Source organism: Enterococcus raffinosus, assembly GCF_001886185.1.
Classification (GTDB): Bacteria; Bacillota; Bacilli; order Lactobacillales; family Enterococcaceae; genus Enterococcus_A; species Enterococcus_A raffinosus.
Map to the genome: position 1 here is coordinate 1 of NZ_JXLA01000026.1, position 57671 is coordinate 57671.

The following is a 57671-nucleotide window of genomic DNA, read 5'->3' on the forward strand; positions in this document are numbered from 1 at the left end:
TTTACTTGACTCTATATAGTTAGTCTCTCTAGTGAGATAGTTCATTAACACCATCATACAGGGAAAAAAGGATCACGACCATAACGAATAATAAAGAGAACCCACAAAATATTTTCGTGGGTTAGTTCTTGTATTCTGTTAAATGTTCTTGAAACCAACGCAAATTAACTTTATAGTGAGGCCTAGAGTTTTCCGTCATCTTATAAAAATTTTCCCGTAAAGGATCAGACGATGATTAAAAACGAAAGCATTGTTCCATACTCCTTAACTATTTGGCAGTTTCAAGATTGATAGATTTGAATTTAGTTATATAAGAGCCGAAATCAGCTTTTCCAAAAATGTTGGTAATTCATTCCTGATAATCGGTAAATTTAGCTTTGCGACACCTTGTCATAAAGATTGATAAAGTTTCTTAGTTAAAACGCTTAAACTTTAGACATAATTACTTTAGTTTCGCTGCTACTTCACCAACCTCTTTCTCACCAACAATCACCATTACTTCTTTATCTGTTATTTCGGGAAAAACCACAATCACACTAGCATCTTTATTATTTTCCGCTAAAAAAGCAAGGTCAACTTGAATTAATGGTTCTCCTACTTTGACCTGTTGTCCTTTCTGAATCATTGAGCTAAAGCCGTCGCCGTTTAATTCTACAGTGTCCAGTCCAATATGGATTAAAACATCCAAGCCATCTTCAGCCTCTAAGGTAAGTGCATGCAATGTTGGAAAGACAGATTTGATCGTTCCTTTAACAGGTGCGCAGATCTTTCCATTTTTAGGTTCAACTGCAAAACCATCGCCCATCATTTTTTCACTAAAAACGGGATCACTAACTTCTTTCAAATTAAAGACTCTTCCGTCAACAGGGGTATCTATTTTCATCCCTTTACTTTTAAATAAATTAAACATCTATCGTTCTCCTTTCTATCTCATCTGTTTACTAAAAGCGATAGTGTATAATACAAATAATCAGTACATTTAGGAGGGCAAATATGGACCTAGAATTGGTAACCAAAGGCAAGCAATTGTCTGAAAATGACCAAGCAATCTTAACTTACTTAGCTACACATATAAATGAGTTAGAAGGGGTATCATTAAGAAAGATCGCAACAACGCTTTACACATCACCCGCAACGATTGTTCGTTTAGCACAAAAATTAGATTTCTCTGGTTATTTAGAGCTGTTTTATTTTTTGAAAAATCAATACCAGCCACAAAATCAACTTGTTGAAGCGACAGTCGATATTTCTATTCCCACTGAAAAAATTGCTCCCTCGATCCAAAATATGAAACAAATTTATCAAGAGAATCAAGACAAATTCATCACGATTTATGCGACGGGCTTTTCGAGTATTATCGCTGAGTACCTTTACAAGAAATTATTGGTCAATGGGATTAAGACACTCTTCGTCAATGCAGCTGATTCATCTGGAATTATCAATAACAATGCCGGAAATATCAGTATGCTGATTGTCATTTCAAAATCAGGCGAGACTCAAAAAGTCATTGAAAAAATGCAGTTTTCGCAAGAACGCAGCATTCCAACGATTCTCTTTACAGGAAACAGTCAGTCTCGTGCTACAAAGGCAGCAACCATTATTTTTGAGGTTGCTGATGAACGACCATTGGATAGTCAAAACATTAAGTATAATGGCTTCTTCGGTAAATTATTGTTATTGATGGAGTACATTGTCCAAGAATTTACGCGCGAATAATTACTCGAAATAGTTTTTCGCGATTTTCTCATAAGCGGTACTGTTACCTAGGTTAGGTAGAAAAATTTGTTGACTTTCTTCAATCATCCGTGTTGGCTGTTCCAAGAGATAATACAACCCAAAAATGGGTTCATTTTCCTGTGTGTAGTAGCATTTTGTAGCAAAGATATCCGCCGCCAATTGTCCCAACGCAGTCGTCTGAAAGAAACCACCGCTAATAGAGAGCTCTTCATTTTCTGCTACGAGTTTTACTAGCTGGCGGATGTTTAAAAGAATTCCCTCTAAGACACTCCTCAGCATATCGTTTCTGGTATGCTGCAGGGTAAGGTCTCGAAACCCGCCTTTGATCTTATTGTTCCAATAGGGCGCGCGTTCTCCGTTCAAATAAGGCCAGAAACGCAGACCATTAGCTCCTAATGCTGTTTGAGCTAGCAAATTGGGCAGTCTTTCATAAAAAGTCGCTGGATTCTCCGCCAGTTGTTCTGCCGCCCAGGCCAAAACCACTCCGCCATTGTTTGACGGTGCACCGCACACAAGCAGTTCCTTTTTTAAGTAGTAGCAGAAATTTTGCTTTTTCTGATCCAAATAAATATTTTTACTTATTTGACGAACTGCGGCACTTGTTCCAATTGTTAAACTAGCTGTTCTTCCGGTAGAGTAGTAGCTGGCGTAAGCTGCCAGCGTCCCATCGCTGGCCCCTACAACGACTTGAGTAGTGTCGGGAAAACCAAAGAAACGCCTCTTTTCTGGCAACATTTCAAAAACCTGATCAGTATCTGCTAATGGTGCCAGCTGTTCTTCCTTAATCCTTAAATAATCAAGAATTTCACTACTCCATTGTTTTTTTCGCAAATCAAACAAACCTGTTGCAGATGCCGTTGCATAATCAACAACTGCCTCTCCGGTAAAATAGTCCATAACCAATTCCTTAATGCCGTACCATCGAGTATCTGTCGGATATTTTTCTGATGTTTGAAAATACAGCAGCTTTGCAAATGGAGACATCGCATGGATAGGCGTCCCTGAAATCAGATAAAAGTGTTCGGCTAAATCAGACTGCTTAAATGTATCAATGAGACTAGCCGCCTGAAGATCTGACCATAGAAAAATTTGCTTTTTGCCATCATCCGGCATCAAGCTGTGCATCGCCGTACTGAAACTAATCCTGGTAATTTCGTTACGCAGCCACGCAGGAATGGCTAAAATACCTAATTTTAAACTTGCTAATAGTTCTGTCCCATTTTGATATTTGATGCGGTCATCTCCATAGGTTTGAAGTGGCAGCTCACTGGAATAAAGCAACTCGTTTTCCTGGATGATTCCCAATTTGATTGCTGTTGTTCCGATATCTATTCCTAAAAATACTGACAAAATCATTCATCCTTTACAAAGGCGTGTCCGCCAAACTGATTGCGCAATAATGCGACAAGCTTCTCGCTTATTTTATCATAATCCTCTGATGCAAAGCGCGTCATAAGTGATTGCGTAATCACAGGAAGGTTTACTTTTAAACGTAAGGCTTCCTCTACAGTCCATTTCCCTTCACCTGAAGAAGGAATGACTCCTGCGATCTCAGTCAGATCAAGCTGGTCTTGATAAACCTTTTCAGTTAACTCCATCAGCCATGAGCGGATTACCGATCCATGATTAAAGACTTGGGCAACCTCAGCCATCGAATAATCGTAAGGACTGTGATGTAATAAATTGAACCCTTCTCCAATTGCCTGCATCATACCATATTCAATCCCGTTATGGACCATTTTAAGGTAATGACCACTCCCAGCCGGTCCACTATAAATACATCCTTTTTTCACACATAGTTTTTGAAACAATGGTGCTAACTCATTATAAATGAATCGTTCACCCCCGACCATCATACAAGCTCCATTTCTAGCGCCAAAAACTCCACCAGACGTCCCAACATCCATAAAATGAATACCTTTAGTTTGACAATAGGCAGCGTTCGTCAAGCTATCCTGATAATGAGAGTTTCCAGCATCAATTATAATATCATCTTTACCCATACGATCAGCCGCTGCTGTCAACGTGTCATTTGTTAAAGCACCTGCCGGCAGCATCAGCCAAACAATTTGACGTTTTGATCGATCTGACAACAGACTCTCGATATCTGAATAAAATGTTCCGCCCAGTTCAATCAAGTGTTTCCCGCTATCAAGATTGATATCATACCCTTTTACTTGGTAGTGATGGGTCAATAAATTCTCGGCAATCCCCATTCCCATTTTCCCTAAACCGATCATTGTGATCTCCATTATTGCTCCTCCTGAAATTTTTTAAAAAAGGGATCATAACGACAGCGAACTCATTGGCTCGCTGCTGTTACATCCCCTTAAAAATTAATGTAATTCTGGCCAAGTATCGCCATTTTCGACAATTAAATCGTCTAATAGTTCTTTGGCAACCTGTGCACTTGGAACCGTTTTAGACAAGGTCAAGGCCTGCCACATTTTTTGATAGCTGTTTTCCAAATAGGCTTCGACTACTAATTTTTCAACAGTGACCTGCTGGAACATCAACGCTTGCTGGAATGCCGGGATTTGACCTTGAGCTAAGGCTTCTGGTCCATCAGTACCGACAATACAAGGAACTTCCACCATCGCATCATCAGGGAAATTGGCGATGGCGCCATTATTTTCAACAATCATTACCATACGCTCGTGAGTATTAAAAGCAATCGCACGTGCTAAATCAACGATAAATGTCGCATGCGCATCAATATCAAAAGCAATGCCCTCGGCTGATCCATTCGCGATGATTTGACGGGCATGATCAAAAACATTTTTCTCTCGCCCCTGCATGACTTCATTGGCACGCGTAAATTCGGGATGATCCTTCATATGTTCAAAAACGTAATCGGGATACAAGTAATATTTCAAGTAAGTATTCGGCAAATAATCAGGCGTTACCGCTAAAATATCCTTCGCCTTTTTATGGGTCTCCTGCCAACTTGGGTCTGTGTGCTGGGTATCTACTTCGATCTGCGTCAAGTAGCCATGTTCGGAAACGTAATTACGAATTTGATCAATGTATTCATGACCTTCTTTGTCTTTGACACTAGTCCACCAGCCAAAATGATTCAAGCCAAAGTAACGGACTTCTAATTCTTCAGGCTTCTTACCAACAATTTGAGACATCCGACGTAAGGTTCCAACAGGCATGTCACAAATGTTTAACACCTTTGAATCTGGTCGTAATACTCGACAAGCTTCTGCTACAATCGCTGCCGGATTAGAATAATTCAGCATCCAGCAATCTGGTGAATACTTTTCCATATAATCGATGATTTCTAGCATGCCTGTGATACTGCGCATCCCATAAGCAATTCCCCCAGGTCCACAGGTCTCCTGTCCAAAAACTCCATGACGCAACGGAACTTTTTCATCTTTTTCCCGCATCGCATATTTCCCCACGCGGATATGGGCCATACAAAAATCAACATCTGTAAAAGCTGTTTCTGGATCTGTTGTATAGATAAATTCAATTTCTGGTGCCTGTTCTCTCAATAATATCTCTAAGGCTTCTCCAAGTATTCCCTGGCGGTCACCATCGTTATCGTATAGTTTCAATGTTCGCAATGGAAACCGCTCCAAATTGTCTAACATCATCATGACGATTCCCGGAGTAAACGTACTCCCGCCGCCGGCAATTACTACTGAAAATTTCTTCATAACTATTCGTCTCCTCCACTATCTCTACCTAAATATTTTTCAAGTTTTTCCCGAACTTTCGGGACAGTCAATCCATAGACCACATGGACATTTTCTCCGTTACTGATGACACCCTTTGCTTGAGTCTCATTTTTCAATAATCCTTCATCAACCAAAGCTGGATTTGCCAACTTCAACCGTAACCGTGTATAACAATTGTCGATCGTTTTGATATTCTCCGCACCACCTAAGCCTTCCACGATTATTCCAGATACTTCGTCATCAGAGGTTGGCGCAGCTAATACACCATTATCTGGTACAGACCCCTTCTTATCGTTATACTCCTTTTTCGAGTAAAGCTTCGTCTCTTGATCATTATCTTCTCGTCCGACCGTTTTGAAATTGAACTTGACGATTAAGAAGCGGAAGATAAAGTAATAAATAAAGAAGAAGGCCACACCGACTAGAAGATAAATCGGCCAACGGGTCTTTTCTGTCCCCAATGGTATGTTATAGAGTAGAAAATCGATAAAACCATTCGGACCGATCGCCCGTGAACCAAAGATATTCAAAGCAACCATGCTTAACCCGCTTAGCGCAGAATGAATAACAAACAATGCTGGCGCTACAAACATAAAGGAAAATTCAATCGGTTCCGTTACCCCAGCCACAAAGGATGTCACAACTGCTGGAATCAAAATAGCTTTTACTTTAAATTTATTTTCTGGTTTAGCCGTTTGATACATCGCTAGACAAGCGCCGATCAAGCCAAACATTTTTGAAATTCCCCGGGCATCCCAAATCACACTTTGTGATAGAACTCTAACCGCAGGATCTGCGATTTCAGCAAAGTAAATATTTCGCGCCCCTTCAAATACTTGCCCACCAACTTCCGCCACGCCGCCAAGTGACGTGTATAGAAACGGTGTATAGATCAAATGGTGCAAACCAGTTGGGATCAATAGCCGTTCCAACGACCCATAGAGAAAAATCCCAAAATTCCCTGTCTTCTGAATGACACCGCCCAATCCGTCAATTCCTTGCTGAATAACCGGCCAGATAAATGAAAGTGCAATCGCTGCTAATACTAATACTGGAATCAAAACGATAAAGACAAATCGTGCTCCGCCATAAACCTGAAAAGCGTTATTAAATGTCGTATCGATGAAGCGATTATGAATTAATGCCACCACAATTCCAAGAATAATCCCTAAGAAAACTCCCATGTCCAATACTTGAACACCTAAGACTAATGCTTGTCCCGATCCCTGAAGCTGATCTGGTGCTACCAGCATGTCTCTAAGTTCCATAAACTTGTTCATCGCATATAAGAAGACTAAGTATCCCAGTAAAGCAGTAAATGCTGCTTCAGCTTTCTTTTTGTTTGCCAATCCTAAAGCGATGCCGACACAGAAAATTACTCCTAGATTTGTTAAAACTGGCAAAAGTGCAGCTGATAAAATACTCCCGAATCCCATTGTGATAGGATTATCTAAAAATCCAAACATCTCAATTAACCTTGGATTCGTAAAAACGTTTCCAATCGCGATCAAAATACCAGCAATTGGTAAGATCAGCACTGGAACAAACATTGCTTTCGAAAATTTTTGCATGCTATCCATGATTTTCGCTTTCATCATTTTATCTCCTTCTTTTTATGATGTGTTCAGTATACGGGGCAGCAGTACAAAAAGGAACGGATACCGCTTACAACTCAATGTGTTTCACGATATGAAATACGTTTCATCATGAGAAGCACAAAAAAGAACCCCTATGAAGGAGCTCTCGATAAACATAAATAAGACAATCAAAAAAGATTACTCATGATCCTTTTTCGTAAGTAACTCTTCAATGTTCAATTGAATGACATGATCCACCAATACGGGGTTTCTTGTGCGATACGGCCATGCGCCACCTTCGAAAACAGCAAAAAGCTGATCACCGTCCACGGATACCTGTTCAATATATGGCGGTGTGTCAATCTCAAAGGCCGCGTCTTTTACTGAGAAAAAGTTATTGACTTTATCAAGATCAAAAAAATAGAGTTTGCCAGAGCGCTCCGGTCCCCACGACTGAGACATAATCAAGTAATCTTTATAAAAAGCAATGCCTTGAATCATATCCAGTGTTTTCCATGAACCAAGAGAACGAGCAAATTGAGAGGATGGAACGGAAGTTAATCCTGCTTTTTTCTGCTCCCCTTGGTCAAAATTAGAGATTTTTTCCTGAGAACTGATTCTTAGTTCTCCTTGATCATTCAAACGATAAGTCGCCATACGCCCATACTCATTCAGTGTAAAATAACCAACGACCAGCACACCAGATGTGTAGGTTAGCGCCGAAGCATGAGAAACTTCTTTTAAAGAAATCTGCTGATGATAAGAAACGACCCGATCCGCTTTTAGCTGATAATCCTCGAGCTCTTTCAAATCAATCGACGACAAACCAGCGAAAAGTCCGCCCGTCGTGATCCAAACACGCTGGTGCTTCGGATCATAGGCGATACCGCCGAGATGCGGACGACCAGGCAACACAACAGTTTTTATAAAACGATGTGTCTCACGATCCAGCATGTAGATGACCGAATGATTTTCATGATCATGACTATAGGCCGAAATCAAAAGATACTTCTCCGTCAGCGTGATTCCCTGTGGCGTCATCGTAGAACTGTCAACAATCGCGTTCGTTTCCAGGCTGAGGGTCTTCGCTCTATAGAGTCCCGGAATTTTGTACATTCCGAAATATTTGTTCTCATCCTGATTCGAAAAAGCTGCTTGATAAAAATGTCTATAGGGCTTCAATGCCTCCTGTTGCTGTTTAACAGTTAGCCCATAGTGGGATGCTTCTGCAGTGGATGGAAAAAGGAAAAATAGAAGAAAAAAGAAAAGACTCCCATACCATTTCTTATACATAGTAAAGACTCCTAATTTTAGTTTAAAATCATTTTTTACTATCAAAACCATAGCAGATAGTTTCAGAAACAACAATCAAAGCGCTTCTTTGTAAACAGCAAAAAACGAACTCCGCTAAAATAGGAAGTTCGTTGCTAATTATTTGCCCAATCCTGGTTAGACAGAAGTTCTCCAATCCTCTATCTGATCGAAACGAAATAAGTCAGCAGAATTGCACCAATCAAAACCGGTTCTTAATACCAACTATCACTCATCATCAGCGTCATCTTTCCGGTCTCTACTCCCAGTTCAATCTGGTCTCGTATTTCTGGTATAGCCGATTCCTTCACTTCACCTGCCGCAATCAAAAACTGATAGAATTTTTTCATCGCTGTACCAGCCTTTTTGACTGCACTTTCACTGATCCAAACATTTTTGCTTGCTCCCCAACCAAAAAAGTCGCAAATGACATCGAAGGTCGTTACCGCTGAGTCAAAACCATAAAAAATCAAATAATTGCTTAGATACTCTTCAACATTGGCTAAGTGATGATTCACGGTTTTCTTTGTCAGCTTTTCAGACTTTTCAAGGTACTCTTTAAACGCATTTAAGATTAAGCGATTGTTAGCCAACGCTTTTTCGACCTCTTTTCCAGAAAATCTATCAACTTTATAATCGGTTAGACTTTCCCAGTCTTTCTTCACCACATAACTTTCCTCTGCTACTTCTTGTGAAAGTTCATGAATTAACAAAGGCTCCTTAAACACTTCACGCAACTTATCAATGGGATATTGCTCTTTGAAAATGTCCCCTGCCAAATCAAGACTATTTTCAACATCCACGAGCGTATTAAAATCATACCGCCCATGATACTCCAATGAAAAAATCATGTTCTTCATAATGCCAGTAACAACACGATTATAGCCCCCATTCACCTCCACTTCACCAGCTAGATCAAGATATTTTTCAATCTGCTTTTTTGGGATTCCTGCCGCTTGGAACACTTCCATTATAGCTTGTTGGAAAGTCTCGCTTAACTGCCCCTTGTTCTTAGCATCGATTCCTACGAAAATAAGCGGGAAGTAGGTCAAGTCATTGACCACCAATAAAATCTTCTTTCTATTTACATTAAAATAATTCGCATGCCAAGAAAACAGCGGATTAAACTCAGAGAATCTTCGCGCCAATTGCTTGTCAGCAACGCTTGGTATTTTGTTAAAAAGTGGTAATGCTTTTTTTGTTGGATTAATAATCATTTGAATCCCTCATTTATCAATATTCCTTACAGTCGTTTCCTACGTCATTTCGTGTATAATTCAATTCTACAGTTAGTATATCAAAATTGGTACAACCTTTTTTAATTTTGAAATAAAAAAAGACCACATCCGAAAATGTAGTCTGTAAAACGTTGATAACTCAATGTTTTTATTTTTCCTCTGCGTTGGCGTCTTTGAGACCGTATTTTTTGTTGAAACGATCGACACGTCCATCTGCTTGAGTGAATTTTTGACGTCCAGTGTAGAATGGATGAGAATCTGAAGTAACTTCGACACGGATTACTGGGTAAGTATTTCCGTCTTCCCATTCAACTGTTTCTTGTGAAGTTTTAGTAGAACCTGACAAGAATTTGAAACCTGTTGTTGAGTCCATGAACACAACTGGATGATATTCTGGATGAATTCCTTGTTTCATAGTTTTTTCGCTCCTTTGCCCTGAATCATTTGCTGGTTCAGAGTTATTTTTGCAATTTGCAACATGAATATACTATCATGAATGAATCGACAATGCAATTATCTTTTTTGATTTCTACGGGTTGTTTTACCACCGAATGAAACGTCCTTGAAAGCTTTGAAAACATCATCGTTATTCTTCGTCTTTTTCAGGAAGTTCACGAATTGCGAAGTATATTCCAATGAATCTCCCGTCATGTTATTGCGAAGCTTGAAGATTTCTTCTAGACGTGAAGGAGCCATCAGCAATTCTTCTTTACGTGTACCAGATTTTTTAATGTCGATTGCTGGGAAGATCCGACGCTCAGACAATTCACGGGACAATTGTAATTCTAAGTTTCCTGTTCCTTTAAACTCTTCATAAATTACATCATCCATTCGACTACCAGTATCAACTAGTGCCGTCGCCAAAATAGTTAAGCTGCCACCTTCTTCAATGTTTCGAGCTGCACCAAAGAATTTCTTTGGTTTGTATAGCGCTGCAGGATCGATCCCGCCACTCAATGTCCGTCCGCTTGGCGGAACCACTAAATTGTATGCACGTGCAAGACGAGTGATGCTATCCATCAAAATCACCACGTCTCGTTTGTCTTCCACTAAACGCATTGCGCGTTCCAAGACCAGTTCAGATACACGGGTGTGGTTCTGTGGTTGCTGATCAAATGTCGAATAAACCACATCACCTTTAACACTGCGTTCTAAATCAGTCACTTCTTCTGGACGTTCATCAATGAGTAAGACAATCAGTTCGACATCGGGATAATTATCAGTAATACCATTAGCAATCTCTTTAAGAATGGTTGTCTTCCCTGCTTTTGGAGGAGCAACGATCAATCCACGCTGACCGAAACCTACTGGGGAGAAGATGTCGATCATTCGCGTAGACAAACGACCAGGTGTTGTTTCTAAAACGAGTTGCTTATCGGGATACAGAGCAGTTAATGCAGGAAAATGTGGGCGTTCTTTCGCATCTTCTGGATCTTTACCATTGACACTTTCTACATGCATCAGCCCATAATAACGTTCAGATTCTTTGGGTGGACGAGCTTTGCCGGCCACCTTATCGCCATTTCTTAAACCAAAACGACGAATCTGTGAAGAGGAAATATAAATATCCTCCGCACTCGATCCATAGTTAATTGGACGTAAAAAGCCGTAGCCATCCTGTCCAATAATATCTAAGACTCCTTCCATATAAAAGAAGCCTTGTTTTTCTGCCTGTGCACGAATTACAGCCAGAGACAATTCCTTTTTATTCATTTGACTATAATAAGGAATTTTAAAATCTTTTGCATAAGCATAAATTTCTTTTAGCGTCTTGTTCTCAAGCTCCGCCATTGTTAAATAATCGCTCATTATTCCGCCTCTTCCTCGTCGATCATTTCGATAGTAGCACCAAGAGCCGTCAGTTTCTCAATAATATGATCATATCCTCGTAAAATATATTCCACGTTAAAAATCGTTGTTTTCCCTTCAGCCATTAATCCAGCAATAACTAAACAAGCACCCGCCCGCAAATCAGAAGCGACTACCTCGGCTCCGTGCAATTTGCTTGGACCGTTTAATACAATTAAGTTGCCTTCAACACGAGCATCTGCCCCCATGCGGACTAACTCAGGGATGTGATTTACTCGTTTTGAGTAAATCGTGTCAATAATTTCGGCCGTTCCCTGCGATTTAAGTAATAGCGGTGTTAACGGTTGTTGTAGATCTGTCGCAAAACCTGGGTAAGGCGATGTTGTAACATCTACAGTCTTCAGATTTCTTGATGGCAATACTTCGATGCTGTCTTCTGAAATATTCATTTCTACACCGATTTCTTCTAATTTCGCAATAAAGCTTTCAATGTGTTCATAGATGACATTATGCACGGTTACACCTTCGCCCATAGCTGCAGCTAAAGCCAAATAAGTCCCCGCTTCAATGCGATCAGGAATAATTGAGTGGACACAGCCGTGTAATTCCTCTACACCTTCAATCCGAATTTCATCCGTACCTGCACCACGAATTTTCGCACCCATATTATTTAATAGCGTTGCAACATCGATAATTTCTGGTTCCTTTGCAGCATTCTCAATGATTGTTTTTCCTTTAGCTTTTACTGCTGCCAACATCACGTTAATCGTCGCGCCAATAGAAACCACATCCATAAAGATACGATCTCCCGTTAAGCTTTCTTCTTCTGTCCGCAAATAAATCACACCGTGTTCATTAGAAACATCGGCACCTAAACTTTCAAAGCCTTTAATGTGCAAGTCAATTGGACGAGGGCCTAAGAAACAGCCGCCAGGTAAACCAACCACCGCTTCACCAAATTTTCCTAACAAAGCTCCCATAAAATAGTAGGAAGCGCGTAACGAATTGATTTTTCCGCTTGGCATCGGGATCGATACAACATTACTTGGATCAATGACCATCCGATTATCTTCAAAGGAAACTTTCGCTCCCATGATTTCTAAAATTTCGATTAATGAATGCACATCTTGAATATCCGGCACTCCTTCTAATGTCACTGGCGAATCCGCCATGATTGCTGCTGGGATCAATGCAACGGCACTATTTTTTGCGCCGCTGATTGTAATATTACCTGATAATGGCTTTCCGCCATGGATTTCGATTTTTCTCATTTATTTTCACCTAATTAATTATTTTGAAGTTTATAGACCATTATCCATTCTAGCATATTATTGCTTGTATAAAAAGGAAGCATTCTCAAATCACGTGAGAAAATAAGCAAGTTCTTTTCACTCAAGGATGTTTTTGATTAGTAGAGGACTATTTTTCATCTTCATCCCAAATGCTTGGGATAATTTATTAGATTTATTCAAATATTTTATTGAGAAATACCGTTTTCAAGTTTAATTGAAGATTTTTTTTAATTAGGAACAGCAATAGTATCGGAAGTTTAATCGAACGATTAAAAACCTGCAGATGGTTCTTTTTTTGCGGAAACAATGCTAACTTCAATCAGTGAATTCAAAGAATAACCTTCATAAATTCAGCCGAAAATCCACCTACCTTCACAGAAGGAAGGCCTATTTCCTCTTCTTTCTCTTTCTATTCTTTTTTCCATTTATAGTATTCATCAGACTTTTCTTGTTTTCCTCTTCAAGATACTTTTTATTTTTCGTTTTGCGGCCTTGGGACTTCTTTGGAAATAGGGAACGGAAGGTTTTCTTCTCTTTTGTCTCAGTTGGTTCTTTTGTAGGGGCTGGTATTGATACTGCTTGATTCAGAGACTGATTGACAGAATCCAAAAGAGCTTCTTGTTCGGAGTCCTCCTCTTGAAGCAGCCGCAGGTTCGTCAATGTCGCTCCTTCTGGTAATTGCTCTTCGACAATCCTTCGCAGCTCCTCTGGGCTCAAATTCTTCAAGTCAACATCTGGCGGCAGAGAAATCCCTATTTCCTGTTCATTTTCATTTTGTTCAAGCTGCACAGCATCCGTCCATTGATGATCAGTACTATTTTCTTTTGATGATGCCTTTTTTGTTGCACTCTTTTTCTCCCATAGTGAGCGGCGAGTACAATTCATTAGATCAGAGTTTACTAGTTCGACAAAAAGACGAGTACCATCCTTTTCAAAAACTGTCAAAGTAGTCAGAAGCTCCAAGATAGCCTGCCACTTCTTATCAGATATTTTTGGATCAGCATCGCGTAAGCTCCAAGTATGGGATTTCCCATCTCCTTTTAAGAAAATGGATATAAATTTATATTGCTTATTTTCTAGCTCATCGATTGGTGTGGTCTTTTCCAATAAAAACTTTTTATACTGATGGAGAGCCTCATCAACGGAAAGATAATCCTTCTTACGCTTGTACACTCGTTCGATTACTCTCTCCCAATCACTGCTTTTGAAATAATTCTTAAAAAAGGGAGCAAGCCTTCGAATAGTATCATTCGGGTTAGATCGTAGCAGAATCTCATGAATAACAGCTTCCAGCATTCCCGAAAAATCATTTACAGATAATGCGTTACGCAACAAAAGTGCAAACGCGTATTGTATTACCACTGTTGCATCTTTAGTCTCATCATAGTATTTTTCAATTCTAGCTTCCACTGTTGCTCTCTTCATTCCAAATATTTGGCGACTTGTTAATTTTACCATTGACATGCTGCATGCTCCTCACTATTCACAAATTATTTAACCGCTTTCAAAAAGCTTTCCTAAAACTAATATACACTAAAAGTAACTGAAATTTAGTGGCGCTTCGCAAAATAATAACTCATTCTTTTTACTATTAATTTTAGAAAAGAGTTTGAAACTCATACCTTTTTTCTTCTTTGTTCGTTGTTTGTTTCTACCTGTCATAAAGATTGTAAAGTCTTCATTTACAGCAAAAAGCCATCTTCCCATGCAGCTTTGATGGTAAGTTCGCCAATCCACACAGCTGAACAAACAATCGAGTTTAGACTTTTCGGCTTTTTTGTAATCCTTTTTAAGGCAATGAGACTAAACAAAAGTGTTCAAAGATTGTTTTTATCAGGTTTCATAAGCCACTATCTTCTTTCCTTTTAAGGTAAAAAAAAGACTGCCACAATTGACAGTCTTCAATCAAAATGTATGAATCAAATTAAGCTTTGTTTGCTGAACCGAACCAGTCAATGTGTTCTTCAGCATCTTTAACGATTGCAGCAACACCTGGTGCCAACAATTTACGAGGGTCAAAGCCTTTTCCTTCTTTATCTTTGCCAGCTTCGATATATTCACGAGTAGCTTTAGCAAATGATAATTGGAATTCAGTGTTAACGTTAACTTTAGAAACACCCATTGAGATTGCTTTTTGGATTTGTTCTTGAGGAATACCTGATCCACCGTGTAATACTAAAGGCACATCATTACCTACAGCATCAGCAATCGCTTGTAAGTGGTCAAATGCTAAACCTTTCCAGTTTTCAGGGTATACACCATGAATGTTACCGATACCGCATGCTAAGTAGTCAATACCTGTAGCAACCATTTGTACACATTCGTCGATGTCAGCTAATTCACCAGCACCGATGATTCCGTCTTCTTCACCACCGATTGAACCAACTTCACACTCTACAGAGATACCTTTAGCGTGAGCTTTTTCAACAACGTCTTTAGCCAATTTCAAGTTTTCTTCAAATGGAAGATGAGAACCATCAAACATGATTGAAGTGTAGCCAACTTCGATACATTCTAAAGCAGCTTCGTAGTCACCATGGTCTAAATGGATTGCAACTGGTACAGTGATACCCATTGAGTCTACTAAATCAGTGATGATATCTTTAGCAACTTTGTATCCGCCCATGTATTTCGCTGCACCCATTGAAGTTTGGATAAGAACTGGTGCTTTTTTAGCTTCTGCAGCTTTTAGAATAGCTTGAGTCCATTCTAAGTTGTTTGTGTTGAATCCACCTACTGCATATCCGCCTTTACGTGCAGCTTTTAAGAATTCTGCTCCTGATACTACTGGCATAAAAAATTCCTCCTAAGGTTTTTTACTATTTGGTTAAGCCATGCTTAACTAACGTGTTAATTCTATCAAAGTTTTAGCATCTTTGCTACTCCAAACCTTCCGATAAAACCTTTACATTTCAACTTTTTTGCTTTTCTTGTAAAAAAACTGAAAGGCGACTAGGCCTTTCAGTCAAATTTACTATTTTGCTTCTTTACTTTCTAATGATGCACCTACGAAAGCTTTGATCAATGGTTGAGGACGGTTTGGACGAGAAATTAATTCTGGATGGAATTGACAGCCCACAAAGAATTTATTTTCAGGGATCTCAACGATCTCAACTAAGCGATTATCTGGAGATACACCTGAGAAAACCAAGCCTTTGTCTTCAAATAATTGACGGTATTGATTGTTGAATTCATAGCGATGACGATGACGTTCTTGGATGACGTCTTCGTTTCCATAGGCTGCAGCCGTTTTGCTGCCTTTTTTCAGCTTACATGGATACAATCCAAGACGTAATGTTCCACCCAAGTTCTCAACATTTTCTTGATCTGCCATTAAATCAATGATGTTGTTTGCAGTGTCCGGTACTGTTTCAGCTGAATTAGCATCTTCTAGCCCAGCAACATTACGAGCAAATTCTACACAGGCCATTTGCATTCCTAAACAAATACCTAAGAACGGTACATCGTTCTCACGTGCATAACGAATCGCCTCGATCTTCCCCTCAATTCCACGATCTCCAAAACCACCAGGAACTAAAATACCATCTGCATCTCCCAGCATTTCTTCCACATTCTCACGTGTAACTTCTTGAGATTGAATCCACTCGATTTCAATATCAGAATCGTAAGCAAAACCAGAATGTTTCAATGCTTCCACTACAGAAATATAGGCATCTGGCAATTCTACATATTTTCCTACCAATGCAATTTTTACTTTCTTTTTAAGATTCAAGACTTTTTCTTCAAGCGCTCGCCACTCTGTCATATCCGCAACAGGTACGTCAAGTTTCAAATGCTCACAAACAATTTGATCCATTCCTTGTGCTTGTAATGCCAATGGAATCGAATAAAGTGTTTCAACATCACGAGACTCGATAACTGCTTCTGGCGCAACATCACAAAATTGTGCAAGCTTGTTTTTAGTACTTTGTGAAATAGGTTGTTCTGTACGAACCACTAAAATATTTGGCTGAATCCCTAGACCACGTAATTCTTTTACGCTGTGCTGTGTTGGCTTTGTTTTCATTTCTCCAGCAGCTTTTAAGAAAGGAATCAATGTTGTATGGATGTACATAACATTATCCGCACCCACTTCAGCCTTCATTTGACGTAATGCTTCTAAAAATGGCAATGATTCAATATCACCAACAGTTCCGCCAACCTCTGTAATAATGACATCAGAATCTGTCATTTTTGCAGCACGCATGATTTTTGATTTGATTTCATTCGTGATATGAGGGATAACTTGGACTGTTGCCCCTAAGTATTCGCCTTTACGTTCTTTACGAATAACTTCTGAATAGATTTTTCCTGTCGTTACGTTGGAGTATTGATTCAAGTTAATGTCGATAAAACGTTCATAGTGACCCAAGTCCAAATCCGTTTCAGCACCATCATCTGTTACAAAAACTTCTCCGTGTTGGTAAGGACTCATCGTACCTGGATCGACATTAATATATGGATCGAATTTTTGGATGGTAACTTTCAATCCCCGATTTTTAAGCAAACGACCCAATGATGCTGCCACGATCCCTTTGCCAATTGATGAAACTACGCCGCCAGTTACAAAAATATACTTTGTCATAAATGAAAAAACTCCTTCATACTAATTTGCAGGAAACGTCTAGAAAAAACAAAGAAAGCTCCCTATCCAATTTGAATAGGGAGCTGTGATTTCACTAAACACTTGACCCTTACTAAAAGGGTGCCCAAGCAGTATAATACCGACACTTTGGAAAAATGTCAACCGTAATTATTCGTTGCTTAATTTTCTTTAATCAAATAAACGACCAAAAAAGCTTTTCTTTTTCTCCGAAGGCTCTTTGCTATCTGAATTAGTTGAAGGATATTTTTCTTCAATGTCAATAATCTCTTCATTGACAGCATGGTCTATAACCAATAATAACCCGATACTATCTTCTGATTCAACTGTCGCATCATTTACGATCGTAAAATCGACTGAATTTTTAGACGCTAGTGCGATGAAATCCGCTTGTACTTTTTCATCTACAGCGCCATTGATCAATAATTTACCTTCTGGGTATTTTTTTATCTCTGTAATTAGATTTTTTTGGTCTTGCTGATTTTTCATCTCTCGTACCGTCATACTTGCAAAACAACGCTCACGAAAGGTTCCCAAATATTTTCGCTGTTCATCTGGATTGATTCGCGCTGCCCCAAAACGACCTTTATCTAGATGTTGCTGCAATTCATCTTTTGCCATCTCTCTCACTTCCCTATAATAAAATTTCCTTTGGCTCCAGTATATCAAAATCGTCAATAAAATGCTGAATCTCAGCCAAAAGTAAGCAAAAAACAAAAGTTGGCTTGAAAACATAAGAAAACCATTGTACTTTTATTCTTACTCTTTTATAGTTAAAGATGGTTTTAAAAAATTTTGTTAAAAGCCCGTTCACTTACGGTCTTTTGTGGTATTTTCAAAAAAAGGAGTGTTTTGTGATCAAGCGTTATACGAATTTGTTACAACAGGAGTTTCGCCATTACTCTAAGAGAAAACTTCAAAAGGATTTATTATCAGGTCTGACTGTTGCTGCTGTGGCATTACCCTTAGCTTTGGCTTTTGGTGTTTCCAGTGGAGCCGATGCCGCAGCTGGAATGATTACGGCTATTATTGCAGGCCTCGTTATCGGCACTCTTTCAGGCGGATTTTATCAGATTTCTGGTCCAACTGGGGCAATGGCCGCCATCTTAACTGGGATTATCGCCTCGCACGGGCTAGCGGGTGTCTTAGTCGCCACCTTCATCGCCGGCATCCTATTACTGATAGCTGGATTGTTTAAGCTTGGAAGTCTCACTTCCTTCATTCCATCACCTGTAATTACAGGGTTTACTTCCGGGATCGCCATCATCATTGCTTTAGGACAGATTGATAACTTCTTCGGCACAACATCTAGCGGCGAGAGTGCTCTATCAAAACTGATCAGCTACCGATCCGGTTTTTTCCCAGATTTTCCTACACTGATTTTAGGTATAATCGTTTTATTATTGTTAATCTTTTATCCCAAAAAATGGAATCAGGTCTTACCAGCTTCACTGGTCGCAATTATTCTAGCAACTTTTGCTTCTATTATTTTTAATCTGCCAGTCGCAAAAGTTGGCAAAATTCCCACGTCACTACTTACTAGCGAACGTCTTCATCTAGCAACCCTTAATCTCTCATTAGTAAAGCAATTATTTTTACCTGCGATTAGCATTGCAATGCTGGGTATGATAGAAAGCTTACTCTGCGGAGCCTCTGCCGGACGCATGACCGGAAAAGATCTCGACAGCAATCAAGAATTGATCGCTCAAGGAATCGGAAATATGCTTCTGCCTTTCTTTGGAGGGATCCCGGCAACCGCTGCGATCGCAAGAACCAGTGTGGCAATAAAATCGGGTGCGCAGACACGGTTAGCCGGAATTTTTCATGCACTCTTCCTATTTTTGTCGATGATTATTTTTGCACCGATCATGTCGCAAATCCCAATGGCTGCTCTTGCCAGTGTTCTACTTATTACAAGCTGGCGGATGCACGAATGGACGACCATTAGAACAATGTTCAAGCAGAAAAATCGGGCAGCGATCCTTCTATTCATAGTAACTATGCTAAGCACGATCATTTTCGATTTGAGTATCGCAATCGTCATTGGTGTCATCTGCGGCTGTATTTTCTTTATCGTCAAAAGTTCGCGTATTTCTATTATCTCCGAAGAAATTGATTGGACAAGAATGGATCTGCCACATTCTGAGGTTGGCTCTAATTGGGCAGTCATCTACATCACCGGTCCATTGTTCTTTATGTCAGCAAATCAGCTGAAAAGAGAACTGGATCAAGCCGTCGGCAAGGAAGGGATCATCTTTTCACTTCGCGGTGTTCCAAGTATCGATTTGACTGCACAAGACACCTTTGCCGATTATTTCTCAGTTGCTGCATTAAACAATCAAAAATTGATTTTTACTTCGATGCAGCCTGAGGTGGAAAAACAGTTCCAGCAATTATGGGATAAACAAGTCCATCGTCCCATCCAGCATCCTACCGTTGCACATGCACTTCATGCACTGCATCAAGCATACTAAAACAGTCAAAAGAGCTGTGAGAAAGTTTCTCGCAGCTCTTTATTTCTGACTAATTTGATCCGTCACTATTCCATTTCTTCTAGTTGTTTGCGTCTTATTTCTTCTGTTTGCCTATTTAAATCATTCTCAGCCTGAGACAACTCTTCAAACGTCAAGATTCCATCGTTATTCAGATCTGCTTGAGAAGTTTCTTCGCTAATCACTCGTTCACCGTTTGGCAAGACGCGAAGAACCGTGACAGCTGCTCCGCTAGGGCTTACCAACACCTTACCAACCTGATCATCCTTTTGAGGCTGTTCAGCTGACGCCTCCGGAGTTGCCGGTGCTGCCGACTGATTCGTTTCACTAGACGGTTGTGGTACCGCCACTTCACTGGAAGTCGAGGATTCTTCAAAGCGCAAATAACTCTTAGACGGCTCTATCTTAATCTTCTTTTCCGCCTCTACTCCGTTTACTTTCGAAGTCAACGTCAGTTCTTTCGTTTTTGGTTCGGTCAATTGGTACTCGATACGAAACAGACCATGTTCATCCGCAATTTCCTTTTGATCATCCACAGAAACTGTCGCATTTGGATCAGTCGTACCAGTGATAATTGCTTTACCTAGTTCATCGGTTTCGAATGTTTTGAAACTAATAATTTCAAGTTTCTTTTTTTCTTCAGAAGAGGACTCTGAAATACTAGACACTCTCTTTTGCTCTTTATCTGCATTACACCCCGCCAACAAAAAAATACTCACAGTAACAACCGCTAGTCCAACAATCTTTTTCATGAATCCCTCCAAAGCTTAGTGTAGAATAACTCCCTTATCTCTTTTGCATCATTAAATTGATTATTTCTATTATCCTTAGTAATTCAATTATAACAAAAGAAAACTTGCTAAGAAATATATTCTTGGTTTTGTTACTCAGTAATAAAAATCTCATATAAAGAATAACGCAAAGGAGTCTGTCTCACTATTTTTAGAAATCTCTTCGTAAAAAAAGGCCATGGTACAAAAGCACCACAGCCTTAATTCTTTATTCGTTTGTTCAACGCTAATTATTTACCGATGAATGGATTGTTTTTTAAGTTGTAGAAAGATTTGATTCCTTTGTATTCTGCAACATCACCCAATTGGTCTTCGATACGTAATAATTGATTGTATTTAGCAATACGGTCAGTACGTGAAAGAGAACCAGTTTTGATTTGACCAGCGTTTGTTGCAACAGCGATATCAGAGATTGTTGAATCTTCTGTTTCACCAGAACGGTGAGATACAACTGCAGTGTAGCCAGCTTCTTTGGCCATTTCAATAGCATTGAAAGTTTCTGTTAAAGTACCGATTTGGTTAACTTTGATAAGGATTGAGTTAGCAACACCTAAATCAATTGCTTTAGCTAATTTTTCAGTGTTTGTAACGAACAAGTCATCACCAACTAATTGAACTTTATCACCTAAAGCTTCAGTTAATTTCTTAGTACCTTCCCAGTCGTTTTCGTCTAAGCCGTCTTCGATTGAGATGATTGGGTATTTCGCAACTAATTCTTCGTAGAATGCGATCATTTCTTCAGTTGTTTTTTCGCCTTCGCCTGAATCAGCTAAAACGTAAACACCTTTTTCTTTATCGTAGAATTCTGAAGAAGCAGCGTCCATAGCAAGAACGATATCTTTACCAGGTACATAGCCAGCTTTTTCAATAGCTTCGATAATTACTTCAAAACCTTCTTCATTAGAACCAAGGTTAGGAGCGAATCCACCTTCGTCACCAACTGAAGTAGCAAGGCCTTTAGCTTTTAAGATTGAAGCTAAAGCGTGGAATACTTCTGCACCATAACGTAAAGCTTCTTTGAATGTAGGAGCGCCAACAGGCATGATCATAAATTCTTGGAAGTCGATAGAGTTATCAGCATGTGATCCACCATTGATGATATTCATCATAGGAGTAGGCAAAACTTTTGTATTGAATCCGCCAAGGTAGTTGTACAATGGGATTTCTAAGAAGTCAGCAGCTGCACGAGCAACAGCGATAGAAACACCAAGAATAGCATTTGCACCTAGTTTACCTTTGTTAGGAGTGCCATCTAGTTCGATCATAGCAGCATCGATTGCAGCTTGGTCGCGTACGTCGTAGCCAATGATTGCTTCAGCAATAATGTTGTTTACATTATCAACTGCTTTAGTAACACCTTTACCGCCGTAACGAGCTTTGTCGCCATCACGTAATTCAACGGCTTCGTATTCACCTGTTGAAGCACCTGAAGGAACCATACCGCGGCCGAATGCGCCGTCTTCTGTATAAACTTCTACTTCGATTGTTGGGTTACCACGTGAGTCTAGGACTTCGCGTGCGTAAACGTCTGAGATAATTGACATGTTTTGTCTCTCCTTTAAAATTTGTTTTTGTAAATAGGGGTTATAAAACCCTTATAACCAATATTAGTGAAAATCGCGGGCAGTTGCAAACAAAAGCTGCAATTTTCGTTAAAAAATTATTTTGCGCCTTCAAGTAAAGCTAAGAATGAGTCAGCTTTCAAGCTCGCTCCGCCAACTAAAGCACCATCGACGTTTTCTTTTGCCATATATTCAGCAATGTTTTCTGGTTTTACAGAACCGCCGTATTGGATACGAACAGCTTCAGAAACTTCTTTGCCATAAATACCTTCAACTGTTGAACGAACAACGCCGCAGATTTCGTCAGCGATTTGTGCATCAGCAGATTTACCAGTACCAATAGCCCAAATTGGTTCATAAGCAATAACCATGCTTGAAACTTGTTCAGCAGAAAGATCTGCTAGTCCAGCTTTGATTTGTCCTTCGATCCATTCAGCTGTTTTACCAGCTTCATATGTTTCTAAAGACTCTCCACAGCAAAGAATTGGCAACATACCATTAGCAAAGATTGCTTTGGCTTTTTTGTTGATTTCTTCGTCTGTTTCGTGGAAATATTCACGGCGTTCTGAATGGCCGATGATTACATAGTCCACACCAAGATCCGCTAAAGCTGCAGGTGAAGTTTCACCAGTGAATGCTCCAGCATTTTCCCAGTAGCAGTTTTGAGCAGAGATTTTTAAATCAGTGCCTTTTGCTGCTTCAACTAATTCTTGTAAAAACAAAGCAGGTGATCCAATCACTGAATCTACTTTATCATTTGCAGGAATGTTGTTTTTTACTGCTTCTGCAAAATCTTTTGCTTCTGAGGCAGTTAAATTCATTTTCCAGTTACCAGCAATAATTGGTTTACGCATTTAGAATAGCTCCTTTTTTCTTTTTGTCTAGCTTTATGAGCTAGCTCTTCTCAGTAATAAGTAAAAATTTTAAGAAACTTGAAAAGCAGTTTATCAAAATTTTAGCCTTATTGATCGAGAGCTGAACGAGCTCGTACCGCTTTTCTGACTATTTATCGTTGATTGCTGCAAGACCAGGTAATTCTTTACCCTCTAATAATTCTAGACTTGCGCCGCCACCAGTTGAAATGTGAGTGAATTTGTCAGCAAAGCCAAGTTGTTCAGCTGCAGCTGCAGAATCTCCACCACCGATAATTGTAGTAGCATCTGTTAAGTTAGCGATTGCTTCGCAAACACCGATTGTTCCGCGAGCAAAGTTGCTCATTTCAAACACACCCATAGGTCCGTTCCAAACAACTGTTTTTGCACCTTCTAAAGTTTGTGCAAATAAAGCAATTGATTCAGGCCCAATGTCAAGTCCCATTTGTCCTTCAGGAACATCACCCGTATGTTCTTCTGTAGGAACGTCGTTTGAAAATTCAGCTGCTGTGATTGAGTCAACTGGTAAAACTAATTTGTCGCCAGCTGCTTCGATCAATTCCTTAGCCAAGTCTACTTTATCAGCTTCTACTAATGAGTTACCGATTTCCATCCCTTTAGCTTTATAAAATGTATACGTCATTCCTCCGCCGATCAAAATTTTGTCTGCTTTAGGAATCAAGTTTTTAATTACGCCAATTTTATCAGAAACTTTCGCTCCACCTAAAATAGCGATCATAGGACGTTTAGGTTCTTCAACCGCTTCGCCGATGAATTTGATTTCTTTTTCCATTAAGAATCCAGCAACAGTTGGAATTCCAGTAGATGCAATACCTACGTTAGAAGCATGAGCACGGTGAGCAGTACCGAATGCATCATTTACAAAAACATCGCCTAATGAAGCCCAGTATTTACCAAGTTCAGCGTCATTTCCGCTTTCTTTTTTACCGTCAATATCTTCGAAACGAGTGTTTTCAAAGACAACTACGTCGCCGTCTTTCATGTCTGCAATTGCCGCTTCCAATTCAGAACCACGAGTTTCAGGTACAAATGTTACATTTTTACCTAATAATTCGCTTAAACGTTCAGCTACAGGTTTTAATGATTTGCCTGCTTTATCTTCTTCTGTTTTCACACGACCTAGGTGAGAGAACAAAATTGCTTTACCGCCTTGTTCTAAAATGTAATTGATTGTTGGCAACGCCGCTTTAATACGAGTGTCATCCGTAATCACGCCATCTTTAACAGGAACGTTGAAGTCCACACGAACTAAAACTTTCTTGTCTTTCAAGTCAAGATCTTTAACTGTCATTTTTGCCATGAAAGAAAACCTCCAAATAGTTTTTTTAAATCTTTTCTATTATACAACTCTTTTCGAGAAAAGAGCCAATGATAAACTTACGAAAAAAACGGAGAAGCGCGTTGCTTCCCCGCCTTTTTTCAGACAATGTTGTTGTTTAAAATAATTCTTATAGTTTAGCGAAATATTCTAAAGTACGAACCAATTGAGCAGTGTATGACATTTCATTGTCATACCAAGCAACAGTTTTAACTAATTGTTGGTCGCCAACTGTCATAACTTTAGTTTGAGTTTCGTCAAATAATGATCCGTAAGTCATACCTACGATATCTGAAGAAACGATTTCGTCAGTGTTGTAACCGAATGATTCGTTAGATGCTGCTTTCATCGCTGCATTTACTTCATCAACAGTCACTTTTTTGTTAAGAACAGTCACTAATTCAGTTAATGAACCAGTTGCAACAGGAACACGTTGAGCAGCTCCGTCTAATTTACCGTTCAAGTCAGGAATAACTAAACCGATCGCTTTAGCAGCACCAGTTGAGTTAGGCACGATGTTTGCTGCAGCAGCACGTGCACGACGGAAGTCACCTTTAGGATGAGGTCCATCAAGAGTCATTTGGTCCCCTGTGTAAGCATGGATAGTTGTCATTAATCCTTCAACAACACCAAATTCGTCATTTAAAGTTTTAGCCATAGGAGCTAAACAGTTAGTAGTACATGAAGCACCAGAGATAACTGTTTCGTCACCAGTTAAAGTTTCGTGGTTAGTGTTGTAAACAATTGTTGGAACATCGTTACCACCAGGAGCTGAGATAACAACGCGTTTAGCACCAGCTGTTAAATGTTTTTCAGCAGCAGATTTTGAAGTGAAGAATCCAGTACATTCTAATACGATATCTACTCCTAGTTCTCCCCAAGGTAATTCTTCTGGGTTGCGGTTAGCAAGAACTTTAACTTCTTTTCCGTTCACGTTGAATGAACCTTCGTGAACTTCAACAGTTCCGTTAAAGCGACCTTGAGTTGTATCATATTTTAACAAGTGAGCCAACATTTTAGCGTCTGTTAAATCGTTGATAGCTACAACTTCCAATCCTTCTACATCTTGGATACGGCGGAATGCTAAGCGTCCGATACGTCCAAATCCGTTAATTCCAACTTTTACTGTCATTTAAGATTTCCTCCTTATGGAATCAAAAAATATATTTATTTTAAAGGGGGGATCCCTTTTAAAATCTCGTTTGCAGCAGCTTCATCAGTGATGAGCCACGTTTGTTTTGGAGCATTTTTCATATATGCTGTAATGGCTTTTACTTTGCTTTTTCCACCAGCAACTGCGAGAATCGTCGGCATCTTTTGAATATCTTCTAAAGATAAGCCAATGCGCGGTACTTTATGGACGATTTCTCCATTTTCGTCAAAAAAGTATCCAAAAGATTCTGCAACAGCATTTTTTTGTTTTAGACGAACGATCTCCTCTTCTGACATTTTTCGTCTAGCCGCCATATGAACAGCTCGACCAATACTGTGTACAACACAATTGGCCTCCTTAATCATCGCCAGGACACTTCTGATAGAGGGTTCTTTCAGCAATGTGTGGTAGGCTTCCTCACTTAATTGTTCCGGTACATATAGCGCGCGATGCTCCCCATGAGCATTCGCTGCCATTAATGCGCTGACTGAGTTAGCTTGGATTGACACTGCCTCCCCAATACCTCCTCGAGCAGGAACAAAAAGATTATGGCGCTTTGTTGTTTCTAATGGACTGACGTGTCTGGCTACTTCTGCCATCGTCGTTCCGCCCATCACTGCAATAATATTTCGGCCGTCTGGTAATTGACGCTGCAATGCCTCATCTACCAACTCGCCAAATTCACCGATTACTTTTTCTTGTTCATCACTGTTTCCAGAAACAATCAGACAACGTTCGATCTTGAATAGTGTAGCAAGTTGCTTTTCTAACTGATCCATGCCGGTAAACTGTTCCATCAATAGTTCCAGATGTTGTAGTAAGCCTTCGCCTTTTTCAGTTAGCAACATACCACTCTTTGTTGCATCAATCAAACGCTGATCTCTAAGATAATCTGTCTCACTTCGCAATACCCGTTCAGTAAGTCCTAATGAATCAGCTAAGTTTCTTCGACCGATTGGTTGCATCCAAAAAATATTCTGCATAATACGATATCTTTTTTTTACAACCTCTAGCACATCAGGGGCGATTGCTTCAAGCACTCTTAATTCACTTAACAAAGGAATTCCTCCGTTGGACTTAAGTAGTCCCTCATAGACTTTTAGCGACCCATGAATGATAAAAAAAATGAAAGAAAGTCAAATTATTCATTTGAAATTGTTGATTTCTTACATGACAAAGTGTAACAGTTTTGAGGCGTCTACGCAAGGAAAAAGCCAAGTTTTTTTACTTGGCTTAATCAAAACGTTTTCTTTTAGATGAGCTTGGGATATTCAAAGCATCTCGATATTTGGCAACCGTACGCCGAGAGATTTTCTGGTCCTTTTCAGCAAGCAATTCTACAATTTTTTGGTCAGATAATGGTTTGCGTTTATCTTCTTGTTCAACAAATGAAGCAATCAACTGTTTGACTTCATCTGCAGAAGTATCTTCATCATTTACTTTATTGACAAAAAAGCTTCGCAGTTCAAATACACCGAAATCTGTTTCGATATATTTCCCGTTCACTGTGCGGCTAATCGTTGATTCGTGAACATCTAATTCTTTCGCAACATCTTTCAGCATTAATGGTTTTAATGCTCCTTGTTTATCTTCAAAAAAATGTGCTTGATGCTGAACGATGATTTTACCGACTTCCAGAATGGTATCTTTCCGTTGCCCAAGTGTCTTATTTAACCATTCAAACTGTTGTAGCTTTTCTTTTAAATAAGCTTTTGTTTCATCATCCGCTTGTTCTTTCAAACGATTAAAATAATTTTCTTGAAAGTTCAAACGTAGTTGGCCACGCTTATTCGATAAAACAACTAGCTGATTCTCTCTTCTCACCAATGTCAAATCTGGAATAATGAAGTTTGAATCCTGTCCACCGAAACTTGCGCCTGGAAATGGATTTAACGTTCGAATATAATCAAGAATTTTCTGTACCTGCGCTAAACTAATCTGATAAGACTTAGCAATTTGTTCAAACTTTCTTTTAGCAATTGCATCAAACGATTCCTCTAAGAGAAGATATGCTAAATCTGGTGCGTAGTCATCCTGCTCTGTCTGAAGCATCAGGCATTCTTGCAAGTTCCTAGCACCTACTCCTGGCGGATCTAGCTGCTGCAACAGTGTCAATGCATCAAGGTATTGAAGATCGGTCGCTTTTAATTCTTCTTTCACTCGCTCCTCGTCAACTTTCAAATAGCCATTTACGTCAATGAACTCGACTAGAACTAACATAATTTCACGAATAAAGGTATCTCGATAATTTAGATGGATTTGGTTGATCAAATGTTCAAACAGAGAAACAGGATGATCGGCAATTTGTATGAACGATTCTTCCTTAACTGCTCCTCCATGCATCTGCATCAAGTCACTTTGAATTTTTGGTGCGACCACGTCAAATAGCGGATTCTCCAAAGAGACCGTTTCAACATAGTCTTGCAACTCCTCAGTGTTAAATTGTAAAATTTGAATCGCTTGCTGCAATTCTTGCGTCATCGCCAATTTTTGAGTTTGTTGTTGCTTTTGAGAATAACCTTGTTGAAACTTCATAGACTTTCCCCTTGTTTTTTTAAAATTATATGCTAAACTAATATTCGTGCTTGCGCCCTTAGTGTAGTGGATATCACGTAAGATTCCGGTTCTTGAGACGGGGGTTCGATTCCCTCAGGGCGCGTACATTACGACACTTCTCTTTTTGAGACGTGTCGTTTCTTTTTTTCGAATGCATTAGTATATCTCCGTAAAGACCATTATACTTTTTTAACGGATACTTATCAATTTTGATTCTATTAATGCCTTAAACTAACGAAATAATTAAAATGAACCGCTCAAATAAGAATTCTATTTGAGCGGTTTTATTGATCAGTTCTTGATTAGTACGGCCTTGCTTTTTGGAAAAGTTGGAAATTGATTCATTGGAATTTCCCAATCCTGTTCTGGTACAGAAAATTGATACTTATTCACTAATTGATCAGAAAAGACCCGCAGTGTATGCAGTGTTATCCATTCTCCTGCGCAGCGATGCATGGCTTCAAATTTCCCTCCACCTTGGGCAATCATCTCATATTCTTCATCATAGGAAATATGTTTTTCCTTACCAAGATAACGAGAGATACGAAATACTTCAGGTGTTTCAATCGCTCGTTTATCATGGTTTGTTCCATAAAGATCCAAAACTACCCAGCTTCCTGTAGGAATCAAATAACCGTCAATTTCAACATCCTGTTTAGCAAAGGCAGGTAGCATTGGAAAGAAAGGATAATAACGACGCATCTCTTGAATAAATGAATCTTGCAATTTATTAAACTCTGCATGAAGCCTTTGGTAAATATCTGGTCTGCTAAATAAGGCATGACCCATTAATGCTACCCATACGGTCAAAGCCACAGTCGGACGAATCACGTTTAATAGTTCAACGGCAGCTACACCAATAGGTAATAGGTTGCCATTATCATCCTTTGCATTCGCAAAGGCATAAAGTGCTACATCCTCTTTTCCGGCAACTGGCGTTGTCCTTGCTTGTTCAATCAGTGACTGTGCCCATTTCTCTGATTTTTTGCGATTTTCTATTCCCTTAATATGCGTTGCAGGATTAGTTACAGCAGAACTAATCATTGAAATTTGATATTCAGCGAGTTGATCGATTTCTTCTTTGCTCATTTTGGATAAATCAATGCCTGCCCATTCACAGATTGATCGGAATAATACATCCTTAGATAAGTCGAACAATTCAAATTCACCTTGCTGGTGATCTAATTTTTCAGATAAATTCTTATCTAAAATCCGATGGTACTCTTCCATTCTTTTTGGCGTCATTAAATCCATAAAGACAGTTTTTCTATTTTTGTGTGTCTCACCATCTAAGGTTTGAACCCCATCTTCTCCAAATAATGTTTTCAAAACAACCTTTGGCATTGCACCTTCACGCTTAAAATTGCTTGGATCATAAAATTTTCGAGCAGCTTCATTTCCATATACGGCAATGACTTCTTTGTTCAATAATTTTGCTTTGACAACTGGCGCACCAGCTTCTTTCCGCAATTCTGATAATAATAGATAGCCTTCATCCAATCGTTCTGTGACATCCGTTAATTTGATTTTAATTTCAGGTACTTTTTCCATGACGATCACCTTCCAATTTTCTTTCTAGTTTTATACTATCGTTTTTCTTAAGAAAGAACCAAAGGAAGCGCTTGTGAAAAATGAATTGAAAAAATACAAAAAAAGAATAGATCAAAATGATCTATTCTTCGTCTTCCTCGTCATCATCAAATTCATCGTCGTCATCGTCGATCACGCTTAAATCATCTTCGATACCGCCTGGAACAACTTCTTCATCATCTTCGCTTGCATCAGCCCCAATTTCTTGTAAATCAGAGTTGTATGCTGCGATTTCGTCATCGTCATCATCATCGTCATCGTCGATTTCATCATCGTCGTCATCAACCAATAGATCCGTGTCTTCAGGATCATCATCGTTGTAGTCAATTGCATCTTCATCATCATTAATGAACGCATTAACCTTCTTACGTTTTTTGCGACGTGGTTTATCTTCTTCTTCATCTTCTAAACCATGGTTCACTTCTTCATCGATTGAATCGATTGCATACCATGAGCGTAATCCCCAGCGGTTATCCCCTAGAGAAATAAAACTTCCATCAATATTCAAATCGGTATAAAATTGGGCTAATGCATCACGAATTTCACTGTCTGATTTGCCAAGATAGTTTTGGATTTGATTCACTAAATCCGAAAAATCCATTACATCGGCGCGTTCTTCCAGAATTGCGTGTGCCACTTCAATCATTGATAATTCATCTTTGTTCAAACCATCAAAAATACTAAGTTCCAAGTATGACACGTCCTTTCAAAGTCTACTCCTTATCATACAAAATCGACAGCTAAAAAGCAAACCTTTCTTACGCTCAAGTAGTAAATTCTAGTACTAAGTGATAGTCCCCAACTTTTTCTTCTTTCATATACAATGCATAATCAATTGTAATAATTCCTGAGAACGGTCGATCCTTTAAACTTACATGTAAATTTTTTGCATAAGTCGAAATCATAAAGATTCCAAAGGGCGTTTTATACGTTGTATCCATTTTCTCACGATAAGCAAAACGCATCCGCATCCTTGCCTCGCCAGAGCGAATCAATTGTACTTGCGAATCGGGGGTAACTTTTACCGTAACGGGAATTTCTTGTCCATCCGGTTGAATTTCCTTATAACGAATGTACAAGGTATCCCCCATTTTAACCACTTGACCAGGGAGGTCGAATACGAAATCTTCCGTCTCATTATTTTGAGTGACTTTCGTTTGAACGTTTATTTTTGCGGGAATGCCTTCATTAATTTTCACAGAGCTTCCACTCCTTCCACTATTTATTTTTGTCGGTTTTACTTTTTTTGTCAACTACTTCTGTTTTTTGAGTGGCTAAATTACTTGTTTTCACTTTTTTGTTTATAATAGAGAAGAAAAGATAGAACGAGAGGAAGATTCGATGAAAAAAGCATTGCTATTTGATCAAGGGATGCTTTCAAAAGATAGTTTATTTACCCCCTTTGCCCTAACAGACGTGTTTACTGAATTCAGCGGCGAGCAAGATCAGCCAATCATCCATTTTTGGCAGTTGCCTCAGACGTTAATCTTAGGGATGAAAGATAGTCGCGTGACTCATTTTAACGAAGCGTTAAAAACGGTTCATAAAAAAAAATATCATCTACTGTTGCGCAATGCAGGAGGATTAGGTGTAGTCAGTGATTCTGGAATTTTGAATGTTTCATTCATTTTGCCAAAAGATACGGTTACCACTTTATCAATCGATGATGGCTACGAAGCAATGGTAGACTGGCTGAGACAGACCCGTTTTGGAAGCTTAGGGATAGAAGTTGGCGAAGTTACAGATTCATATTGTCCAGGAAAATATGATCTCTCAATTAATGGAAAAAAAATTGCGGGCATTGCCCAAAGGCGTGTAAAAGATGGCGTGGCAATAATGATGTATCTTAGTGTAGATGGCGACCAAAACATCAGAGGCGAGCTGGTGCGCGATTATTATAGAAGTGGATTACAGGAGCAGTTTGGCGCTCTCGGCTATCCACCTGTTAGGCCTGAAAGCATGACAACATTAAATGACTCAGCAGCATTTGATGTATCGATCGATCTAGTAAAGAAAGAATTATTACAAGCAATGCCTTATAGTGACCAAACAAGTTCCCTATCAGAATTTTACCAATTAGAAGAATATCAACGTCGTATTGAAAATATGCGGCAACGCAACATGATTATTCAGGAGGTACTCAATGACTTATAAATATCAAATGCTCCCATTGGAAAAAGTATTTCGTGATCCGGTGCATAATTATATTCATGTACAGCATCAAGTAATACTAGACTTGATCAATTCAAAAGAGGTACAAAGATTACGACGTATTAAGCAGTTAGGAACAACGTCCTACACTTTTCATGGTGCAGAGCACAGCCGCTTTTCTCATTCACTAGGAGTCTACGATATCACGCGCAGAATCTGTGATATTTTCCAGCGAAACTACTCTAAAGAAAAATATGGTAAAGATGGATGGGACGATTCCCATCGGTTAGTCGCACTATGTGCTGCATTGCTGCATGATGTTGGTCATGGCCCTTATTCTCATACATTTGAGCATATTTTTCACACCGATCACGAAGCATTAACCGTCGCCATCATTACTTCACCTGAAACAGAAGTATTTCAAATTTTAAATAATGTTGAAGAAGGTTTCCCAGAAAAAGTTGCAAGTGTGATCACTAAAACTTACGAGAATCCTCAAGTTGTTCAAATGATCTCTAGTCAAATTGACGCCGACCGAATGGACTATTTATTAAGAGACGCCTATTATACAGGAACTGAATATGGAACATTTGATTTAACTCGAATTTTGCGTGTCATTCGTCCTTATGAAGGTGGTATTGCTTTTTCCATGAATGGGATGCATGCTGTTGAGGACTATATCGTCAGCCGCTATCAAATGTATGTCCAAGTATATTTTCACTCAGTCTCACGCGCGATGGAGGTGCTATTAGAGCATCTACTTGACCGCGCACACGAATTGTATCAAGAAGATGCGGAGATTTTTTCCTTCCATTCGCAATTTCTGATTCCTTTTTTAAGGCAAGATTTTTCTTTAGAGGACTATTTAAAATTGGATGATGGTGTCTTGAACACCTACTTTGCTCAATGGATGGAGGAACAAGACTTAATTTTAAGTGACCTAGCTTACCGTTTTTTAAATCGTAAACCTTTAAAATCGATTACCGTTGATTCTAGTGCTAATCCCTTACTGACTGAAATGAAAGGATTAGTTGAAAAAGCTGGCTTTAACCCTCGTTATTATACAGCGATCAATTCAAGCTATGACCTGCCTTATGATCTTTACCACCCAGAAAAGGGCAGTCATCGAACACAGATTGAATTGATGCAAAAAGATGGATCATTAATCGAATTATCAAAGGCAAGTCAATTAGTCTCAGCGTTAACTGGTCAAGGACAGGGCGACGTTCGTTTCTATTATCCAAAAGAAATGACACAACAAGATAGTAAAAATTCTGATTTATTCGATGATTACTATCAAGCATTTGCTAACCACATTTGGAATGGCGCGTTAATAGAATAAATAGAAAAAACTTTCTGATCACTCAGAAAGTTTTTTTCTTCAACCATTCTTTCACGGCCCATTTGTGACTTCCGCGTTTTAGTAGTTCAATGGCTGTTTGCGGAGACTCCCAACTACTGTTATTTCCTTCTTCTAAAGGTGCAGAAACTTGCTTCCAGTTTTTTGCAGCATAGAAATAACCTGGATTATAAAAAAAGGTTCCACGATGGCGAGAATAAAAGTATTCATCTGCCTGTCCTAGATAATCTGACAGATCCACTTCAAAACCTAGTTCCTCCATCATTTCACGCTCGATAGCTTCTTCTTTTGTTTCGTTTCCTTCGATTTCTCCTCCAGGTAAAAAGTAAGCACCATTAGGAGCTTGTATAAGTGCGATTTTTTCATCCTCATTCATTAAAATCGCATAAGCTGCATAACGAGCTTGGTAGTCCTTTTCGGCTTCTTTTACGCCAAACACTGGGATCATTAGTGTCCTCCTGCAAAATGTATTTACTTGTTAGTTTACATTAAAAAAAACTCATAAACAACCACTGAGCATAATTACTGGCAAATTGATTTTTTATGTTATCATAAACTTACTAATTAATAGGAGGATACTTATCTATGAAAATGGCACATACTTGTGTTCGAGTAAAAGACTTAGACGCATCAGTAAAATTCTATCAAGAAGCATTCGGTTTTGAAGAATCCCGCCGTCGTGATTTTCCAGATTCAAAATTTACTTTGGTTTATCTAACGTTACCAGGGGATGACTACGAGTTGGAGCTTACCTATAATTATGATCATGCCGCTTATGATTTAGGTGATGGCTATGGACATATCGCAATTCGCTCAGAAGATATTGAAAAACTTCATCAAGAACAAAAAGCGAAAGGCTTCAATGTAACTGACATGAAAGGCTTACCTGGAACCGATCCTTCTTATTACTTCATTACAGATCCAGATGGCTATAAAATCGAAGTTATTCGTTAACACAACAAGAGAGTCCACTGTTAAAAGTGTGGACTCTTTTGATTTTCTTTAATATGAAAAAAAGTTCATTGGAAAATTCCAATGAACTTTTTTTAGCCAATTATGACACTCTCTTCTGGAAGTTTATAATGTCCACCATTCGCTTTCTTCATTAAACGCATAGTCAGTGAGAAGCCCACTGTTAAAATACCGACTCTACCAATATACATTAAGGCAATAATTAAAAGTTTTCCCATTAAACTTAAACTCGGGGTCAAGCCCATTGTAAGACCAACTGTGCCAAAAGCGGAGAAAGTCTCAAATAGTAAATACTCAATCCCCCGAAAACGTGGAAGTACTTCTGTAACCGACATGACCATTGTTACCGCAATACATAAGGTTAATGTAATGAAAAAAAGTGTAAGTGCTCGTGAAACAACTGACGGTCTAATCGTGCGATGAAACGCTTCTGCGTGTACCCGTCCCTTCAACATAGAAATTGTTTGAATGAGCAATACACCAAATGTTGTTGTTTTTAGCCCTCCTGCTGTTGATCCAGAAGTTCCGCCAATGAACATCAAAACGATTGTAAATAAAATACCCGCTTGACTGACATTCCCATAATCAACAGAAAAATATCCCGCAGTCCGGGCCGTTACTGACATGAAAAGCATATTTGCAAAACGATTGATTGGCGATGTATCATTAACAATAAAACGGCCCCCTGATTCAGAAACGTAAAAGACAATGGTTCCGAAAACTAACAAACTAATTGACACCGTTAAAGCCAACTTACTATGAAGACTTAATTTCTTAGTTTTACGAAAGGCCATCAAATCCTGCCAAACAATAAACCCTAGTCCACCAGCAATGATTAATCCCGAAATTACTAATAACACGTACGCATTTCCTTGAAAACCAACTAGGCTATCACCAAATAAATCAAATCCAGCATTACAAAATGCCGAGATAGAGTGAAAAATAGCGTACCAAATGCCTTTTCCAATCCCATAAGTAGGAATAAAATCAACTGCCAATAAGATTGCTCCTAGCAGTTGAAAACCAATTGCAAAACGTAAAATATAGTACATCAGCTTAATCACGCCAGAAAGACCATCTAGGTTCAAGGACTCACTAATAATAATCCGTGTCACCAAGCCAACTTTTCTTTTCATGACTGCAAAGAAAATAAAAGGCATCATCATAAATCCTAAACCACCTACTTCAATCAGACCTAAAATGATTAGTTGCCCACCCATATTCCAATGTTCACTGGTTGTCAACGTCGTTAGTCCAGTAACACAAGTTGCCGAAGTTGCTGTAAATAAGGCATCTATAAACGGAGTACCTTCTCCTGAGTTTGTGAACATAGGCAAGGTTAACAATACACTCCCAAATAAAATGATTCCTCCGAAACCCAAAGCAATAAATTGAATAGGGTAGATTTTAAACGGCCAACGTTTTTCTTTATTCATAGATTCCTACCTTCAAAAAAAGGCACTACTTTCTCAAGTAGTACCCATATTTTTAACTTTAATCATTCGAGTCACTTCAGCACGTTCATTTTCTTCCAGCTTCATTTGGATAAAGTAGATGGTTTCTTCTAACTGTGGAATCGTCATATATTCCAGTGCATTCACACGACGACGCGTCTTCTCAATTTCTTTTGCCATTAATTGACACGTTTTTTCAATTTCAGTTAACTCTAATAACTTTGGTAAAACTTCGGTGAATTTTTGTATACTCTGATCGAGGTCATCATTGGAATTCAAGAAACCATATTCCAATGGTCCATCTGATAATTCAGATTCGTGCTGAAAATTCATTATCGGCACCTTCACGCTCATCACATCTTTTTCGATCACATCAAGAGATACACGCTCTTTAGGAACAGCTAACAATTCTTCAATATACTTATCATTTAATAATGCATCTGCTACTGAGAAACTCTTCATTGCCCGCTGCAGTTCTTCCTCAACTTCAGCACGCATTTTGTTATTCTTTTTGACCAATAGGATAAAACGCCGCATCAGCTCATCCTGCTTGTCCTTTAAAAGTTTATGTCCACGGCTCGCAGTTGTCAACTGCTTTTTTAATCGTGTGAGCTCCATCCGGGTTGGATTGACATTTAATTTCACCATAGGATCAAGCTCCCTCTGTTAAATATTCGTCCAACATGTCATCTTTGATTCGTTTCAACTCAGTACGCGGCAGCATGGCTAACAGCTCCCAGCCAAGATCTAAAGTTTCTTCAATCGAACGATTTTCATAGAACCCTTGATTGACGTATTCTTCTTCAAATCGTTCCGCAAATTTTGCATAGATTTTGTCAACATCTGACAAAGCGGAATCACCTAAAACGACCGCTAACTCTTTTGCTTGTTTTCCTTGCGCATAGGCAGCAAAGAGCTGATTCATCGTCGGAGCATGATCCTTACGAGTTTTACCTTCCCCTGTCCCTTTATCTTTTAGTCGAGAAAGAGAGGGCAAAACATCAATTGGTGGTTGAATTCCATTTTTATCTAATTCACGCGACAAAATAATTTGCCCTTCTGTAATGTAACCAGTTAAATCGGGAATCGGATGAGTCTTATCATCTTCAGGCATCGTAAGAATAGGAATCTGAGTAACCGAACCTTTTAAACCACGAATACGACCAGCACGTTCATAAAGCGTAGCTAAGTTCGTATAAAGGTAACCTGGATAACCACGTCGACCAGGAACTTCTCTCCGTGCGGCGGATATTTCACGCAAAGCTTCACAATAGTTAGTCATATCCGTCATAATAACCAATACGTGCATTCCTTTTTCATACGCTAAATACTCTGCAGCCGTCAATGCCATTCGAGGTGTTGCGATCCGCTCAATTGCCGGATCATTTGCCAAATTCATGAATACAACTGACCGGTCGATTGCTCCAGTCTGACGAAAATCTTCCATAAAGAATTCAGCTTCTTCAAAAGTAATACCTATCCCGGCAAAAACTACCGCGAAGTCATCTTCTTTATTTAAAACGGTTGCCTGACGAGCAATTTGTGCTGCTAGCTCCTTGTGAGGCAAACCAAATCCTGAGAAAACTGGTAATTTCTGACCGCGAACCAACGTATTTAAATGGTCGATAGCAGAAATTCCCGTTTGAATAAATTCATCAGGATAATCACGAGAAACTGGATTAATTACTTCACCATTAATATCAACATTTTTTTCTGCCAATATTTCTGGTCCACCATCTTTCGGTCGACCCAAACCGTCAAAAACGCGGCCAACCATATCTTCTGAAACACCTAGCTCTAATGGATGTCCTAAAAAACGTGCGGTTGATTCTTTCAAATTAATACCGCTAGTTCCCTCGAATATCTGTACTAATGCTTTGTCCTCATGAATTTCTAGTACTTGCCCTCGACGTAATTCCCCATTATTCAATCGAATTTCTAGTAGCTCTTCATATTTGATGCCTTCCACTTTATCAATTGCCATCAAAGGTCCGACCACTTCATTGATGGTTCTGTATTCCTTAATCATTGGTCATTCCTCCTTCTGCAATAATCGCTTGAATTTCTGAAACGATATCTAAATGAATTTGATCCAGCTTCTCTAACTCATTCTCAGGGATATACTTACTTCGAGCAATTCTATCCCTTAATGTAACTGTCCCATCCATGATTTCTTTCAAATAGGTACCCAGCTCCAAAGCACGTTGACCTTCTTTATTAAAGGTTAAAATGTTTTGAATCATCTTGAATTGTTTTTCTCTCGAAGTAAACGTATCTATATCGTCAAAAGCATTTTGCTGCAAATAATCTTCACGCAACGATTTTGCAACTTCCAATGTCAAACGATCTTTTTCTGATAGCGAATCAATTCCGACTAAACGAACGATCTCATTCAATTCAGATTCCTTTTGTAGCATTCTCATACCATCTGCTACCATTTGTGACCAATTCGCCTGTAAATCATTGTCTAGATACTTACCAACTTCTGAAGAATATAAAGAATAGCTTTGCAGCCAGTCAATTGATGGAAAATGGCGTTGTTGCGCTAATGTAGCACTTAATCCCCAAAAGACTTTTACTACTCGTAATGTATTTTGAGTTACTGGCTCAGATGTATCACCACCAGATGGAGATACGGCACTAATAGCTGTGATCGAACCTTCACGTCCATCATTTCCTAAAGCAATGACACGACCAGAGCGTTCATAATATTCCGCCAGACGACTTCCTAAATAAGCTGGATATCCTTCGTCTCCAGGCATTTCTTCTAAACGTCCACTCATTTCTCGTAACGCTTCTGCCCAGCGAGAAGTTGAATCGGCCATGATCGCAATATTGTAGCCCATATCACGGAAATATTCAGCAATGGTGATTCCCGTGTAGATTGAAGCTTCACGGGCAGCAACCGGCATGTTTGACGTATTAGCAATCAAGATTGTACGTTCCATCAAGGATTCTCCTGTAGTAGGATCAATCAATTCAGGAAATTCATTCAACACATCGGTCATTTCATTTCCACGTTCACCACAGCCTACATACACCACAAGGTCTACATCGGCCCATTTAGCGATCTGATGCTGAACCACTGTTTTCCCAGCACCAAATGGCCCAGGTACTGCTGCTGCGCCTCCCTTTACAACTGGGAAAAAGGTATCAATAACTCTTTGCCCAGTAATCATTGGCGCCTCTGGATTCAATTTCTCAGAAACAGGGCGTCCACGTCGAACGGGCCACTTTTGAAGCATTGAAAATTCTTGAATACCATTTGGGGTTTCAATCACATACACGGTATCATCTATTGTAAACTCACCTGATGTAATTTTTTTCAAGGTTCCTTTAATTCCGTTTGGAACCATGATTTTATGTGTAATGATTTTAGTCTCTTTGACTGTTCCTACTATGTCTCCGGCAGATACAGTGATCCCTTCTTCAACAGAAGCTTCAAACCACCATTTTTTTGTATGATCTAAAGCTGGGATTTGGACTCCACGACTTAAAAAATTACTGTCAGTTTGATCTTTAAAAGTATCTAATGGTCGTTGAATCCCATCAAACATTTGAGAAACGATCCCTGGTCCTAATTCAACCGAAAGCGCCTCTCCTGTTGTCCTAACTGGTTCGCCTGGTCCGATTCCTGCGGTTTCTTCATAAACCTGGATGGAAGCAACATCCCCACGCATCTCAATGATTTCGCCGATAACCCCAAGGTCACCTACGTAACAAATATCTTGAATGGCTGCTTGCTCCATATGTTCTGCCAATACTAATGGACCAGAAACTTTTATTATTCTACCTTCTTGCAAGTTATTAGCTCCTTTATAAAATATTCTGTCCGACTGCCCGCTCTACTTGTCCTTGTATCATGGACTTACCGATTCCTAACGTTCCTTCATGATTAGGAATCAGAACGATTGCCGGAATCATCTTTTCTTCATAACGTTTAATTGTTTCGGGAACAAGCTGAGCAAACTCTTCCGTAATATAAATGATGCCATAATCATTTTGGGCCATTTCTTCAATTTGCTGACGAATGACCTGTTTATCCTTTATCGTTCGAGTATCAAAATCAAAGAGTTTAAAAGGCAAGACAGAATCTTTGTCACCAATCGCACCAATTTTATGTGCCATATGTCTCACGCATCCTCTCTCTCATTTGTTCTTCCGTCAATCCAATTCGTTTGCCAGTAATAATTAGACGAAGATTTTTTGTTTCGATCGACTTTGCATTCAAAAGAGCAAGTACTGGCAGAGGACCAAAAGCGTGTGTCTGCGCAGTTTCATAAAAGCTTGTTAAATAGTCGTCACAAAGTCTTTCCAATTGACTTAAATCAATTGTGCTGCCTTCAATACTTGGTTCAATGATTTCACCGTAAGAGGTTGTCCTAAGGTAATTAATCAATTGATCTGATCCAAGCTCAACACAATCCAATAATTCTTCTTTTGGAATACTTCCATGGCTGGATAAAGCTGTCGACATGAAATTACGACTTCTTTTTTGTTTAATCCCACGAGCAACCATCAAAATATTCGTGAAGTCAATGAAGCTGACAACTTCCTTCAAAAGTTCCGGCTCGTTTATTTTATCAGCTACTTTTCGCTGGCAATATAAATATTTACGATCCAAAATAATATCGATCCCCTGTAAGCTATTAGATTCTTCAAAATGCTCACGGACTTCCTGAATACTTTCAAGTAAAATTGCCGGCAATCCACTCGCCATTCCAGTACGAATAGCCGTCTTGATTTGCTCTAATGAATAAAAACCATCATAAATGTAAAGGTCATCAAAATTTTGATCTAATAAATCAGCTTTGATCAACGCTTTGAGGTTATGGAAAGTAAAACGCATTGTGTAAATCCAAATAACGTCTGGATCAGGGACAATTTTAACCAACTCTGTCAATAAATCTTCTTGCGCCTGACCTAAAGCTACTTCGAAGCTATCAAAAAAATTATCAGTTAGATAGTCACCATAAATAGTCCCTCTGAAAAGAGCCTCAATTTCCGATAAATCATTTGCTTTGATCATTCGAGTCATTAGCTCAGGTGTCAATAGTTCTAATTCTTTCAAACGAACCAGTGGATTCAATTCATGATACGTAGATTGCTTCATTCAATGCCTCCTAATTCGTATTTTTTAACAAACTCTATAAATAAAGTCTACATTTTACTAGTCAAAAAGTGATTCGGCCACTTGGAAACTCTCACGCTGTTGAATCTCTCCAACCAGACTTTGATAAAGAAAGTTGTATTGCACACCCTCTTTATCTAGAATAAATCCTGCTTGACCTTCAATAGTTCCTTCTCCAAAATCTAGACGATAAGAGAGTCTTCTATTTTGCTCGATAAGCCACTCATTTGAAAATACAGTTTGTGATTTTTCTCCGGGAATAAACGTCAAGTCCCCCTGTAATTGCATCTTTTCTAAAGCATGATGAGCAAATTTTTGCTGTTCTTCGGTAGACCAGTCTTCCATCTGAATAACAGCATCAGCAAAGACGCGTTCCAATATCGCTTGTTTTTGATTTAAAATCATTTGTTTTTGAGCAATCTGCTGCCGATTTGTAGCCTGCTTGTAGTTGTTTTCTAGATTTTTCAAGCTTTTTTCCAAGCGTTTTTGATGTTCTATTTCTATTTCTGATAGTTCCGCCTGAAACTCTTGATCAATCCGATTCGTCTCTTTTTCTTTCAACTGAAGCTGTTCTAATTCAGCCTGCTGATTCAATTGCTCGACTATCTTTTCGATTGCTTCCATTAAAAAACTCCTTATTCGTACTAAGGTATTTATCTTTTCAGTAAGAAAAAATAATTCCGATTCTTATGACGTAAATTATTCTTATCTTTTATAGTTTTAGCGTGTTTATATCTTTCCTAAACAGTCATCTGCTAAATAAGGATAAATATTTTTACACTTGTCCTACTAATAAGAACGAGATAACGAAACCTAAAATTGCATACGTTTCAACCATAGCAGCATAGATAATCCCTTTAGTTGAATGTTCAGGTTTTTTAGCTAAAATTTGAATACCTGCTGCAGCAACTTTCCCTTGTGCAATCCCTGAAAATAATCCTGTGAAAGCAATCGGTAATGATGCGCCTAAATAGCCTAACCCTTGAACAACTGATAAATCCCCAGACAGATTTGTAAAGATCAAGAATGCTATAACGAAACCATACAGCCCTTGAGTCCCTGGTAATAATTGTAAAATCAATGCTTGACCAAATTTTTCCGGTTGACTAGTTGTTAATGCTGCAGCCGCTTCACCGGTCATACCTACACCTTTTGAAGAACCGATTCCTGAAAAAATTGTCGCTGTCGCCATTCCTAAAATCGCAAAAATAATACCGCCACTGTTGTTAATCAAATACTCCATCATTGTTTAAAATTCCTCCAATTATTTTTCTTGTTCTATATTTACATATTTTTCTTCTGTTTTTAATGGATTAAAAGCTCGTCCGCCGCCTTCATAAAACTTCCCAAAAAATTCTACATATTGTAAACGAGCCCCATGAACATAAGCTGACAATAAAGATAAAAATATATTCAACCCATGAAGCGCCAGCATCAACAATATTCCAACACTAAAACGTGCTACTGGTGGCATATAACCCACTAACATATTAAATGCTGCAGCAATACTTCCCCCTGAAATACCCAAGGCCATTAAACGTGTGTAACTAACTAAATCGCCTATATAACTAGTAATTCCATAAAGGTTGTACGCACCTTTTGCTAATCCCTTAATCTTAGATTTTGCCTGCAACATCGGCGTAACAATGATCATAAGGGCGCTTAAAACAGCAAGAGCCACACCAATCACAAATAACGCTTGATTGTTAAACAACATTTTCCCCAATCCTCCGATGATTGCACCAACCATGATTCCTTGCCAAGCGAATCCATCGGAAACAGCACCAAGGTAATTCTTTGCCTTTATATTTTCTCTTGCAGCTAAACCTAATCCAATAAAAATTTGAATCACACCAAAAACGATTGATAAAATCAAAATACTAATGACATCGTTACTAGTTGACAGGATAGGTGTGTAGCCAAGCGAGAATCCAAAGAATGAATTATATATCAATCCCCATAATATTGTAGGAATTGATAAAATTTGGAAGAAACGCATAAATCGTCCCATTCCTCTAGGCAAGACAGTTCTCAACGCAATTGTCGTAGCAATAAGCATCAACGCGCCATAACCAGCATCAGCAACCATCATTCCGAAGAACACAAAATAAAATGGCATAAACCAAGGTGTCGGATCAACCTCATGATATTTAGGTAAGCTATACATTTCAGTCAGCATCTCGAATGGTTTCACGACCGCGTGATTTTTAAGTTTTGTTGGAATCTCTTCATTTATTTCGATATCAGTAGGTTCCTCTATCTCTAAATAAAGATTTTCTTTCCCAACCGCTTGGTTCATAAACTCTTCAAATGACTTGAAGGCTTCTGTCTCAAGCCACCCTTGTAGTAGAAATAACTTATCATCCTTAATAAAACGATCATGAATCATCCAACGATTTTTACGCGCAAGTAAAACCTCTTCCGCTGTTTCCAAACGTTGGATAACTATTTTTTTCTGTCCGATTAGTCGAGCCAATTGTTTTTGCTCCTCGACCAGCTCAAGTATTTCTCGTTGAATCACGGTTAACTCAGCCTTAGGCAGAAGTGATCTATTATAATTAAACGTGCTTACACTAAATTGCCGAACCAATTCTTGGACTTCCGTCTGTTCCTCTCGCAAAAATAATAGAACAAAATTAACGCTTTGATCATCACTATATATACTTTCACAATGAATCTGTTTTTCTTTAACTTTTTGTATAAATAAATCCCAAATACTTGCATCAGCAGTTCCTAAAAAACATTTTGATGACCGTAAGCTATATTCATTAGGCAAAAAATCTAACATTTTCCATTTTTGTAGCAGACTTTCTTGTTCTTGCAACTCACGTTGCTTCGAGCTGGCATCAATAAAACGCTTCTCCAAGTCTTGAATACTCTCTAACTCGCTTAACAATGAGGACTCGTCAAACGTATCTTCTAATTTTTGAAGAGTTGCCTGCTGACGTTTAAGGTGAAGCCCTTTTTCTCGACTGCTACCATGATGCTCTACAAATTGTATGGCATGCGTTATTTGCTCTAACTGGTTATCCACTCTTGCAAGGGCATCTTGACTAGGTAAGGGCGCTACTTCTTCAAAATATTGTTCTACCCAATCATTGCTCACAGTTTGCTCAAAAAGATCACGAACTTCCACACCTTGAAATCCTTGAATCGCAGATAGAATTTGTTCACTATGTCCTTGTTGGGCAATCAAGGTCAGTTTACTCATTTTACTAACTGCCATATTCTGAGATCACCCTTTCAATAATTTTTTGAACCGTTTGTTCCTTTTTCTCTAAATAATTGCCTTCCATTTTCTTAATTGCAACTTCTGCACGACTGGTTAGTTCTCGTTCTTCGGTTTCTAACTCTTCAGCTAATGTTCGTTCTCGTTTAGCCAAGGTACTAGAAAAATCTTTTTTTAACTCATCACGTTTCTTTTGCAACAATTGTTTTTTAGTTGACTCGTAATTCGACAGTTCTGCTAGTAAGAGTTCTTTTTTTCTTTCATTTTGTTCTTCAGCAGACTTTATTTTCTCTAAAGCTTCTAACACACAAACCCTCCTTTATATACAAAAAAAGAGCGCAAAACTCTTAAGGTTGCTCTTCTCACCCCTTGAAGAACACGATCCTTGAAGCTTACGCCCAACCATTTTGTATCTATTCAATGAGTCTAGTATATCAAAAAAAGGAATACTCGTAACTATTTTTCCTCAAAAAGGTTAAAAATCTCATATATTAAGCAAGTAAAATCTGCTTTATTTATAGTAGGGTTTTACTCAATAAAAATTAGAAAAAGTTTAAAAACCATAATACTTGCCTTTTCAGTTTTGACTATGGTATCAAGTAATGTAGAAGGAGTGGTCGGTCATGAAAAAAAATATTATTGGAATCGCGGCAAACCAGCATTATCAAAATAATCAAGATTTTTTTGATCAGCAATTTACTTACACCCCACAAGGTTTTATTGATGGTGTACACCAAGCTGGAGGTATCCCAATGTTGTTGCCAATCAGTGATCCTGAACTTGCTAGGGATTATATTGCTTCAATTGATAAATTATTACTTGCTGGTGGTCAAGATGTCACACCATTTCTTTACGGGGAAGAACCTCATCCGAAATTAGGTCCGACAAGTATCGAGCGAGATTCTTTTGAAATGGCATTAATTAAAGAGGCAATCAAACAAAACAAACCAATTTTTACTATTTGCCGTGGAACCCAATTACTGAACGTTACTTTAGGTGGAACATTGTACCAAGATCTTTCACAGTATTCTGATTGGAATGTAAAACATGACATGTTTCCCACCTTACCAGATTTCGGGCTCCACTCAATCACAGTTAACTCTGAATCAACATTAGCTCCCCTTTTTGGTGAACAAGCACAAGTAAACTCTTATCATCATCAAGCGATTAAAGATTTAGCAGAAAATCTTATGCCTATTGCTTGGTCTCAGGATGGTATCGTGGAAGCAGTAGAAAGTCGTGAAAAAAATACTAAAATTCTTGGTGTGCAATGGCACCCTGAATTGACTCAGAAAAAAGATGCAAAAGAGCAACGCCTATTCGATTTCTTCGTTCAAGAGTTTTAATAACAGCAAATAAGGTTCAATCTCTAAATCCGAGATTGAACCTTATTTATTTACATATTCTTACTTTTTCTCAATAAATCCTACTTTAGTACCATTTCATTCGTTTTTAGTTATGGGAGAATCATTTCATAGCTTTTTTAGCTAAAAGGAAGAAAATAATGAATGCAATTGAAGTAAATGATGTGAAAAAGGTGTACAGTTCTGGACCAGCAGCCTTTGAAGCACTAAAAGGGATAAGTTTCACAATTAAGAAGGGAGAATCAATCGCGATTATTGGTAAAAGTGGTTCAGGTAAATCTACCTTAATGCATATTCTTGCGTTACTTGATCGACCGAGCTCCGGAAAAATAGCTTTATTAAACCAAGACACACAAAAGATTAATAAACGAACGCTAAATAAAATGAGAAATGAAACCTTTGGCTTTGTCTTCCAACAATTCTTTATGAACCCTAAAGATACCGTTCTTTCCAACGTTGTCTTACCGCTTAAAATAGCTGGGCTTTCTAGTCGCCAACGAAAAGAAATGGCTATCGATGCATTAGAGGCGGTCGAGCTCAGTGATAAAGCCAATAACAAGGCCAATGATTTATCAGGAGGGCAAAAACAGCGTGTATGCATTGCACGTGCGATCGTCAATCAACCAGAAATTATTTTTGCTGATGAGCCCACCGGAAACTTAGATTCGACTACTGGCGAAAAAATTGAAGAACTTTTATTTAATTTAAATCAGAATAAAGGGATTACCTTGATAATAGTGACTCACGACCCTGAACTCGCAGCTCGTTGTGATCGTCAAATCCATATTAAAGATGGTCAACTATTGGAGGGCGCGTAAAATGAGACTATTTGACATACTTAAATCTGCAAGCTCAAACCTTTGGCGTAACAAAGGTCGAACACTGCTTACAGTTATCGCAATATTAATCGGTGCCTTTACAATCTCACTAACCACTGGTGTGAATAATGGCGTAAATGATTACATTGATCGTCAAATACGCGGAGTTGGCGGAGAGGATCAATTAATGGTTTTTCCTGAATCACAAATGAGTTCTGGTAATGAGGACCCTCAAGAGTATAATCCTGACAAGGGAGCGGGTGCTGATGCAGATTTTTTAACAACAAAGGATCTTGAAAAGATCAAGAGTACTAAAGGAATCCGCAAGGTTGAGCCTTTTCATTTTCTATCTACAGATTATGTTCAACGGCATAACGGAAAAAAATATTTACTCTCTGCTGTAAGTGTCAGCGATATCTCTATTGATCTAGAGTCTGGTCGAGAAGTAAGTAATTCCGGCGAACATTATGAAATCAACTTAGCCCCCGAGTATCTAAAATCATTAGGCTTCAAAAATGCAAAATCTGCACTAAATAAAAAGATAAACATTGCGGTTAGTAGTCAAGCTACTGGAGAACAGGAAATTATCGAGGCAACAATTATCGGTGTTCGAAATGTTAGTTTGATTCAACAAGGACAATCTATTATGAGCAAGGCATTATCTGATAAAATTGTCAGTATAAATGAAAATGGTTTGCCTGAAAATATGAAGAGCAAGTATAGTACTCTTTTTGCAACAATGGATAAAAACTTATCAAAAAAACAAATCGATCAATTAAAAAATCGTTTGTCTAAAAAAGGGTTCAGTTCAATGACTGTTGAAGATGAAATTGGCATGATACGACAAGTAGTTAATGCTATTACTGGTGTACTCACTCTATTTGGCGCAATCGCATTATTGGCTGCAAGTTTTGGCATAATCAACACCTTATATATGTCTGTGCAAGATCGAACACGTGAAATCGGTTTGATGAAAGCGATGGGAATGGGACGACTGAAAGTCTTCTTAACTTTCAGCGTTGAAGCACTCTTAATTGGCTTTTGGGGAGGAATCACCGGAATAGCTGGAGCTATCGTTGCAGGGAATCTTCTAAATGATTTTGCTGCCACCTCCTTTTTAGATGGATTAACTGGTTTAACCCTGCTACAATTTTCGTGGCTTTCTATGCTGATCATTTTAGTGATTATTATGTTCATTGCTTTTTTAGCAGGAACTTTTCCAGCAAATCGAGCTGCCCGTCTAGATCCAATTAACGCTTTACGCTATGAATAAAAAGAAGCTATAGCAAAAAATTGCTATAGCCTCTTTTATTCTTTATTAGTCATCTTCAATAGTTGTCTCTGATACTGAGAATGTTGATAAATCAGTCGTTTCACCTGTAGACAAACGTTCAAAATAGGATTTTGTCTCTTTAAATACCACAGGACTTAGTAAAATCAGGGCAATGATATTTGGAAATGCCATTAATCCATTAAAAATATCGGCAATTGTCCATACCGCAGAAACTGTCAAATACGGCCCAATAAATACCGCTAAGATATAAACCAGACGAAATGCAGATGAAAACTTCGTGTTCCCTCCAGTCAAATAACTTAAACAACGCTCCGAGTAGTAATTCCAGCCTAAAATCGTGGTAAAGGCAAAAAATGCTAAACATGTCATTAATAGTAAAGACGCAATGGTTTGCGAAATTGGTAATGCTTCTGAGAAGGCAAAAATCGTCACTGCGGAACCCTCTAGACCAGTTTCCCATGCCCCTGTAAGAATAATTGCCATACCAGTCATATTACAAACAACTAACGTATCAATAAAAGTACCCGTCATAGATACTAAACCTTGTCGTACAGGTTCTTTCGACTGTGCAGCTGCTGCCGCAATTGGCGCACTACCTAATCCAGATTCATTTGAAAAGATTCCTCGAGCAATCCCTTTTTGCATGGCGATCATCATTGCCCCCATTGCACCACCAGAAACTGCGCGTAAGCCAAACGCACTTTGGAAAATTTCAATAATAACTCCTGGTAATTTTGTGATATTCACAATGATCATGAACAAACAAAGTCCTACATAAATGACGATCATTAAAGGAACAATAATCTCAGACACTCTTGCAATACGTTGTACACCACCAATTAGAACAATAGCAACAAGAACTGTCACTACAATACCCGTGAGAATAACTGCCCATGAATATTCATTACCAAAAAGGGTAATCGTATTCACTTTATTAGGATCAAAAAATGTTTCTGCTGCTGAAGTAATCCCATTAATTTGAGCGATTGTACCAATTCCAATTAGTCCAGCAATTGCTCCAAAAAAGGCAAACATCTTCGCTAGCCATTTCCACTTTTGTCCCAATCCATTTTCAATGTAATAGAATGGACCACCTAGTGCTTTTCCATGGTCATCGAACGTACGGTATTTGACCGCCAGTAGCCCCTCTGCATACTTTGTGGCCATTCCTAACAAGCCAGCTAACTCTAACCAAAACAGGGCACCTGGACCTCCCGCAACAATTGCCGTAGCAACGCCTACAATATTACCTGTACCAATTGTAGCTGATAGCGCTGTACATAAAGCTTGGAAACTTGTGACATCTCCTTGTCCACCCTCTTCATTTTTCACCATGTACTTCAGGGCAAGAGGCAAACGACGAACTTGAATCATCCGGCAACCAACAGTTAAAATAATACCAATTCCTAAAATTAAGACGATCATTGGTGCTCCCCAAATCACAGAATTAATTTTCAATAAAATATCACCCATCAAATTCCTCCCTTTTTCTAGTTATTCTATCATAAAAATAATTCACAAACTCTTTTTCAATTAAAAAAATTTTCATTCTTGTTTTTATGGACAGAAAAGATTCAGCATTTTTCATTGGAAAATACACAAAAACACGTATAACAAATATGAATTATATCTGTTATACATGTCTCTTTTCTTCTAAAAACTTTATTAGAAATCAAAATTATCAGGATCGGCACCAAGACGTTCATTAATATTTAAACTATCTATTTGATTCATATCTTCTTCACTCAGTTCAAAATCAAAAACGTCAAAATTTTCTTTAATACGATTTTCATGAACAGATTTTGGAATAACAATGATATCACTCTGCAGATGCCAGCGAATAATAACCTGTGCAGCAGTTTTATCATATTTTTGTCCAATCTCAACAAGTGTTTCGTTTTGTAATATCTTACCTTGTCCTAGCGGCGACCATGCTTCAATAGCAATATCTTCTTTAGACAAAAAGTCACGTAGCTGAACTTGTGTTAACGTCGGATGTAGTTCAATTTGATTGACCATTGGTTTAATTTTTGCCGTTGTCATTAATTCTTCAATGTGATGCTGATGGAAGTTTGAGACACCAATTGCTTTAGCACGACCGTTCTCATAAATTTCTTCCATTGCTCGCCAAGAATCATTGAATTTTCCTTCAACAGGCCAATGGATCAAATATAAATCTACATAGTCTAGTCCTAAACGCTCTAAACTATCATTAAACGCTTGATGAGCAGATTCATACCCTTGATCGGCATTCCAAAGCTTAGTGGTGATAAATAAATCTCCTCGGTTCACTCCAGCTTGACGAATCCCCTCACCGACTCCTTCTTCATTTTTGTACACAGCTGCTGTATCAATCAGTTGGTAGCCATTACTTATGGCCCATTTAACAGAATTCGTAGCATCATCATCATTCACACGCCAAACACCTAAACCTAATCGAGGCATTTCGAGACCATTTGCTAATTTTTTCATCTTATCCATCAAATTTCCTCCTTCTAGTTTGTGTTTCAATTCTATTGTGAAAGACTTTGATTCAACGGTCAACAGATTTGTCTATTTCTTTTTCCGATCATTTTGCATAATAGAAATTGATTGTTTTAAAGCACTAAGCGTTCCGCCTTCACTATAGACTAAGACATTTGACTTATACAATTGTGCTGAGAAAAGTGTCAGTAAAATCGTAAAGACTATCAAAATTCCTAAAGAGACAAATGCGCTGGACATTGCGGCTGTACCTGATGCTAAACGCAACGGCATACTGTACGACGATAAAAATGGAATGTACGAAGTAACCTTGATGATTACATTGGTTGGATTAGAGGTCCCTAGAATTAAACCTAACATATAACCAATCATCGAAAGATACATCACTGGTTGGATCGCTTTTGCAGTATCCTCTGGTTTGCTTACTAACGAGCCGCATAAGGCAGATAGAACAGCGTATAAAAAGAGCCCAACCAACATAAAGGCAATAATCGCCAAGGCACCGCTTCCCAGTAACGATTTAATAGATACGTTATTGATAAGATCTTTTACCATAGCAACGTCTTTGAATTGTCGATAACCAAACACGACAGCTACACCATAAATTAATAACTGGGTTAAGGCCACTAACAAGACACCCAATAATTTCCCATAATAATGCGTTTTAGCCTTCATACTTGACAGTAGGACTTCCATGATACGTGTTCCTTTTTCTGAGGCAATTTCTTGAGCGATAATTGACGAATAACTAATAATAAACACAAACATAATGATAGTAGTTAAAAAACTCAAAATAAACTGGGTTCCTGAATCTCCCCCATCACTTTGCATCTTTCCATTCTCAAAAGTCACTTTAGTAGATTCGAATTTTGCCGGCTCCATAACCTTCTGTACTTGTGCAGTTGTTAAATTTAACTGATTGGCACGAATAGTCGCTTGCATTGAACTTAAAATCTGCTGCAACTGCGTCTCAGTCGAGGTTCCTAGAGAAGCTTTACTATAGAGCTTTCCTGAAACATTCTCCTGACTCATCTTAAGATCAAGATAAGCATCAACCTTCTTATCTTCTAATTGTTTTTGCGCTTTTTTATCGGAGGATATTATTTTGAAGCTGTAATCCTCACTTTTTGTTTTTGCTAATTGTTCTGCTACTGCTGGCTGATCACTGACAATACCAATTTTATTAATATCATTAGCATCTCCAAAGAAATGTTGTGATAAATAGAAAATGCCCATAACTAAAAATGGTGCAAGGATCATAATGACGAAGGCGGTTGATTTTACATTCTTTTTATAGACATCTTTTATAATAATCCCCATTTTACTCATTTACGGCACCTGCTTTCCATTTAAAAATTTCTTCTAATGTTGGCGGTTGTTGATTAAACATTGGAATATAACCGTCTTTAGTCGCTTGATTAAAGATGTCTTGTCCAGCATCTGGATTTTCCAAAGTAATATCAAAACTACCATCCTCTTTTTGAATCACAGTATGCACACCAGCAAAGGCTTCTATGTCCTCTTTTTTCAAATGAGAATCTAAATATAATTTACTACGTCCAAAAGACTCACGGATTTCATGAACCTTCCCATTAAGAACAGTTTCGCCATTTCTCAACATAATCAGGTGATCACAAATTTTTTCTACGTTATCCATATTATGACTAGAAAATATAACGCAAGATCCCTTCTCTTTTAGTTCAATAATGCCATTCTTTAGTAATTCGGCATTCACCGGATCTAACCCACTGAATGGTTCATCTAAAATGACTAACTTCGGTTCATGAATCAGAGTTGAAATTAATTGAACTTTCTGTTGATTCCCTTTTGATAAAGATTTTACCTTATCTGTTTTTTTCCCTTTGACCTGAAACTTTTCCATCCATTCATCAATTTTCGATGCTATTTCCTGTTTGCTTTTTCCTCTCAATGAGGCAAAGAAAAGCAACTGATTTTCAATTGTAACCTTGGGATAAAGCCCACGTTCTTCTGGTAAATAACCAATGATGTTATAGTCATTACCAGATAATTCATGTCCATCCCACAGAACACTCCCCGAATCTTTTGATAGGAAATCTAGAATTAAACGAAATGTCGTAGTTTTTCCTGCTCCATTTTGCCCAATCAATCCTAAAATCTTTCCATCTTCGATCGTAAAATTCATATTATCTAACGCTTTGTACGATCCGAAACTTTTACTCAAATTCTCAACCTTTAACATTTTTTCACTCCTTATAATTTCTTTCTAAAATAAAGACAACAAATCAGATAGCTAAATAGAAAAACATAAAGCAAGCTGCTCGCAGTAATCATCAAACTCTCTGAAATAAAGCTGCCAATCATACTTAACATTACTAAAACAACCGCAAGTATATATGCAGTTACTTTTAAAGCCATATTTGAAATTTCTAGGTTACGTTCATCCGTTCTAGCAATCCGTTGTTGTTTCAATTTTTCAGGGTTACGTATCGTACGTTGATTTCTAAAAATAAAAATGATGAAGGCAACACTTATTGAGAGAAAGAAACCCAGCAAATATCCAACAGCATGTTCACTTATTTTTAATTTATACCAATTCGTTCCAACAAATAATATGCCAGAACAACTTAACATAAACAAAATCGTCACTAAATAAATTTTACTCTGCTTTCGTAATTTCTCTGCATATTCACGGTCTGCCTTGGATAGCTCTTTCATTCCTCGTCCTCCTCATCGAAAATGAACACCTCTTCAATTGTTAAGCCAAAAAAACGGGAAATCTTATGGGCTAAAATTAACGAAGCATTGTATTTCCCGTTCTCTAAAGAAATAATGGTTTGTCGTGTTACTTCTAGATAATTCGCCAACTCATTTTGGGTCAGCTTACGTTCTTTACGTAAGGTTTGAATTCGATTTTGCAAATAATCCCCCCTCAATGTATAGCGCACTTTACATATAATACAAAAAAAGTATAGCATCCTTTACATTTAATGTAAAGGGTACTATACATTATTTCTTTTGCAATTCATTATAGGTGTTTTCAGCTACTACTTTTGGTAACCCCACTTTTTGTAGTTCATCAATTGAGGCTGCTTGAATATTCTTTAATGATTTGAATTCCTTTAACAACATTTTTTTTCGTTTCGGCCCGAGACCATCAATATTATCCAGCTTCGAGGCAAAGCTGTTTTTACTTCGTAATTGTCTATGAAAGGTGATGGCGAAACGGTGAACCTCATCCTGAATTCGTTGAAGCAGGAAAAATTCCTGAGAGTTGCGCTCTAACGGAACGACATTCAATTCTGGTCCAAAAAGTAGTTCACTTGTTTTGTGCTTATCATCCTTTGCTAAACCAGCAATGGGAATATCTATCCCTAATTGATTGGCTAACACATCTTTTGCTACATCTACTTGGCCTTTTCCCCCATCAATCACAATAAGATCTGGAAAAGGTAGACCCTCTTTCAGAACACGTGAATAACGTCGATAAATAACCTCTCGCATTGAGGCATAGTCATCGGGGCCCTTGACTGTTTTAATTTTATACTTACGATATTCTTTTTTAGCTGGTTTCCCATCAATAAAGACAACCATTGCTGAAACTGGATCCGTCCCCATAATATTTGAATTATCAAAGGCTTCAATACGAATAGGAGCTGGAATATTCATAGCATCACCCAGTTTTTCCACCGCACCGATTGTTCGAGCTTCACTGCGGCCAATTAAATCAAATTTTTCATTTAAAGCTACTTGTGCATTTTTTCCCGCCAACTTAACAAGTTTTTTCTTGTCACCACGTTGCGGCTGCAAAACTTTTGTGTCTAACATTGCTTCCACACTTACTTTATCGATATTATCGGGAATCAATACCTCTTTTGGAATAAAATGCTCATTCTCCTGATAAAACTGACCGATATATGTAAGAAAATCTTCCTCTGCATCGTTGTAAAAAGGAAACATCGAAACATCCCGTTCGATCAATTTCCCTTGGCGCACAAAGAAAACCTGGACACACATCCACCCTTTGTCAGTAGCATAACCGAATATATCACGATCAACTAAATCCGTATTCGTCATTTTCTGCTTCGTCATTACTGTTTCAATCGCTCTGATTTGATCCCGATATTCCGCAGCTTTTTCAAACTCCATGTCTGCTGCTGCTTGATTCATCTTCTCTTTTATTTGATCTTGAATCTCTGTGTGGCCGCCATTCAAGAAATTCTTTATCTCTTCTACCATATCTTTGTAAACTTGGGGATCAACGTGAAACGCGTAGGGACATAAGCATTGTCCTAAATGATAATAGAGACAAGGAGTTTTCTGTGATGGCTTGCATTTTCTCAGTGGAAAAAGTCGATCCAATAATTTCTTTGTTTCATTTGCGGCATTTACATCAGGATAGGGACCAAAATAATGAGCTTTATCCTTTAAAACCTTACGAGTAATCATTAATCGCGGATATTTTTCATTTGTAATTTTTAAAAAAGGATACGTCTTGTCATCCTTCAACATAATATTGTACTTAGGATCATTTTTTTTGATTAGATTAATTTCAAGCAACAAAGCTTCGATATTTGATTCTGTCACAATATATTCAAAATCCACAATCTCACTGACTAGTCGCTCCGTTTTAGTGTTATGACTACCTGTAAAGTAAGAACGAACACGATTTTTTAAAATTTTAGCCTTTCCTACGTAAATAATCGTCCCATTTTTATCTTTCATCAAATAGCAGCCAGGTTGATCTGGTAATAGTGCTAATTTATTTTTTATTCGTTCATTCATAAGTTGCTATCCTCCAAAGCTGCCTATAGTTAAACAATCCTCTTTAATAATCTGATTGTTACCAAGGTTTATTCCTACATTAATCTAAACGTTCAAAACTCTAGGGTAGCTACATAGCTACTTATATTCTTATCATGCATACTATCCTACTAAACAGCTTATAGTAAAATCAATCCTTTAGTACGAATAAAAACGTAAAAATTAAATTGAAAAAAGCTGGACATAACGTCCAGCTCATTTTCTTACATGTGAGCTTGGATAAGCTCTTTTAATTGATCCTTTGTGTGAACACCAATAACTTTGTCAACAACTTGTCCATCTTTTTTCAATACAAGCGTTGGAATGCTCATGATTCCAAATGATGCTGGAGTTTCAGGATTCTCATCTACATCCATTTTTACAACTCTGAATTCATCTTCGTCGTATTCTTCGGATAATTGTTCTAAGATCGGTGCTTGCATGCGACAAGGACCACACCAGGTTGCCCAAAAGTCGATTAAAACAAGACCGTTATCTGTTTCTTCGTTAAAAGTTTTATCAGTAACTACTTGTGACATTTGAATTCCTCCTATTTATAAATCGAATACCATAAAAACAGGTATTTCTTTTTCTTACTAAAAGTAGTATATCACGGTCGCATTTTCTTCGCTACTCTTCTGCTTACACTTGTAAACTATTTAAAAGTAACTACAGTTGCACCGCTTCCGCCTTGATTCGCCGGAGCAAATTCAAAGCTCTGAACATTACGATTATTTTTGAGATAATCTGTAATACCTTTACGTAAAGCACCAGTACCTTTTCCATGAATGATTCTCACTTGAGCAAAATTCGCTAAAAGCGCCGCATCAATATATTGATCAACTTCGGCCAGAGCTTCTTCGTACCGTTTGCCTCGCAAATCCAATTCTGGTTTCACACGAGCACTGGCTCCGCGTTGCACGCCTGTGACTACACGTTGTTTTGGTTCTTCAACAGGTGTAGTTAATGTCATATCGTCTTCGGAAACAGTCATTTTCAAAATTCCTAGTTGAACTTGCCACTCATTATTTCCAACCTTTTGAATTAACGTTCCGCGCTGACCATACGTTTCTACGATCACTTCATCATTTGGCTTGAACTGTTTCTTTGCCTTCGCTTTTTGTAAAACCTTATTTTTCTTTAATTGCTCATCTTGTTTTAAGTCAGCTAGTTGTGACTTTGCATCAATCAATTGGTGTTCTTTTATCGTTCCTTGACCATCCAACTGCATTTGACGAATATCTTTAATAATTTTTTCAGCTTTTTCTTCTGCTTCTGTAACAAGCTTATTTGCTTCTTTGCGCGCTTTTTCCATTTCCTTCTCACGCTCATCAAAGAAATACGTATAAGCGTTTTTCAAATCACGATAAAGTCTCTCAGACTCCTCTACATAGTGTCTAATTTCTAGGTATTCCGTCTCTGTAGCTTTACGTTGATTTTCTAAATCCGAAATCATTTCATTTAAGTCTTGGCTTTCCTCATCGATAATTTGTTTCGCACTTTCGATCACCAAAGGATCCAAGCCAAGTCGTCGAGAAATTTCAAAAGCATTGCTTCGTCCGGGTACCCCAATCAATAAACGGTAAGTTGGACTTAGTGTATCCACATCAAACTCCATGCTTGCATTAATTGTGTTTGAACGATTATAGCCATAAATTTTCAGCTCAGGATAGTGGGTCGTCGCCATCACATATGCTGATTTCGCACCAACTGCATCTAAGATCGCAATCGCCAAAGCTGCTCCTTCTTGAGGGTCTGTTCCAGCCCCAAGTTCATCAAAAAGTACTAAACTATGTTCGTCAATCTTATCTAGTATTGATACAATATTTGTCATATGAGAAGAGAACGTCGATAAACTTTGTTCAATAGATTGTTCATCACCTATATCTGCAAAAACTTCCTCGAAAATGCCCATTTCACTTTCTTCTGCGACAGGGATTGGCAAGCCTGCTTGTCCCATCAATTGTAAAAGACCAAGTGTTTTTAAGGAAATGGTCTTCCCACCCGTATTCGGTCCAGTAATTACGACAGCTTGAAAGTCTTCTCCAATCATCAGATCATTTGCCACCGCTTTTTCCTGATCCAATAATGGATGTCGAGCCTGCTTAAAGAAAACATGGTTTTCTTTATTGATAGTTGGAACAACTGCCTTTAAAGTTTTGGCAAATCGTGCTTTTGCATTCATTAAATCAAAACGTCCGAGAACATAAGCATTGTGTAAAATATCTTTACGTGGAGCAACTAACTCAGCGGATAATTCAGCTAAAATTCGTTCAATCTCTGTTCTCTCAGCAATTTGCTGTTGACGTAATCGATTATTTAATTCAACAACTTGCTTAGGTTCCATAAAAAGTGTTTGTCCTGAAGCGCTTTGATCATGAACAACTCCGCCAAAAATACCGCGATACTCTTGCTTTACAGGAATAACATAGCGGTCATTCCGCATGGTAATAAGACTGTCACTTAAATATTTCGCGTTTTTTCCACGAATCAAGCCGTCTAATTGCTCACGAATTGTTTGCTCACTCCGACGAATCTGATTTCGGATAGTACGCAGTTCTGATGAAGCCTCGTCTCGAACTCTTCCATCTTCTTCTATAGAACGACGTAATTTGCCACTTAATTCTGGTAGAGTCGTCAATTGCTCTTCCCAAAAATAAATTCGTAGAAATTCTAATTCACTGTCTTTTAAATCTTCAATAAAACGAACAAGTTCGCTAGTTGTTGACAGAACACGAGAAACTTCAGCTAATTCTAATCCATTAAGATTCGCACCGATCTCAATTCGTTTCATATGCGGCTTAATATTATTTAATTTAGGAATCGGCAGCCCACCCCGCAGTCGTTGGACTTTCATTCCATCTTCTGTTTCATCCAACCAAGCTTGAACAATATCTTCATCGCTAGAAGGCGTTAATTGTCGGATTTCTTCCTCACCTTGCTCCGTCGTTAAGTGTTGCTGAATCATTTTCATTACTTGGTCAAATTCTAATGTTTTTAGAATGCGTTCATTCATTTTTT

At 38.4% G+C, this 57671-nt stretch carries 52 protein-coding genes, 1 tRNA gene and 1 other annotated feature; of the genes, 9 read left to right on the plus strand and 44 right to left on the minus strand.

The annotated features are described in order from the left end of the window. Window positions 1-442: 442 nt before the first annotated feature. Window positions 443-910 (minus strand): PTS sugar transporter subunit IIA, encoded by a 468-nt coding sequence (locus RV13_RS13775; RefSeq protein WP_010744540.1) that lies wholly within the window; start codon window positions 908-910, stop codon window positions 443-445. Between the two features lie 83 nt (window positions 911-993). Between RV13_RS13775 and RV13_RS13780 the strand changes: the two genes are divergently transcribed. Further along, window positions 994-1716: a MurR/RpiR family transcriptional regulator gene (locus tag RV13_RS13780; protein ID WP_010744539.1), complete on the plus strand. Its 723-nt coding sequence runs from the start codon at window positions 994-996 to the stop codon at window positions 1714-1716. On the opposite strand, the gene RV13_RS13785 is transcribed toward RV13_RS13780, so the two are convergent. The 13 genes from RV13_RS13785 to RV13_RS13845 all read right to left on the minus strand — a co-directional run bounded on the left by RV13_RS13785 (window position 1717) and on the right by RV13_RS13845 (window position 17877). Beyond that, the gene (locus RV13_RS13785; RefSeq protein WP_010744538.1) at window positions 1717-3093 is read right to left on the minus strand and encodes a gluconokinase; all 1377 of its coding nucleotides are present in this window, start codon (window positions 3091-3093) and stop codon (window positions 1717-1719) included. Then, a complete protein-coding gene (gnd, locus tag RV13_RS13790; RefSeq protein ID WP_010744537.1) occupies window positions 3090-3989 on the minus strand; it encodes a phosphogluconate dehydrogenase (NAD(+)-dependent, decarboxylating) in 900 nt (299 codons plus the stop codon). The genes RV13_RS13785 and gnd overlap by 4 nt, the downstream gene beginning before the upstream one ends. Window positions 3990-4073: 84 nt before the next feature. Further along, a complete protein-coding gene (locus tag RV13_RS13795; RefSeq protein WP_010744536.1) occupies window positions 4074-5405 on the minus strand; it encodes a 6-phospho-alpha-glucosidase in 1332 nt (443 codons plus the stop codon). Window positions 5406-5407: 2 nt separating this feature from the next. Then, window positions 5408-7021, minus strand: a complete 1614-nt coding sequence (locus tag RV13_RS13800; RefSeq protein WP_028020545.1) for a PTS transporter subunit EIIC — start codon at window positions 7019-7021, stop codon at window positions 5408-5410. A gap of 180 nt (window positions 7022-7201) precedes the next feature. Continuing rightward, window positions 7202-8296, minus strand: a complete 1095-nt coding sequence (locus tag RV13_RS13805; RefSeq protein WP_010744534.1) for a YncE family protein — start codon at window positions 8294-8296, stop codon at window positions 7202-7204. 233 nt (window positions 8297-8529) lie between these two features. Next, window positions 8530-9531: a DUF6933 domain-containing protein gene (locus RV13_RS13810; RefSeq protein ID WP_010744533.1), complete on the minus strand. Its 1002-nt coding sequence runs from the start codon at window positions 9529-9531 to the stop codon at window positions 8530-8532. A 169-nt stretch (window positions 9532-9700) separates the two neighbouring features. After that, entirely contained in the window at window positions 9701-9967 is a 267-nt protein-coding gene (locus RV13_RS13815; RefSeq protein ID WP_010744532.1) for a type B 50S ribosomal protein L31, read from the minus strand. A 98-nt stretch (window positions 9968-10065) separates the two neighbouring features. Next, a complete protein-coding gene (gene rho, locus RV13_RS13820; RefSeq protein WP_010744531.1) occupies window positions 10066-11361 on the minus strand; it encodes a transcription termination factor Rho in 1296 nt (431 codons plus the stop codon). Continuing rightward, complete coding sequence (gene murA / locus RV13_RS13825) at window positions 11361-12632, minus strand: UDP-N-acetylglucosamine 1-carboxyvinyltransferase (RefSeq protein ID WP_010744530.1); 1272 nt, start codon at window positions 12630-12632, stop codon at window positions 11361-11363. The genes rho and murA overlap by 1 nt, the downstream gene beginning before the upstream one ends. Before the next feature lie 408 nt (window positions 12633-13040). Next, window positions 13041-14117: a hypothetical protein gene (locus RV13_RS13830; protein WP_010744529.1), complete on the minus strand. Its 1077-nt coding sequence runs from the start codon at window positions 14115-14117 to the stop codon at window positions 13041-13043. 460 nt (window positions 14118-14577) lie between these two features. Beyond that, on the minus strand, window positions 14578-15447 hold the full coding sequence (locus tag RV13_RS13835) for a class II fructose-bisphosphate aldolase (protein WP_010744528.1): 870 nt from the start codon (window positions 15445-15447) through the stop codon (window positions 14578-14580). Window positions 15448-15627: 180 nt separating this feature from the next. Then, window positions 15628-17238, minus strand: coding sequence for a CTP synthase (gene pyrG, locus RV13_RS13840; protein ID WP_010744527.1), 1611 nt, complete (start codon window positions 17236-17238; stop codon window positions 15628-15630). Window positions 17239-17427: 189 nt separating this feature from the next. Further along, window positions 17428-17877 (minus strand): YueI family protein, encoded by a 450-nt coding sequence (locus tag RV13_RS13845; protein ID WP_060789362.1) that lies wholly within the window; start codon window positions 17875-17877, stop codon window positions 17428-17430. 233 nt (window positions 17878-18110) lie between these two features. Between RV13_RS13845 and RV13_RS13850 the strand changes: the two genes are divergently transcribed. After that, entirely contained in the window at window positions 18111-19730 is a 1620-nt protein-coding gene (locus RV13_RS13850) for a SulP family inorganic anion transporter (protein ID WP_010744525.1), read from the plus strand. Window positions 19731-19795: 65 nt separating this feature from the next. Here RV13_RS13850 and RV13_RS13855 read toward each other — a convergent pair whose 3' ends face one another. From RV13_RS13855 to rpoN, 7 genes are all read right to left on the minus strand, one after another. Continuing rightward, window positions 19796-20500, minus strand: a complete 705-nt coding sequence (locus tag RV13_RS13855) for a hypothetical protein (protein ID WP_010744524.1) — start codon at window positions 20498-20500, stop codon at window positions 19796-19798. A gap of 269 nt (window positions 20501-20769) precedes the next feature. Next, window positions 20770-22083 carry a phosphopyruvate hydratase gene (gene eno / locus RV13_RS13860; protein ID WP_010744523.1) on the minus strand — a complete coding sequence of 438 codons (1314 nt, stop codon included), beginning with the start codon at window positions 22081-22083 and terminating at the stop codon, window positions 20770-20772. Between the two features lie 116 nt (window positions 22084-22199). Next, window positions 22200-22955 carry a triose-phosphate isomerase gene (gene tpiA / locus RV13_RS13865; protein ID WP_010744522.1) on the minus strand — a complete coding sequence of 252 codons (756 nt, stop codon included), beginning with the start codon at window positions 22953-22955 and terminating at the stop codon, window positions 22200-22202. Between the two features lie 148 nt (window positions 22956-23103). Continuing rightward, entirely contained in the window at window positions 23104-24294 is a 1191-nt protein-coding gene (locus RV13_RS13870; protein WP_010744521.1) for a phosphoglycerate kinase, read from the minus strand. A gap of 148 nt (window positions 24295-24442) precedes the next feature. After that, a complete protein-coding gene (gene gap, locus RV13_RS13875) occupies window positions 24443-25444 on the minus strand; it encodes a type I glyceraldehyde-3-phosphate dehydrogenase (RefSeq protein WP_010744520.1) in 1002 nt (333 codons plus the stop codon). Window positions 25445-25479: 35 nt separating this feature from the next. Next, window positions 25480-26523 carry a sugar-binding transcriptional regulator gene (locus RV13_RS13880; protein WP_010744519.1) on the minus strand — a complete coding sequence of 348 codons (1044 nt, stop codon included), beginning with the start codon at window positions 26521-26523 and terminating at the stop codon, window positions 25480-25482. Between the two features lie 175 nt (window positions 26524-26698). Further along, complete coding sequence (gene rpoN, locus RV13_RS13885; RefSeq protein ID WP_010744518.1) at window positions 26699-28000, minus strand: RNA polymerase factor sigma-54; 1302 nt, start codon at window positions 27998-28000, stop codon at window positions 26699-26701. A 52-nt stretch (window positions 28001-28052) separates the two neighbouring features. On the opposite strand from rpoN, the gene RV13_RS13890 reads away from it, so the two are divergent. Continuing rightward, window positions 28053-28124, plus strand: a tRNA-Arg gene (locus tag RV13_RS13890). Between the two features lie 188 nt (window positions 28125-28312). Here RV13_RS13890 and RV13_RS13895 read toward each other — a convergent pair. The 3 genes from RV13_RS13895 to RV13_RS13905 all read right to left on the minus strand — a co-directional run bounded on the left by RV13_RS13895 (window position 28313) and on the right by RV13_RS13905 (window position 30810). Beyond that, the gene (locus RV13_RS13895; RefSeq protein ID WP_028020543.1) at window positions 28313-29572 is read right to left on the minus strand and encodes a cytochrome P450; all 1260 of its coding nucleotides are present in this window, start codon (window positions 29570-29572) and stop codon (window positions 28313-28315) included. A gap of 121 nt (window positions 29573-29693) precedes the next feature. Next, complete coding sequence (gene rpoE, locus RV13_RS13900; protein WP_010744516.1) at window positions 29694-30302, minus strand: DNA-directed RNA polymerase subunit delta; 609 nt, start codon at window positions 30300-30302, stop codon at window positions 29694-29696. Between the two features lie 73 nt (window positions 30303-30375). Next, the gene (locus RV13_RS13905) at window positions 30376-30810 is read right to left on the minus strand and encodes a YwiB family protein (protein ID WP_010744515.1); all 435 of its coding nucleotides are present in this window, start codon (window positions 30808-30810) and stop codon (window positions 30376-30378) included. A 142-nt stretch (window positions 30811-30952) separates the two neighbouring features. Here RV13_RS13905 and RV13_RS13910 point away from each other — a divergent pair, with 142 nt between their 5' ends. Further along, window positions 30953-31765, plus strand: a complete 813-nt coding sequence (locus RV13_RS13910; protein ID WP_010744514.1) for a lipoate--protein ligase family protein — start codon at window positions 30953-30955, stop codon at window positions 31763-31765. After that, a complete protein-coding gene (locus RV13_RS13915) occupies window positions 31755-33104 on the plus strand; it encodes an HD domain-containing protein (protein WP_010744513.1) in 1350 nt (449 codons plus the stop codon). Before RV13_RS13910 ends, RV13_RS13915 begins: the two co-directional genes overlap by 11 nt. A gap of 22 nt (window positions 33105-33126) precedes the next feature. On the opposite strand, the gene RV13_RS13920 is transcribed toward RV13_RS13915, so the two are convergent. Further along, window positions 33127-33570: an NUDIX hydrolase gene (locus RV13_RS13920; RefSeq protein ID WP_010744512.1), complete on the minus strand. Its 444-nt coding sequence runs from the start codon at window positions 33568-33570 to the stop codon at window positions 33127-33129. Window positions 33571-33707: 137 nt separating this feature from the next. Here RV13_RS13920 and gloA point away from each other — a divergent pair, with 137 nt between their 5' ends. Continuing rightward, entirely contained in the window at window positions 33708-34076 is a 369-nt protein-coding gene (gene gloA / locus RV13_RS13925) for a lactoylglutathione lyase (protein WP_010744511.1), read from the plus strand. A gap of 92 nt (window positions 34077-34168) precedes the next feature. Here gloA and RV13_RS13930 read toward each other — a convergent pair whose 3' ends face one another. The 10 genes from RV13_RS13930 to RV13_RS13975 all read right to left on the minus strand — a co-directional run bounded on the left by RV13_RS13930 (window position 34169) and on the right by RV13_RS13975 (window position 44215). Continuing rightward, complete coding sequence (locus RV13_RS13930) at window positions 34169-35530, minus strand: TrkH family potassium uptake protein (RefSeq protein WP_010744510.1); 1362 nt, start codon at window positions 35528-35530, stop codon at window positions 34169-34171. 33 nt (window positions 35531-35563) lie between these two features. Next, window positions 35564-36196, minus strand: a complete 633-nt coding sequence (locus RV13_RS13935) for a V-type ATP synthase subunit D (protein ID WP_010744509.1) — start codon at window positions 36194-36196, stop codon at window positions 35564-35566. A gap of 4 nt (window positions 36197-36200) precedes the next feature. Beyond that, on the minus strand, window positions 36201-37577 hold the full coding sequence (locus tag RV13_RS13940) for a V-type ATP synthase subunit B (RefSeq protein WP_010744508.1): 1377 nt from the start codon (window positions 37575-37577) through the stop codon (window positions 36201-36203). Continuing rightward, a complete protein-coding gene (locus RV13_RS13945) occupies window positions 37570-39351 on the minus strand; it encodes a V-type ATP synthase subunit A (protein WP_010744507.1) in 1782 nt (593 codons plus the stop codon). The genes RV13_RS13940 and RV13_RS13945 overlap by 8 nt, the downstream gene beginning before the upstream one ends. A 13-nt stretch (window positions 39352-39364) precedes the next feature. Continuing rightward, window positions 39365-39676, minus strand: a complete 312-nt coding sequence (locus RV13_RS13950; protein WP_010744506.1) for a V-type ATP synthase subunit F — start codon at window positions 39674-39676, stop codon at window positions 39365-39367. Continuing rightward, on the minus strand, window positions 39666-40661 hold the full coding sequence (locus RV13_RS13955; RefSeq protein ID WP_010744505.1) for a V-type ATPase subunit: 996 nt from the start codon (window positions 40659-40661) through the stop codon (window positions 39666-39668). Before RV13_RS13955 ends, RV13_RS13950 begins: the two co-directional genes overlap by 11 nt. A gap of 57 nt (window positions 40662-40718) precedes the next feature. After that, on the minus strand, window positions 40719-41303 hold the full coding sequence (locus RV13_RS13960; protein ID WP_010744504.1) for a hypothetical protein: 585 nt from the start codon (window positions 41301-41303) through the stop codon (window positions 40719-40721). A gap of 151 nt (window positions 41304-41454) precedes the next feature. Next, window positions 41455-41925 (minus strand): V-type ATP synthase subunit K, encoded by a 471-nt coding sequence (locus RV13_RS13965; protein ID WP_010744503.1) that lies wholly within the window; start codon window positions 41923-41925, stop codon window positions 41455-41457. Window positions 41926-41943: 18 nt separating this feature from the next. After that, window positions 41944-43905 (minus strand): V-type ATP synthase subunit I, encoded by a 1962-nt coding sequence (locus RV13_RS13970; protein ID WP_010744502.1) that lies wholly within the window; start codon window positions 43903-43905, stop codon window positions 41944-41946. Beyond that, entirely contained in the window at window positions 43895-44215 is a 321-nt protein-coding gene (locus RV13_RS13975; RefSeq protein ID WP_010744501.1) for a hypothetical protein, read from the minus strand. The genes RV13_RS13970 and RV13_RS13975 overlap by 11 nt, the downstream gene beginning before the upstream one ends. Before the next feature lie 49 nt (window positions 44216-44264). Next, window positions 44265-44312, minus strand: a sequence feature (sodium ion sensor (DUF1646 type); this cis-regulatory element may regulate processes involved in with the transportation of sodium ions). Window positions 44313-44531: 219 nt separating this feature from the next. Between RV13_RS13975 and RV13_RS13980 the strand changes: the two genes are divergently transcribed. The 3 genes from RV13_RS13980 (at window position 44532) to RV13_RS13990 (ending at window position 47363) form a co-directional block, all read left to right on the plus strand. Beyond that, window positions 44532-45254: a gamma-glutamyl-gamma-aminobutyrate hydrolase family protein gene (locus tag RV13_RS13980; RefSeq protein WP_010744500.1), complete on the plus strand. Its 723-nt coding sequence runs from the start codon at window positions 44532-44534 to the stop codon at window positions 45252-45254. A gap of 158 nt (window positions 45255-45412) precedes the next feature. Beyond that, window positions 45413-46090, plus strand: coding sequence for an ABC transporter ATP-binding protein (locus RV13_RS13985; RefSeq protein ID WP_010744499.1), 678 nt, complete (start codon window positions 45413-45415; stop codon window positions 46088-46090). 1 nt (window position 46091) lies between these two features. Continuing rightward, the gene (locus tag RV13_RS13990) at window positions 46092-47363 is read left to right on the plus strand and encodes an ABC transporter permease (RefSeq protein WP_010744498.1); all 1272 of its coding nucleotides are present in this window, start codon (window positions 46092-46094) and stop codon (window positions 47361-47363) included. Window positions 47364-47408: 45 nt separating this feature from the next. Here the strand turns inward: RV13_RS13990 and RV13_RS13995 are convergent, their stop codons facing one another. The 9 genes from RV13_RS13995 to RV13_RS14035 all read right to left on the minus strand — a co-directional run bounded on the left by RV13_RS13995 (window position 47409) and on the right by RV13_RS14035 (window position 57666). Further along, the gene (locus tag RV13_RS13995) at window positions 47409-48857 is read right to left on the minus strand and encodes an alanine/glycine:cation symporter family protein (RefSeq protein WP_010744497.1); all 1449 of its coding nucleotides are present in this window, start codon (window positions 48855-48857) and stop codon (window positions 47409-47411) included. A 192-nt stretch (window positions 48858-49049) separates the two neighbouring features. Then, on the minus strand, window positions 49050-49865 hold the full coding sequence (locus RV13_RS14000; RefSeq protein ID WP_010744496.1) for an aldo/keto reductase: 816 nt from the start codon (window positions 49863-49865) through the stop codon (window positions 49050-49052). A gap of 72 nt (window positions 49866-49937) precedes the next feature. Next, on the minus strand, window positions 49938-51197 hold the full coding sequence (locus RV13_RS14005) for an ABC transporter permease (protein WP_060789361.1): 1260 nt from the start codon (window positions 51195-51197) through the stop codon (window positions 49938-49940). Next, the gene (locus RV13_RS14010) at window positions 51190-52089 is read right to left on the minus strand and encodes an ABC transporter ATP-binding protein (RefSeq protein ID WP_010744494.1); all 900 of its coding nucleotides are present in this window, start codon (window positions 52087-52089) and stop codon (window positions 51190-51192) included. The genes RV13_RS14005 and RV13_RS14010 overlap by 8 nt, the downstream gene beginning before the upstream one ends. Window positions 52090-52100: 11 nt before the next feature. Next, on the minus strand, window positions 52101-52565 hold the full coding sequence (locus RV13_RS14015; protein WP_010744493.1) for a hypothetical protein: 465 nt from the start codon (window positions 52563-52565) through the stop codon (window positions 52101-52103). After that, on the minus strand, window positions 52562-52768 hold the full coding sequence (locus tag RV13_RS14020) for a helix-turn-helix transcriptional regulator (protein WP_010744492.1): 207 nt from the start codon (window positions 52766-52768) through the stop codon (window positions 52562-52564). Before RV13_RS14020 ends, RV13_RS14015 begins: the two co-directional genes overlap by 4 nt. Before the next feature lie 88 nt (window positions 52769-52856). Beyond that, window positions 52857-54632: an excinuclease ABC subunit UvrC gene (gene uvrC / locus RV13_RS14025; RefSeq protein ID WP_010744491.1), complete on the minus strand. Its 1776-nt coding sequence runs from the start codon at window positions 54630-54632 to the stop codon at window positions 52857-52859. A 242-nt stretch (window positions 54633-54874) separates the two neighbouring features. Next, window positions 54875-55189, minus strand: a complete 315-nt coding sequence (trxA, locus tag RV13_RS14030) for a thioredoxin (RefSeq protein WP_010744490.1) — start codon at window positions 55187-55189, stop codon at window positions 54875-54877. A gap of 116 nt (window positions 55190-55305) precedes the next feature. Beyond that, on the minus strand, window positions 55306-57666 hold the full coding sequence (locus tag RV13_RS14035; RefSeq protein ID WP_010744489.1) for an endonuclease MutS2: 2361 nt from the start codon (window positions 57664-57666) through the stop codon (window positions 55306-55308). Window positions 57667-57671: the final 5 nt, after the last annotated feature.

Excerpts from the sequence above, each read along its gene's own strand:
- RV13_RS13775 (WP_010744540.1), bottom strand. The coding sequence starts at position 910 with ATGTTTAATTTATTTAAAAGTAAAGGGATGAAAATAGATACCCCTGTT.
- RV13_RS13780 (WP_010744539.1), top strand. The coding sequence starts at position 994 with ATGGACCTAGAATTGGTAACCAAAGGCAAGCAATTGTCTGAAAATGAC.
- RV13_RS13785 (WP_010744538.1), bottom strand. The coding sequence starts at position 3,093 with ATGATTTTGTCAGTATTTTTAGGAATAGATATCGGAACAACAGCAATC.
- gnd (WP_010744537.1), bottom strand. The coding sequence starts at position 3,989 with ATGGAGATCACAATGATCGGTTTAGGGAAAATGGGAATGGGGATTGCC.
- RV13_RS13795 (WP_010744536.1), bottom strand. The coding sequence starts at position 5,405 with ATGAAGAAATTTTCAGTAGTAATTGCCGGCGGCGGGAGTACGTTTACT.
- RV13_RS13800 (WP_028020545.1), bottom strand. The coding sequence starts at position 7,021 with ATGAAAGCGAAAATCATGGATAGCATGCAAAAATTTTCGAAAGCAATG.
- RV13_RS13805 (WP_010744534.1), bottom strand. The coding sequence starts at position 8,296 with ATGTATAAGAAATGGTATGGGAGTCTTTTCTTTTTTCTTCTATTTTTC.
- RV13_RS13810 (WP_010744533.1), bottom strand. The coding sequence starts at position 9,531 with ATGATTATTAATCCAACAAAAAAAGCATTACCACTTTTTAACAAAATA.
- RV13_RS13815 (WP_010744532.1), bottom strand. The coding sequence starts at position 9,967 with ATGAAACAAGGAATTCATCCAGAATATCATCCAGTTGTGTTCATGGAC.
- rho (WP_010744531.1), bottom strand. The coding sequence starts at position 11,361 with ATGAGCGATTATTTAACAATGGCGGAGCTTGAGAACAAGACGCTAAAA.
- murA (WP_010744530.1), bottom strand. The coding sequence starts at position 12,632 with ATGAGAAAAATCGAAATCCATGGCGGAAAGCCATTATCAGGTAATATT.
- RV13_RS13830 (WP_010744529.1), bottom strand. The coding sequence starts at position 14,117 with ATGTCAATGGTAAAATTAACAAGTCGCCAAATATTTGGAATGAAGAGA.
- RV13_RS13835 (WP_010744528.1), bottom strand. The coding sequence starts at position 15,447 with ATGCCAGTAGTATCAGGAGCAGAATTCTTAAAAGCTGCACGTAAAGGC.
- pyrG (WP_010744527.1), bottom strand. The coding sequence starts at position 17,238 with ATGACAAAGTATATTTTTGTAACTGGCGGCGTAGTTTCATCAATTGGC.
- RV13_RS13845 (WP_060789362.1), bottom strand. The coding sequence starts at position 17,877 with ATGGCAAAAGATGAATTGCAGCAACATCTAGATAAAGGTCGTTTTGGG.
- RV13_RS13855 (WP_010744524.1), bottom strand. The coding sequence starts at position 20,500 with ATGAAAAAGATTGTTGGACTAGCGGTTGTTACTGTGAGTATTTTTTTG.
- eno (WP_010744523.1), bottom strand. The coding sequence starts at position 22,083 with ATGTCAATTATCTCAGACGTTTACGCACGCGAAGTCCTAGACTCACGT.
- tpiA (WP_010744522.1), bottom strand. The coding sequence starts at position 22,955 with ATGCGTAAACCAATTATTGCTGGTAACTGGAAAATGAATTTAACTGCC.
- RV13_RS13870 (WP_010744521.1), bottom strand. The coding sequence starts at position 24,294 with ATGGCAAAAATGACAGTTAAAGATCTTGACTTGAAAGACAAGAAAGTT.
- gap (WP_010744520.1), bottom strand. The coding sequence starts at position 25,444 with ATGACAGTAAAAGTTGGAATTAACGGATTTGGACGTATCGGACGCTTA.
- rpoN (WP_010744518.1), bottom strand. The coding sequence starts at position 28,000 with ATGAAGTTTCAACAAGGTTATTCTCAAAAGCAACAACAAACTCAAAAA.
- RV13_RS13895 (WP_028020543.1), bottom strand. The coding sequence starts at position 29,572 with ATGGAAAAAGTACCTGAAATTAAAATCAAATTAACGGATGTCACAGAA.
- RV13_RS13910 (WP_010744514.1), top strand. The coding sequence starts at position 30,953 with ATGAAAAAAGCATTGCTATTTGATCAAGGGATGCTTTCAAAAGATAGT.
- RV13_RS13915 (WP_010744513.1), top strand. The coding sequence starts at position 31,755 with ATGACTTATAAATATCAAATGCTCCCATTGGAAAAAGTATTTCGTGAT.
- RV13_RS13920 (WP_010744512.1), bottom strand. The coding sequence starts at position 33,570 with ATGATCCCAGTGTTTGGCGTAAAAGAAGCCGAAAAGGACTACCAAGCT.
- gloA (WP_010744511.1), top strand. The coding sequence starts at position 33,708 with ATGAAAATGGCACATACTTGTGTTCGAGTAAAAGACTTAGACGCATCA.
- RV13_RS13930 (WP_010744510.1), bottom strand. The coding sequence starts at position 35,530 with ATGAATAAAGAAAAACGTTGGCCGTTTAAAATCTACCCTATTCAATTT.
- RV13_RS13935 (WP_010744509.1), bottom strand. The coding sequence starts at position 36,196 with ATGGTGAAATTAAATGTCAATCCAACCCGGATGGAGCTCACACGATTA.
- RV13_RS13940 (WP_010744508.1), bottom strand. The coding sequence starts at position 37,577 with ATGATTAAGGAATACAGAACCATCAATGAAGTGGTCGGACCTTTGATG.
- RV13_RS13950 (WP_010744506.1), bottom strand. The coding sequence starts at position 39,676 with ATGGCACATAAAATTGGTGCGATTGGTGACAAAGATTCTGTCTTGCCT.
- RV13_RS13955 (WP_010744505.1), bottom strand. The coding sequence starts at position 40,661 with ATGAAGCAATCTACGTATCATGAATTGAATCCACTGGTTCGTTTGAAA.
- RV13_RS13960 (WP_010744504.1), bottom strand. The coding sequence starts at position 41,303 with ATGGAAGCAATCGAAAAGATAGTCGAGCAATTGAATCAGCAGGCTGAA.
- RV13_RS13965 (WP_010744503.1), bottom strand. The coding sequence starts at position 41,925 with ATGATGGAGTATTTGATTAACAACAGTGGCGGTATTATTTTTGCGATT.
- RV13_RS13970 (WP_010744502.1), bottom strand. The coding sequence starts at position 43,905 with ATGGCAGTTAGTAAAATGAGTAAACTGACCTTGATTGCCCAACAAGGA.
- RV13_RS13980 (WP_010744500.1), top strand. The coding sequence starts at position 44,532 with ATGAAAAAAAATATTATTGGAATCGCGGCAAACCAGCATTATCAAAAT.
- RV13_RS13985 (WP_010744499.1), top strand. The coding sequence starts at position 45,413 with ATGAATGCAATTGAAGTAAATGATGTGAAAAAGGTGTACAGTTCTGGA.
- RV13_RS13990 (WP_010744498.1), top strand. The coding sequence starts at position 46,092 with ATGAGACTATTTGACATACTTAAATCTGCAAGCTCAAACCTTTGGCGT.
- RV13_RS13995 (WP_010744497.1), bottom strand. The coding sequence starts at position 48,857 with ATGGGTGATATTTTATTGAAAATTAATTCTGTGATTTGGGGAGCACCA.
- RV13_RS14000 (WP_010744496.1), bottom strand. The coding sequence starts at position 49,865 with ATGGATAAGATGAAAAAATTAGCAAATGGTCTCGAAATGCCTCGATTA.
- RV13_RS14005 (WP_060789361.1), bottom strand. The coding sequence starts at position 51,197 with ATGAGTAAAATGGGGATTATTATAAAAGATGTCTATAAAAAGAATGTA.
- RV13_RS14010 (WP_010744494.1), bottom strand. The coding sequence starts at position 52,089 with ATGTTAAAGGTTGAGAATTTGAGTAAAAGTTTCGGATCGTACAAAGCG.
- RV13_RS14015 (WP_010744493.1), bottom strand. The coding sequence starts at position 52,565 with ATGAAAGAGCTATCCAAGGCAGACCGTGAATATGCAGAGAAATTACGA.
- uvrC (WP_010744491.1), bottom strand. The coding sequence starts at position 54,632 with ATGAATGAACGAATAAAAAATAAATTAGCACTATTACCAGATCAACCT.
- trxA (WP_010744490.1), bottom strand. The coding sequence starts at position 55,189 with ATGTCACAAGTAGTTACTGATAAAACTTTTAACGAAGAAACAGATAAC.
- RV13_RS14035 (WP_010744489.1), bottom strand. The coding sequence starts at position 57,666 with ATGAATGAACGCATTCTAAAAACATTAGAATTTGACCAAGTAATGAAA.